At 67.1% G+C, this 46,907-nt stretch carries 39 protein-coding genes (1 of these 39 cut by a window edge); 18 read left to right on the forward strand and 21 right to left on the reverse strand.

The window, feature by feature from the left end:
• Positions 1 to 1,682, reverse strand: partial view of a DUF2126 domain-containing protein gene (locus MKK84_RS34405; protein ID WP_243927370.1) — the 5' portion only. 1,597 nt of this gene lie to the left of the window's left edge; 1,682 of the gene's 3,279 nt are visible here — the first part of the coding sequence; its start codon is at positions 1,680 to 1,682; its stop codon lies beyond the left edge, outside the window.
• 203 nt (positions 1,683 to 1,885) lie between these two features.
• On the opposite strand from MKK84_RS34405, the gene MKK84_RS34410 reads away from it, so the two are divergent.
• Positions 1,886 to 3,070 carry a putative zinc-binding metallopeptidase gene (locus MKK84_RS34410; protein ID WP_243927372.1) on the forward strand — a complete coding sequence of 395 codons (1,185 nt, stop codon included), beginning with the start codon at positions 1,886 to 1,888 and terminating at the stop codon, positions 3,068 to 3,070.
• Between the two features lie 312 nt (positions 3,071 to 3,382).
• Here the strand turns inward: MKK84_RS34410 and MKK84_RS34415 are convergent, their stop codons facing one another.
• Together MKK84_RS34415 and mntR are read right to left on the reverse strand one after the other, a co-directional pair.
• Positions 3,383 to 3,598, reverse strand: a complete 216-nt coding sequence (locus MKK84_RS34415) for a hypothetical protein (protein ID WP_243927374.1) — start codon at positions 3,596 to 3,598, stop codon at positions 3,383 to 3,385.
• Positions 3,599 to 3,935: 337 nt separating this feature from the next.
• Positions 3,936 to 4,397, reverse strand: coding sequence for a manganese-binding transcriptional regulator MntR (mntR, locus tag MKK84_RS34420; protein ID WP_243927376.1), 462 nt, complete (start codon positions 4,395 to 4,397; stop codon positions 3,936 to 3,938).
• A 155-nt stretch (positions 4,398 to 4,552) separates the two neighbouring features.
• Between mntR and MKK84_RS34425 the strand changes: the two genes are divergently transcribed.
• Positions 4,553 to 5,881, forward strand: coding sequence for an Nramp family divalent metal transporter (locus MKK84_RS34425; protein ID WP_243927378.1), 1,329 nt, complete (start codon positions 4,553 to 4,555; stop codon positions 5,879 to 5,881).
• Between the two features lie 18 nt (positions 5,882 to 5,899).
• Here MKK84_RS34425 and MKK84_RS34430 read toward each other — a convergent pair whose 3' ends face one another.
• The 3 genes from MKK84_RS34430 to MKK84_RS34440 form a co-directional block, all read right to left on the reverse strand.
• On the reverse strand, positions 5,900 to 6,331 hold the full coding sequence (locus tag MKK84_RS34430) for a type II toxin-antitoxin system VapC family toxin (RefSeq protein ID WP_243927380.1): 432 nt from the start codon (positions 6,329 to 6,331) through the stop codon (positions 5,900 to 5,902).
• 90 nt (positions 6,332 to 6,421) lie between these two features.
• Positions 6,422 to 6,676 carry a type II toxin-antitoxin system Phd/YefM family antitoxin gene (locus MKK84_RS34435; protein ID WP_243927382.1) on the reverse strand — a complete coding sequence of 85 codons (255 nt, stop codon included), beginning with the start codon at positions 6,674 to 6,676 and terminating at the stop codon, positions 6,422 to 6,424.
• A gap of 91 nt (positions 6,677 to 6,767) precedes the next feature.
• Positions 6,768 to 8,456, reverse strand: a complete 1,689-nt coding sequence (locus tag MKK84_RS34440) for a thiamine pyrophosphate-binding protein (protein WP_243927384.1) — start codon at positions 8,454 to 8,456, stop codon at positions 6,768 to 6,770.
• 234 nt (positions 8,457 to 8,690) lie between these two features.
• Between MKK84_RS34440 and MKK84_RS34445 the strand changes: the two genes are divergently transcribed.
• The 3 genes from MKK84_RS34445 (at position 8,691) to MKK84_RS34455 (ending at position 11,008) form a co-directional block, all read left to right on the forward strand.
• On the forward strand, positions 8,691 to 9,839 hold the full coding sequence (locus MKK84_RS34445) for an acyl-CoA dehydrogenase family protein (RefSeq protein ID WP_243927386.1): 1,149 nt from the start codon (positions 8,691 to 8,693) through the stop codon (positions 9,837 to 9,839).
• On the forward strand, positions 9,836 to 10,429 hold the full coding sequence (locus MKK84_RS34450; RefSeq protein WP_409566574.1) for a cytochrome b: 594 nt from the start codon (positions 9,836 to 9,838) through the stop codon (positions 10,427 to 10,429). Before MKK84_RS34445 ends, MKK84_RS34450 begins: the two co-directional genes overlap by 4 nt.
• Positions 10,430 to 10,513: 84 nt before the next feature.
• Positions 10,514 to 11,008: a hypothetical protein gene (locus MKK84_RS34455; protein ID WP_243927388.1), complete on the forward strand. Its 495-nt coding sequence runs from the start codon at positions 10,514 to 10,516 to the stop codon at positions 11,006 to 11,008.
• Positions 11,009 to 11,149: 141 nt separating this feature from the next.
• On the opposite strand, the gene MKK84_RS34460 is transcribed toward MKK84_RS34455, so the two are convergent.
• Entirely contained in the window at positions 11,150 to 11,842 is a 693-nt protein-coding gene (locus tag MKK84_RS34460; protein WP_243927390.1) for a winged helix-turn-helix transcriptional regulator, read from the reverse strand.
• A 99-nt stretch (positions 11,843 to 11,941) separates the two neighbouring features.
• Between MKK84_RS34460 and MKK84_RS34465 the strand changes: the two genes are divergently transcribed.
• From MKK84_RS34465 to MKK84_RS34475, 3 genes are read left to right on the forward strand one after another with little or no spacing between them, the layout of a single operon-like run.
• Positions 11,942 to 12,733, forward strand: coding sequence for a VOC family protein (locus tag MKK84_RS34465; protein ID WP_243927392.1), 792 nt, complete (start codon positions 11,942 to 11,944; stop codon positions 12,731 to 12,733).
• 13 nt (positions 12,734 to 12,746) lie between these two features.
• Positions 12,747 to 13,286, forward strand: a complete 540-nt coding sequence (locus tag MKK84_RS34470; protein ID WP_243927394.1) for a VOC family protein — start codon at positions 12,747 to 12,749, stop codon at positions 13,284 to 13,286.
• Positions 13,241 to 13,906: a dihydrofolate reductase family protein gene (locus MKK84_RS34475; RefSeq protein ID WP_243927396.1), complete on the forward strand. Its 666-nt coding sequence runs from the start codon at positions 13,241 to 13,243 to the stop codon at positions 13,904 to 13,906. Before MKK84_RS34470 ends, MKK84_RS34475 begins: the two co-directional genes overlap by 46 nt.
• 96 nt (positions 13,907 to 14,002) lie before the next feature.
• Here MKK84_RS34475 and MKK84_RS34480 read toward each other — a convergent pair whose 3' ends face one another.
• The 3 genes from MKK84_RS34480 to MKK84_RS34490 are packed head-to-tail and all read right to left on the reverse strand — an operon-like array spanning position 14,003 to position 16,774.
• Entirely contained in the window at positions 14,003 to 15,244 is a 1,242-nt protein-coding gene (locus MKK84_RS34480) for a cytochrome P450 (RefSeq protein WP_243927398.1), read from the reverse strand.
• Entirely contained in the window at positions 15,237 to 16,559 is a 1,323-nt protein-coding gene (locus MKK84_RS34485) for an NAD(P)/FAD-dependent oxidoreductase (RefSeq protein WP_243927400.1), read from the reverse strand. Before MKK84_RS34485 ends, MKK84_RS34480 begins: the two co-directional genes overlap by 8 nt.
• Positions 16,559 to 16,774, reverse strand: a complete 216-nt coding sequence (locus MKK84_RS34490; protein WP_243927402.1) for a ferredoxin — start codon at positions 16,772 to 16,774, stop codon at positions 16,559 to 16,561. The genes MKK84_RS34485 and MKK84_RS34490 overlap by 1 nt, the downstream gene beginning before the upstream one ends.
• A gap of 499 nt (positions 16,775 to 17,273) precedes the next feature.
• Between MKK84_RS34490 and MKK84_RS34495 the strand changes: the two genes are divergently transcribed.
• Positions 17,274 to 18,062: an SDR family NAD(P)-dependent oxidoreductase gene (locus MKK84_RS34495; protein ID WP_243927403.1), complete on the forward strand. Its 789-nt coding sequence runs from the start codon at positions 17,274 to 17,276 to the stop codon at positions 18,060 to 18,062.
• A gap of 478 nt (positions 18,063 to 18,540) precedes the next feature.
• On the opposite strand, the gene MKK84_RS34500 is transcribed toward MKK84_RS34495, so the two are convergent.
• The 3 genes from MKK84_RS34500 to MKK84_RS34510 form a co-directional block, all read right to left on the reverse strand.
• A complete protein-coding gene (locus MKK84_RS34500; protein WP_243927415.1) occupies positions 18,541 to 19,089 on the reverse strand; it encodes a TetR family transcriptional regulator in 549 nt (182 codons plus the stop codon).
• Positions 19,090 to 19,163: 74 nt separating this feature from the next.
• The gene (locus MKK84_RS34505) at positions 19,164 to 22,268 is read right to left on the reverse strand and encodes an efflux RND transporter permease subunit (protein ID WP_243927417.1); all 3,105 of its coding nucleotides are present in this window, start codon (positions 22,266 to 22,268) and stop codon (positions 19,164 to 19,166) included.
• Positions 22,265 to 23,350: an efflux RND transporter periplasmic adaptor subunit gene (locus MKK84_RS34510; RefSeq protein WP_243927419.1), complete on the reverse strand. Its 1,086-nt coding sequence runs from the start codon at positions 23,348 to 23,350 to the stop codon at positions 22,265 to 22,267. The genes MKK84_RS34505 and MKK84_RS34510 overlap by 4 nt, the downstream gene beginning before the upstream one ends.
• 417 nt (positions 23,351 to 23,767) lie before the next feature.
• Between MKK84_RS34510 and MKK84_RS34515 the strand changes: the two genes are divergently transcribed.
• On the forward strand, positions 23,768 to 23,977 hold the full coding sequence (locus MKK84_RS34515; protein ID WP_243927421.1) for a hypothetical protein: 210 nt from the start codon (positions 23,768 to 23,770) through the stop codon (positions 23,975 to 23,977).
• 194 nt (positions 23,978 to 24,171) lie between these two features.
• On the opposite strand, the gene MKK84_RS34520 is transcribed toward MKK84_RS34515, so the two are convergent.
• From MKK84_RS34520 to dctA, 5 genes are all read right to left on the reverse strand, one after another.
• Positions 24,172 to 24,459, reverse strand: a complete 288-nt coding sequence (locus tag MKK84_RS34520; protein WP_243927423.1) for a ParA family protein — start codon at positions 24,457 to 24,459, stop codon at positions 24,172 to 24,174.
• A gap of 705 nt (positions 24,460 to 25,164) precedes the next feature.
• A complete protein-coding gene (locus MKK84_RS34525) occupies positions 25,165 to 26,841 on the reverse strand; it encodes a methyl-accepting chemotaxis protein (RefSeq protein WP_243927425.1) in 1,677 nt (558 codons plus the stop codon).
• Between the two features lie 681 nt (positions 26,842 to 27,522).
• A complete protein-coding gene (locus tag MKK84_RS34530; RefSeq protein ID WP_243927427.1) occupies positions 27,523 to 27,663 on the reverse strand; it encodes a hypothetical protein in 141 nt (46 codons plus the stop codon).
• A 73-nt stretch (positions 27,664 to 27,736) separates the two neighbouring features.
• Positions 27,737 to 28,900: a mandelate racemase/muconate lactonizing enzyme family protein gene (locus MKK84_RS34535; RefSeq protein WP_243927429.1), complete on the reverse strand. Its 1,164-nt coding sequence runs from the start codon at positions 28,898 to 28,900 to the stop codon at positions 27,737 to 27,739.
• 75 nt (positions 28,901 to 28,975) lie between these two features.
• The gene (gene dctA, locus MKK84_RS34540) at positions 28,976 to 30,307 is read right to left on the reverse strand and encodes a C4-dicarboxylate transporter DctA (protein WP_243927430.1); all 1,332 of its coding nucleotides are present in this window, start codon (positions 30,305 to 30,307) and stop codon (positions 28,976 to 28,978) included.
• Positions 30,308 to 30,449: 142 nt separating this feature from the next.
• Between dctA and MKK84_RS34545 the strand changes: the two genes are divergently transcribed.
• The 5 genes from MKK84_RS34545 to MKK84_RS34565 all read left to right on the forward strand — a co-directional run bounded on the left by MKK84_RS34545 (position 30,450) and on the right by MKK84_RS34565 (position 38,902).
• On the forward strand, positions 30,450 to 31,388 hold the full coding sequence (locus MKK84_RS34545; RefSeq protein ID WP_243927432.1) for a LysR family transcriptional regulator: 939 nt from the start codon (positions 30,450 to 30,452) through the stop codon (positions 31,386 to 31,388).
• Between the two features lie 454 nt (positions 31,389 to 31,842).
• Positions 31,843 to 33,999 carry an ATP-binding protein gene (locus MKK84_RS34550; protein ID WP_243927433.1) on the forward strand — a complete coding sequence of 719 codons (2,157 nt, stop codon included), beginning with the start codon at positions 31,843 to 31,845 and terminating at the stop codon, positions 33,997 to 33,999.
• A gap of 107 nt (positions 34,000 to 34,106) precedes the next feature.
• The gene (locus MKK84_RS34555) at positions 34,107 to 34,280 is read left to right on the forward strand and encodes a hypothetical protein (protein ID WP_243927435.1); all 174 of its coding nucleotides are present in this window, start codon (positions 34,107 to 34,109) and stop codon (positions 34,278 to 34,280) included.
• Positions 34,281 to 34,416: 136 nt separating this feature from the next.
• Positions 34,417 to 37,110 carry an EAL domain-containing protein gene (locus MKK84_RS34560; RefSeq protein ID WP_243927467.1) on the forward strand — a complete coding sequence of 898 codons (2,694 nt, stop codon included), beginning with the start codon at positions 34,417 to 34,419 and terminating at the stop codon, positions 37,108 to 37,110.
• Between the two features lie 352 nt (positions 37,111 to 37,462).
• On the forward strand, positions 37,463 to 38,902 hold the full coding sequence (locus MKK84_RS34565) for an IS1182 family transposase (RefSeq protein WP_243927438.1): 1,440 nt from the start codon (positions 37,463 to 37,465) through the stop codon (positions 38,900 to 38,902).
• A 281-nt stretch (positions 38,903 to 39,183) separates the two neighbouring features.
• Here MKK84_RS34565 and MKK84_RS34570 read toward each other — a convergent pair whose 3' ends face one another.
• Entirely contained in the window at positions 39,184 to 40,116 is a 933-nt protein-coding gene (locus MKK84_RS34570; protein WP_243927440.1) for a hypothetical protein, read from the reverse strand.
• 492 nt (positions 40,117 to 40,608) lie between these two features.
• The gene (locus tag MKK84_RS34575) at positions 40,609 to 41,313 is read right to left on the reverse strand and encodes a GntR family transcriptional regulator (RefSeq protein WP_243927442.1); all 705 of its coding nucleotides are present in this window, start codon (positions 41,311 to 41,313) and stop codon (positions 40,609 to 40,611) included.
• A gap of 249 nt (positions 41,314 to 41,562) precedes the next feature.
• On the opposite strand from MKK84_RS34575, the gene MKK84_RS34580 reads away from it, so the two are divergent.
• From MKK84_RS34580 to MKK84_RS34590, 3 genes are all read left to right on the forward strand, one after another.
• A complete protein-coding gene (locus MKK84_RS34580) occupies positions 41,563 to 41,784 on the forward strand; it encodes a hypothetical protein (protein WP_243927444.1) in 222 nt (73 codons plus the stop codon).
• Positions 41,785 to 41,893: 109 nt separating this feature from the next.
• Positions 41,894 to 42,628, forward strand: coding sequence for a cache domain-containing protein (locus tag MKK84_RS34585; RefSeq protein ID WP_243927469.1), 735 nt, complete (start codon positions 41,894 to 41,896; stop codon positions 42,626 to 42,628).
• 150 nt (positions 42,629 to 42,778) lie between these two features.
• Positions 42,779 to 44,191: a TIGR00366 family protein gene (locus MKK84_RS34590; protein ID WP_243927471.1), complete on the forward strand. Its 1,413-nt coding sequence runs from the start codon at positions 42,779 to 42,781 to the stop codon at positions 44,189 to 44,191.
• A 231-nt stretch (positions 44,192 to 44,422) separates the two neighbouring features.
• Here the strand turns inward: MKK84_RS34590 and MKK84_RS34595 are convergent, their stop codons facing one another.
• Positions 44,423 to 46,102, reverse strand: coding sequence for a methyl-accepting chemotaxis protein (locus MKK84_RS34595; protein WP_243927446.1), 1,680 nt, complete (start codon positions 46,100 to 46,102; stop codon positions 44,423 to 44,425).
• Positions 46,103 to 46,907 lie beyond the last annotated feature (805 nt).

A 46,907-nucleotide genomic window follows, 5' to 3' on the forward strand; every position in this document is an offset into this window, starting at 1 on the left:
TCCTGCGGCTGGTAGTAGGGATAGTGCTCCGGCGGCACGTAGGGCAGGGACGACAGGGGCAGGCGGAAGCCCAGCGGCGAGTCCCCCGGCACCAGGAAGGTGGCACCGCGCCGGAACTCCCATGTCTCCGAGATCCAGACCCGATCGGCATCGCCGTCCTTGCCGGTGGGCAGGCTCGCCAGCGGCAGGACGTAGCCCGCGGCCTCCCCGACGCCCCGCGCGTAGACCCGCTTGATCCGCGCATCGAATTCCACCGAACCGGACTTGGCGTCGGCCGGCGTGACGTTGACCGGCAGCGCCGCAACCTTCTTCTCCCAGAGCTCACCGTCCTCGAAGGCCGGAAAGACGTAGTCGGGCAGGCCGAGGCGGCGGGCCAGCGCGTCGGCGAGCGCCTTGGCCTGCGCGATGGTGGCCGTTCCTTCCTCACCGGGCGCAGCCTCCGGAGCGATCAGGTCCGGGTTGCGCCAGATCGGCTTGCCGTCCTTGCGCCAGTAGAGCCCGAAGGCCCAGCGAGGCAGGCTCTCGCCGGGATACCACTTGCCCTGGCCGTAATGGAGCAGGCCGCCGGGCCCGAACCGGTCGCGCAGGCGCCGGATCAGCTGGTCGGCGCGGCCGCGCTTGGTCGGGCCGACAGCGGCGATGTTCCATTCGGGGGATTCGAAATCGTCCACCGACACGAAGGTCGGCTCGCCGCCCATGGTGAGCCGCACGTCCTGCTTCGCAAGGTCGGCATCGACCCGCTCGCCCAGCGCGTCCATGGACGTCCAGACCGCCTCCGAGAACGGCTTGGTGATCCGCGGCGTCTCGGCGACGCGGGTGATGCTCATCTGGAAGTCGAAGGTGGTCTGGGCCGGCTCCATCGCCCCCGAAATCGGCGCGGCCGAATGGTAGTGCGGCGTCGCGGCCAGCGGGATGTGGCCCTCGCCGGTGAGCAGCCCCGAGGTCGCGTCCATGCCGACCCAGCCGGCGCCCGGCAGGTAGACCTCGGCCCAGGCGTGCAGATCTGTGAAATCCGCCGAGGCGCCGGTGGGACCGTCGACCGCCGTGGTGTCGGGCACGAGCTGGACCAGGTAGCCGGAGACGAACCGGGCGGCGAAGCCGATCCGGCGCAGCACCTGCACGAGCAGCCATGCGGAATCGCGGCACGACCCGCTCTTGAGCCGCAACGTCTCGGCGGGGGTCTGGACGCCGGGCTCCATGCGGACGCCGTAGGCAGTCTCCCCGGCGATCTGGGCGTTCAGCGCCACCAGGAACAGGACGGTGTTGGGCTCGTCGGGCAGCCGGGCGAGCAGCGCCTCCATCTCGGGGCACTCCGCGTCGACCGGCAGGCGATAAGGCGCCAGCTCCTCCGCAAGTTCGGCGTCGTACGCGAAGGGATGGGTCTGGGCGTAGTCCTCCACGAAGAAGTCGAACGGGTTGATCACCGCCATGTCGGCGGTGAGATCGACCTCGATCTTCAACTCGTCGGTCTTCTCCGGGAAGACGAGCCGGGCGAGCCAATTGCCGCTCGGATCCTGCTGCCAGTTCAGGAAGTGGTTGGCGGGCGTCACCGTCAGCGCGTAGGCCGGGATCTTGGTCCGCGCGTGCGGCGCCGGGCGCAGGCGGATCACCTGAGGCCCGAGGCTGATCGGCCGGTCGTAGCGGTAATGCGTGACGTGGTGCAGGGCGGCTTTAATCGACACGATGGCTCCGTCGAAAGGATCGAACGCGGTTCTCGATGCCGGTCCCTGGCGCCGGACCCAACCGCGCAGTTATGCGATACACTCCCACCGACAAGCAATTTCCGTGCGGTGCCTTGTGTATCTGCCCGGCTGTCTGGCAGGAACTTTGCCCCGCAGCCCCGCTTGACCGGCAGGTGGGCCGGATGCCGGCCCGGGACGGCCCGATGAAGATTTTCCAGTGCCAGGCGTGCGACCAGCCGGTCACCTTCGAGGCGACCGACTGCGAGAGCTGCGCCCGGCGCCTCGGCTATGTGTGCGCGGTTCACGAGGTCTCGGCCCTGGAGCCGCAGGGGCTCTCGGGTCATCCGCTGATGGGCGGCGCGCGGGTGTTCCACGCCTACGCGGATCCCGGTCGGCGCTATCGCCTGTGCAACAATGCCCTATCGGGGGCCTGCAACTGGCTGGTGCCGGAAGACTGCCCCGACATCTTCTGCACCGCCTGCCGCCACAACCGGGTGGTGCCGGACCTGTCGCAGCCCTGGAACCTGACCCGCTGGCGTCCGATCGAGGCCGCCAAGCACCGGCTGTTCTACTCGCTCCTCTGCCTGGAATTGCCGCTCGCCACCCGCGCCCAGTACACGGACGGGCTGGCCTTCGACTTCCTGGTCGATCCCGCCGAGAGCTTTTCCGGCGGGCCGCCGGTGCTGACGGGCCATATCAACGGCCTGATCACCATGAACATCGCCGAGGCCGACGATGTCGAGCGGGAGCGCCGCCGGATCCTGTTCGGCGAGCATTACCGCACCCTGCTCGGCCATTTCCGGCACGAGATCGGGCATTATTTCTGGTATCTGCTGGTGCTGAACGGCCCCGCCTGGGAGCCCTTCCGGGCGCTGTTCGGTGACGAGCGCCGCAACTACGTCCAGGCGCTGCAGGATCATTACGCGAAGGGCGCGCCGGCCGACTGGGACGAATCCTACGTCTCGGCCTACGCCACGGCCCACCCGTGGGAGGATTTCGCCGAGACCTTCGCGCATTACCTGCACATCGTCGACACGCTCGAGACCGCCTCGACCTTCGAGCTGCACGTGCGCCCGCGCCTGCGCCACAGGTCGGCGTCGCCGACGGTGATCGACTTCGACCCCTACAACACCCTGGACCTCGACCGGCTGATCGCGGCGTGGCTGCCGCTGACCTACGCGATCAATTCGCTGTCCCACAGCATGGGCCAATCGGCGCTCTACCCGTTCAAGTTGACACCAACGGTGATCGCGAAGCTCGCCTTCGTGCACGAGCGGATCTACGCCTCCCGCACCGGCACCCTGCCGGATGCCGGCGAGGCCGGGGCCGAGATGCTGCGCGCGGTGATCATGGGCCTGCGTCAGAAGGTGGCGTCGGCGACGGGTTGAGGGCCGGGGACACCTTGGGGTTGAAGCAAGCCCTCAGCTTCGGCCGGGGCGACGCTTGTACAGGCTCGGATCGAGAACCTTAGCGCTCGCCGCTCTCTGTCGGCGGCGGAGGCACCTGACCATCCATCCGGCCATGAACCTCCGGCGTCGTCGCAAGGGCTTCTCTGGCTCCGCGCGCCAACCACGGCAGGTCCGTCGCCATGAAGGCAGCCGCCGCCTGCGCACTGTCAGGCAAGCGGAGATCCTCCCGCTTGACGGGGTGGCCGCGCGCCATCGCCGGCTTCGTGATGCGTGCCGCTTTTCGCATCGGGGTCACCGCCGAACCATATGAGGAAGGCCGCCCAGGTCGGGCGCAAGCGCGAAGCCCTTCAACCTGTACAAAGGGATGATGTTCGGGTCGACGTGATGGAGCCGGAGTTCCGGCACGCCGATCAGTTGCCTGTAGGCTTCCGCCATCGTGAGCACGATCCCGATCACCTGCCCTTTGAGCGGATGCCTCGGATTAGGATTGCCCTCGAGAAAGTCCAAGCCACGAACCTGTCTTGGTTCACGGCACCGATCGCCAACCCGCACAGCGTCGTGTCGTGCCAGATCGCGGCGTTGAAGCACTTCGGGTGGCCGTTCTGGAACTTGGCCGACAATGCGGCCCAGTCCCGATTCACCAGCCGACCCCGGTGTCCGAACCAAGTCTCCGTGAACGCAAATCGCGCTGCACCCGCAATGATTTCACAGCGCACTTGGGAGCCAAAGCCCAGCTTGGCTACCGCCAGTGTACCGGCCTGCATCATGCGTTTCGCATGGGCTGATCTGACCATGAGGCGTTGCATCGACCGCCCTTGGCGCTCTCCGCCCGAAGAGGTGCCCGTCATGCCCCCCCGTGCCGCGCCGCGAAGGAACGGAACGCCTCGAGCGTCTCGGCGCTGACGTGATGCTCGATTCCCTCAGCGTCCCGACGGGCGGTCTCGGGGCTCACCCCCAGCGCGCAGAGGAAGCGCTCGACGATGCGGTGGCGCTCCCGGGCCTGGGCGGCCAGCCGACGGCCGGTCTCGGTCAGGAACACGCCGCGATAGGGCCGCTGCTGGACGAGCCCGTCCTCGCACAGGCGCTTGAGCATCTTGGCGACGGTCGGCTGCGCCACGCCGAGGCGCGCCGCAATGTCCACCTGCCGCGCCTCGCCGCCATCGCCGATCAGATCGTCGATCAGCTCGACGTAATCCTCGACCAACTCGGAGCGCCGGGCCTCGCGGGCCTGGCGAAAGCTCTCCACGTGGCGCTCGGGATCGACCAGGACGGTCTCGGGCGGGCCCTGCTCGGACGGTTCCTGCATCGGCTCTCCCTCTCGGCACGCACGCGCCGCCCCGCCCCTGTCTAGCAAGAACCGCCCGCGGGAGGGGAGTCCCACCAGGTCCTCATTTAGGGCTTGAATCCGGCGCGCTCAGCCCTGAATATAGCCTACGCTATATTTTTGAGGAGAAGGTGGGCATGGTGGCGCCGAACGCCGCGACGGCTCCCGGAAGCGCCGCGCCCGGGGCGATGAGCCGGCGGACCGAGGGCGCGATCCGTGACGTCCTCGACGGGCGCGGGGGCGGCCGAGGCCGGTTCCTGCTGTTCGTGGGGCCCGCCGTGACGGCGTCGATCGCCTACATGGACCCCGGCAACTTCGCGACCAACATCCAGGCTGGCGCCCGCTACGGCTACGGCCTCCTCTGGGTGGTGTTGCTCGCCAATTTCACCGCGATGCTGTTCCAGGCGCTCTCGGCCAAGCTCGGGATCGTCACCGGGAAAAACCTCGCCGAGCATTGCCGGGACGCGACGAGCCGCCCGGTGCGCCTCGCCCTGTGGGGCATCAGCGAGGTCGCCGCCATGGCGACCGACCTCGCGGAGTTTTTGGGCGGCGCCATCGGCCTGTCGCTGCTCACCGGCATGCCGCTCATGGCCGGGATGGCGGTCACGGCGGTCATCACCTACGCGATCCTGCTCCTGGAGCACGAGGGTTTCCGGCCGCTGGAGATCGCCATCGGCGTCATGGTTGGCACGATCGGCCTCTGTTACGCGGTCGAGCTGCTGGTGGCCCCTGTGGCCTGGGGCGAGGCGGCGAAAGGCCTCGTCACCCCAAGAATCCCGGACGCGGAGGCGCTGACCATCGCGGTCGGGATCATCGGCGCCACCGTGATGCCGCACGCGCTGTTCCTGCATTCGGGCCTGACTCAGGGGCGGGGCAACCCGCGCAGCGAGGCCGACCGGCGCCTGCTGGTGCGCTACTCGAACCGCGAGGTGGTGGTGGCGCTGCTGCTCGCGGGCCTCGTCAACATCGCGATGGTCATCATGGCGGCGGCGGCCTTCCATCTCGGCCACAGCGAGATCGCCGAGATCGGCGAGGCCTACCGCACCCTGACGCCGCTGCTCGGGCCAGCGGCCGGGGCGGCCTTCCTGGTCTCGCTGCTGGCGTCGGGCATCTCCTCCTCGGTGGTGGGGACGCTGGCCGGCCAGATGGTGATGCAGGGCTTCACCGGCTGGCGGATCCCGCTCCTCGTCCGCCGGCTCGCGACCATGTTGCCGGCCTTCGTGGTGGTGGCGATCGGCGTCGATCCGACCCGGGCGCTGGTCCTGTCGCAGGTGGTGCTGTCGCTGGCCCTGCCGGTGCCGATGGTGGCTCTGGTGCTGTTCACTCGGCGCCGGAGCGTGATGGGGCCCTTCGCCAACGGGCCGCTGACCCAGGCGGCCGCCGTGACGGGGGCGGCGGTGGTGCTGGCGCTCAACATGGTACTACTGGCGGCGGCGTTCGGGGTGCCGGTGCCGGGACTGGGGTGAATCCCGTCGGGATGAAGATCAGCTGTCGCTGCCCACATGCCAAGGGTTGAGCAATGGCGCGCCGGTTGCTGCGAAATCGGTGGTGTTGCGGGTAACGATCGTCAGGTCGTGCACGAGGCCCGCCGCGGCGATCCACGCGTCGCGCTCGCTCCGTGGGTCGGGAACGTGAAGACGCGCGCAGCGCAGCGCGATGGCATTATCGATCGGCAGGATGCGGCCGGCGAAGGCAGGCAGAACGCGCTCGTGCAGCCGGAGGCGCAGCGTGGCGGCCTGACGGGCATCGCGGCGCTCGCACCGGGCGATACCGAGTTCGACCTCCATGATCGTGACGACGGAGAGAGGGAGGTTGGGGGGTGCGACCTGTTCGGCCCAGGCCTCGACTTCGGGACTGATCCTGCCGCTGCGCCGATTGCGCAGTTCGGACAGGACGTTGGTGTCGAGGAGATACATGAGAGCGATCTCCGCCGAAGTGGACGTCGGTTCGGAGCAAGAGTGCGCCTCACAACAAGGGCTTAGAGCCGTGCGCGATTGGGCACGGCTCTAGTCGAAGGAAGCTGGGCGCGGGATACTCGGCGGCCGGTCGAAATCGATCTCGATCTCGCCGACACCCTCCATGTCGAGGGCATCGAGGATGGTGCCGGGAACCGCTTTCATACGCTCGTAGGCACCGAAGGGCAGGACCGCCATGATCGGCTTGCCGCGCTCGATGATGATGACGGGCCCCTCGGCCGCCGCACGCCTGATGCGGCCGGGCGCGCGGTTGAATTCGCGGCTGGTGAAGGTCGATTCGGTCATGCTGCCCCTCGCAGGTCGCGCCGTGCAGAAGAGATCGGTGGCGTGACCGGACCTGTCAAACAGTCTCGATCTGGCCTTCCGGCAGCCCCCCTCACGTTGCCCGCACCACCACCTCGACCAGATTGGCGCCCCCCGACCGGATCCCCGCCTCGATCGCCGGGGCGATGTCGGCGGCCCGCGTCACCCGCCGGGCCGGCACCCCCATTGAGGCGGCGAGTGCCGGGAAGTCGATGCGCGGGTCGGTGAGGTCCATGGCGATGAAGCGGTTGGCGCGCACCGAGGCGTAGTGCGCCTGGCCCTTCATGAAGGTCTTGAGGATGTTGTACTCAGCGTTGTTGATCACCACGAAGGTGACCGGCAGCTTTTCGTGTGCGGCGGTCCAGAGCGCCTGGGGCGAGTACATCGCGGCCCCATCCCCCACCACGCAGACCACCGGCGCGCGATCGAGCCCTAGGGAAAACCCGACCGCGGCCGGCATGCCCCAGCCGAGCACGCCGCCGCGCATCGCCGCGTATTGATGGGCCGAGGAGCTGTCGAGGAAAGTGCGCAGGTGGGTCAGCGTCGCGGGGGCCTCGTCCACGATGGTGGTCTCGGCCCCGACCGCGCGGGCGACCTCCCGGGCGGCGACCAGCGGCGCGATCACCGGATCCTCGAAGGCCGCATCCGCCGCGGCGGCGAGCTTGGCCCGGCGCTCGGCCCGGGCGGTCACGGCCTGGGCGCGTAGATCCGCAAAAACCTCGTCCCGGTCGGCGAGGCGAGGCCTTAGCAGCGGCAGCAGGGCGTCGAGCGACGCGCGGATGTCGCCCACCGTCGACAGGCCGGTGGCGTAGGTGCGCCCAAGGTCGCGCACATCCGCCGAGAGCTGAAACACCTGCACCCCAGGCGGCACCGCCGAGACCTCCGAGTAGAGTACGGTGATCAGCGACTTGCCGCCGAGCGCGAACACCGCGTCGTAGCGCCCGAGGATCTCCGCGATGGCATCCGCCCGGGTCGGCAGGTTGCCGGCCCAGAGGGGGTGCGCGGTGGGGAAGGGGATGTGGGCCGGCCAGGACGAGCCGTAGACCGGCGCCGCCAGCAGGTCGGCCAGCGCCACCATCTGGGCCGAGGCGTCCGAGGCCTCGATCTCGTCGCCCGCGATCAGGGCGAGGCGGCCCGGGGCGATCGCGGCGAGTTTGTCCGCCAAGCGGTCGAGGGAGCCCGCCACCGCCCGCTGGTCGATGGTCGAGGTCTCGCCCGCCGGGACCGTGCTCATCGCCTCCATCACGTCCATGGGCAGCGATAGGAAGACCGGGCCGGACGGGGCTGCCCCTGCATCGTGAAAAGCCCGGCGCAGCAGGATCGGGATCTGGTCCGGGCTCGTCACCTCGCGCGCCCATTTCATCACCGGGTCGGCGATGGCCACGAGATCGCCCATCAGGAGCGGGTCGGTCAGCGCGTGGCGCAGGTCCTGCTGTCCGGCGGTGACCACCAGCGGCGTACCGGAGACCTGGGAATTCACCAGCCCGCCCATGGCGTGGCCGAGGCCGCCCGCCGTGTGCAGATTGAGGAAAGCGGGGCGCCGCGCGCCCTGCGCATAGCCGTCCGCCATGGCGACCGCGGTCGCCTCCTGCAGGGCGAGGATGTAGGCGATGTCGGGCGCCTCGGTGAGCGCGTCGATCAGCGGCAATTCGGTGGTGCCGGGATTGCCGAAGATGTAGCGCACCCCCTCCGAGCGCAGCACCTCCACCAGGAGGTCGGCGCCCCGGCGGCGGCCCGCTGCCTCGACGGTCTCGATCGTCATGTCTGGCCCCCAGTCGAATCGGCCCGGAGGCTAGACCATGGGCACCCCAGGACAAGCCCCGGCGGCAGCCTGGCACCAGCCTGCGCCAAGGCTCATCGAGGGGGTCAATGCGCGGCTCTTCGTCGGCTTGCGCCCCCTTCGGTCGCATGGTGCAACGACTCACGAACCCGTGATCCCGGGTCTTCCCGGGGTCGCAAGGTCCCGCCGGCCGATGCGGCCCGTTGGAAGGACACCATGGACCAGCGGACACCGTCCGATCTGTGCCGCGACGCCGAGGCCGCGGCGCGCGTGATCTCCCTGTCGGCGGCGCGGCGTGCCGCGGGCCAGGATCGCGACGATGGGTTCCCGCACGCGGATGTCGCCGACCTCGCCCGCCTGGGCCTGCTCGCCGCGCCGGTCCCGGTGGCTTTGGGCGGGGCGGGTCTCGGCGCGGAGCCGGGCGCCGGGACGCTGGCCGAGGTGCTGCGCCTCGTCGGCTCCGGCAGCCTGGCGCTCGGACGGCTCTACGAGGGCCACGTCAACGCCCTCCAGCTCATCGCCCAGTACGGCGAGGCCGGCCAGCGCGCGCGCCTGTTCGCCGATGCCTGCACGGGCCACCTGTTCGGCGTCTGGAACACCGAGCCGGCCGGGGCGGGCCTCGCCCTGGAGACCGACGAGGATGGCCTATCCTTGAGCGGCGCGAAATCCTTCGCCTCGGGCGCGGGCTTCGTGACCCGCGCCCTGGTCACGGCGCCCTGTCCGCGCGGGGGCGGGACCCTGATGCTGGTGGTGCCGCTGGAGCCGGGCACCCGGGCCGCCCTTTCGGCGTGGCGGGCGCAGGGCATGCGGGCCTCGGCCACCGGAACCCTCGATTTCGGCGGGATCGCCCTCTCGGACGACGCCATCCTCGGACACGCGGACGACTATTTCCGCCAGCCGGCCTTCTCGGGAGGCGCGTGGCGGTTCCTGGCGGTGCAGCTCGGCGGCATCGAGGCCGTGTTCGATGCGTGGCGGGCCCATCTCGTGCGCCTCGGGCGCGGGGCCGATCCCCATCAGCTCGCGCGGCTGGGCGAGGGCGCCATCGCGGTCGAAGGGGCGCGGCACTGGGTGGCGCGGGCGGCGGATCTGGCCACCGGCGGGACGCTGCCGGCCGCCCGCGTCGTCGCCTTCGTCAACCTCGCCCGGCTCGCGGTGGAGAAGGCCGGGCTCGACGTGCTGCAGCTCGCCCAGCGCTCCGTCGGCCTGCCGGGCTTCCTGCACGGACATCCCCTGGAGCAGCTCTCCCGCGACCTCGCCACCTATCTGCGCCAGCCGGGGCCCGATCGGGCGCTCACCGGGGCGGCGGCGGAGATCCTGGCGGCCGGGGAGGGGGTGGCCTACCTGTGGGACGGGGAGGCCGCGTGAACCGGATCCCGGGTGCGGCGGTGGCCTCCGACTGCCTCGAACCGGCGCGGGCCGTCTGGCGCGATGCGCCGCAGCGCTACGGCCGCGTCAGCCGCGGCTTCCACTGGCTGATGGCGGCTTTGTTCGCGTGGCAGTTCGCGGGAGCGCTGCTCTATGTCGGCCTCGGCGACACGGCGGTGACGCGCCTCGTCGGCGGAAGCCACTTCACCCTGGGGGCGACGTTGTTCGCGCTCGCGCTGCTGCGCGGCGCCTGGGGGCTCGCCAACCTCCCGCGCCGCCCGCCGCATCGGGGCCGCCTGGGCCGCGCCGCGGTGGCGGGCCATGCCGTGATCTACGCGCTGATGATCCTCGTGCCGGGCCTTGCGCTGCTGCGCCAGTACGGATCGGGCAAGCCGTTCACGCCCTACGGCATCCCGCTCATGCCGGGCCGGGACGACAAGATCGCCTGGATGGTGGCGCCGGGCGACCTGCTGCATCACTGGCTGGCCTTCCTCCTGCTGGCGATCCTGGTCGGCCACGTCGCCATGGCGGTGCTGCACCGTGCCCTCTGGAAGGACGACGTGCTGGCACGGATGGCCGGTCGTTCCTGAGAAGGCTGCCGTCCGGCAGCCCCGGGATTGGCGACGCATTTGCATCGCATCGTCCGTCAACCCGGGTTGTCGAGGAGGCGGACGATGCGTTCGGTCTTGGCTCTGATGCTGGCGACGTTCGCACCGGCCGCGGTTCAGGCTGCCTGCGTGCCGGTGCCGATGCCCGAGACATCAACCGAGCTTAGAAGCTCCTTCGGCACACGGATGCAGCAACTCGGAGCCGGGGACTGGAGCTTCGCGATCGAGACACCGCGCGGGACGATGTATCACTCCCGTTCGACCCTGGTTCGGTTCTTCACCAAGGAGGCGGGCGACCGGATCGAGGAAGCCGGCCTTCTTCTGCCCCCCGAGGGCACGACGGCCGACGCCGCCCGGATGGAGGCCGCGGCGACCTTCCTCGGCGCGCATATCTCCGGATCGTCCGAAAGCAACCTGCAGTCCCGCGTCATCCGCGCGATCGCCGTCACGCGCAGGGATGGAACCGGCCAGGCCGTGCGTGAGGACGACACCGTGCTGATGTTCTCCAGTCCCGAGCCGGGCGCCGTCGCGCTGGTCGCCGGCCGCATGCGCTGCCGGTGAGGCTGCTTCAACCACGTGCCCCGCGCAACCGGGCGGGCCTCCGATCGGTGCAGAGCTGGCCGGAACCGCCGCGTGTCCGGCATGCGGACCGGTTCTCGGGGCCCGGCGCGCCCAGCCCCCGCCCGTGCGCGCGCCTGTCCCTCATGCGGCCTTGGCGGGCAGCCGGAACAGGTCGATGAAAGAGCGCGCCAGATCGGCGTCCCCCGCGAAGGCGAGCGTGCCGCCAGCGCCGTCCCGGGCCAGGGGCGCCTTGCCGTAGATCGTGCGGCGCATCGCCATCGTATCACCCGTGAAGGCGAGGTCGGGCGCCGCCACGACGCCCCGGCTCACGTGGATCTCGCCATCGCGCACAGCCGCGACGAAGTCCTCGCCGGGAAAGTGGAAGGCGACCGACACCGGCAACGCCATGGCCGGCGCGCGTTCGACCAGGGCCTGGAGCGACATCATCGCGGAGGCGGCCGACATGAACAGGCTCGGATCATGCCGGGGCGAGCGCGCGGCCCAGCGGCCCATGGCCCGCATCAGCGGCGCGGCTTCGTGGCCCCACGTCGTCAGATCGTAGACCTGCACGTTGGCGGGGGACGGCAGGCGGTAATGTCGGACGATGCCTACGGCTTCCAGGCTGTCCAGGCGCTGCGTCAGGACGTTGGCGCTGATGCCCGGGAGGTTCACCCGGATCTCGCCGAAGCGCCGGGGGCCGAAGACCAGCTCGCGCATGATCAGCAGCGACCAGCGCTCGCCGATGAACTCCAGGGCCAGCGCGGTGCCGCAGGCATCGTCGTAACGACGCCCGCGCGTCCTGGGTACCTCGATAGTTATTTTTTCTGACTGCATGGTTGCTTTCTATAACCGCTCCTGGCAGCCTGGGCAAAGCGGGGCCGGCCGGCGTGCCGCGAAGCGGCCGAAGCGCCGAGTGTCACGGAGGAGCGCCCGATGCCACCTGCCGAGGGGACGCCCATCTGGTTCGAGCTGAACGCCAGCGATCAGGACGCGGCGCATGCCTTCTACGAGGCGGTCGCCGGCTGGCAGGTCCTGCCGTCGCCGATGCCCGAGCATGGCGGCTACCGGATCGCACACGCCGACGGGACGCCGGTCGCCGGGATCCGGCCGTCGATGCCCGAGGCGCCCGGCCTTCCCGGCTGGGCGGTCTACCTCGCGACCCGCGACGTCGATGCCCTGGCGTCCCGCGTCGTCGAGCTCGGCGGCCGGATCCCGTTCGGACCGATCGACATCCCCCATGTCGGTCGCTTCGCGATGGTGTGCGATCCGCAAGGGGTGGTCTTCGCCGTGATGAACGCGGCGCGCCCCGGCGAGAGTCGCGCCTTCGGACCCGTCCCGCTCGGGACGGAGCGGACCCTGGGGCAGGGCGTGTGGATCGAGCTGGCGACGCCGGATCCGGAGGCGGCGCTGGCGTTCTACGGAACGCTGTTCGGCTGGGAAGTGCTCGGGGCCATGCCGATGGGCGCGATGGGCGCGTACACCTTCATCGGCCGGGGCGATCTCCGACCCGGCGCGGTGATGTCGAGCGCGGCCACCGGCGCACCGGCGCGGTGGAACTGGTACGTCCACGTGGCCGACATCGACGCCGCGGTCGCGACGGTCCGGGCGCGCGGCGGCACGGTGCTGCAGGGCCCCGATCCCATCCCCGGCGGCAGCTACTCGGCCAACATCGCCGATCCGGCGGGCAACCGGATCGGCCTCGCCGGTCCGCGTCAGGCGGCGTGACGGGAGACCGGTGATGACAAGCGATAAGCTGACGACCTGCCTGTGGTTCGACCACGGCGAGGCCCGCAGGGCCGCGGAATTCTACGCTGCCACCTTTCCGGACAGCCATGTCGGCGCGCCGATGAATGCCCCGTCGGATTTTCCCGGCGGATCCGCGGGCGCGGAGTTGACGGTCGCGTTCACCGTCCTCGGCCGGCCGTTCGTCGGCCTGAACGGCGGCCCCGCCTTCAAGGCCAATCAGGCAGTCAGCTTCATGGTGCTGACGGAGGATCAGGCGGAGACCGACCGCTACTGGAACGCCCTCGTGGGCGGCGGCGGGGCGGAGAGCCAGTGCGGCTGGTGCACCGACCGCTGGGGCTTCTCCTGGCAGATCACGCCACGCGCGCTGCTGCGCGCCAACAGCCATCCCGACAGGGCCGCGGCCCGGCGCGCGTTCGAGGCGATGATGTCCATGCGCAGGATCGACATCGCGCGGATCGAGGCCGCCGTCCGGGGGGGAATCCGCCGATGCGTAAGATCACCGGCTCCCTCTTCCAGTCGCTCGACGGCGTGATCCAGGCACCGGGTGGCCCGGAAGAGGATCAGACCGGATTCACGCAGGGCGGCTGGACCTTCCCGTATTTCGACGCCTCGCTCGACGGACCGATGGGCAAGCTGCTCGGGGGCACATACGAATTGCTGCTCGGCCGGCGCACCTACGAGATCTTCGCGGCCTACTGGCCGCATAACGGCGATCAGCCGATCGGCGCGACCTTCAATGCCGTGCGCAAGCATGTCGTGACCTCGTCCGACCGGGCGCTCGGCTGGACCAACAGCCAGCGACTGGTCGGGGACCCCGTCGCGGCGGTCACCCGCCTGAAGGAGAGCGATGGCCCCGACCTCCTCATCCAGGGGAGCAGCATGCTCTATCCGGCGCTGCTTCCGGCGGGTCTCGTCGACCGGATCGTCCTGATCACCTTCCCGGTGATGCTCGGCCGCGGCAAGCGCTGGTACGCGGACGATCCGTCGGCCGCCCGAACCTGGACGCTGGTCGAGCAGGCGCACTCGCCGAGGGGCGTCCACGTCGCGACCTTCGCGCGGGACGGCGCGGTCCAGACCGGCAGCTTCGCCACGAAGCCGCCGAGCCCGGACGAGCGCGCGCTCCGCCAGCGCCAAGCGGCCGGCGACTGGTAGACGGTCGGCATCCGGGGCGACATCCGGCCCGGCGTTCCGCCGCCGGAATCCGGCGTGCCCTTCCTGCGAGGGCCGTCGTTCCGACCGCCTGGCCGATCAGGCGATGCCCGCTATGGCGATGGCGAGGTTCTCGGGGCCGCGGAGGGACGCGCCCGGCCGGTACGGCGGCGGGTCGTCGAGGAGCCGCGGCGCGACGAGGCGCCGGCAGAGCGCGACGAGGGCGATCTCGGCTTCGATCCGCGCGAGCGGCGCCCCCACGCAGTAATGGAGGCCCCCGCCGAACCCGAAATGCTGGTTGTCCGGCCGGTCCGGATCGAACCGGTCGGGATGCGCGAACCGCGCCGGGTCGCGGTTTCCGGCGGCGAAGAGCAAGACCACCGACGATCCGGCCGGGATCGTCGTGCCTGCGACCTCGATGGCGCCGAGGGTCTTGCGGGTGCGGAAATGGACGGGGGGCTCGTAGCGTAGCATCTCCTCGATCACGCGGGGCGCCCGTTCGGGGTCGGCCTTCAGCTTCTCGAGCTCCTCCGGATGCCGAAGCAGGGTGAGCATGCCGTTGGTGATGAGGTTCACCGTCGTCTCATGGCCCGCGACGAGGAGCAGGATCGCCGTGGAGATCAGGTCGATATCGCCCATGGCCGGGTTCTTCCGGTCGCCGCGGGCGGCGAGGCCGCTCAGCATGTCGTCGGCCGGATGGCGACGCTTCGCGCGGATCAGCCGGCGCATGTAGCCGGAGATCGCGTCGAAGGTCGCGGTGATCTCCCGTCGCCCCGCCTCGTCGTGGCGGGCGTCCGGCTCCAGCGCCGTCGCGAGGCGGATCGCCCAGGCGTGGAACTGCGCCTCGTCGGCCTCGGGCACGCCCAGAAGCTCGCAGACGACCGCCACCGGCAGCGGATAGGACAGATCGTCCACGAGGCACACCCTGTCGCGGCCCCGGCACTTGTCGATCAGGGCGTCGACCAGTGCCGCGACCTTGGCGTGGGAGTCCCGCACCCGGGCGATGGTGAATTCCTTCATCACGAACCCGCGCAGGGTGTCGTGATCGGGCGGATCGCGGAAGATCAGGGGACGGTGGGCGTTGACCACCCGGTTCCGGATCGGGTTGAGGATCCAGTCCTTCAGGGGGTTGCCCGTTCTGGGCCGCCGCGAGGGCGGCAGGTCCTCCGAACTCAACCGGGGATCGAAGATCAGGCTCCTGAGCGCGGCATGGGTGCTGACGACGTAGCTGCCGTCGGCCTGCCGCGATACGGGCGTCTCGCGCAGGCGTGCGTAGAGGGGATAGGGGTTCGCCCGGTTCCTCGGATCGAGGACCTGCGCGAACAGCGTCTCGTCAGACATGGGCCGTCTCCGGAACCGCCGCGGCTCGGTCGGCGGATCGCCGCGGGCTGGTGAAGCCGGGCTCCCGCACCTCGATCCGCGGCTGATCGGTGGCGCCGAGAATGGGCGGGAAGGCCGCCCCGGCGGCCACGGCGTCGGCATAGGCGGGCAGCCAGCGCGCCTGATCGAAGGAGAGGGCGGCGACCGTACGCCCGGCCCGGCCGTAGACGGCGAGGAACCGGCCCGAGGCCCGCGATCCCTGGACGACCGCCAGGGCATCCGCCCCCGCGGTCAGGCCGACGAGCTTGATGTTGAGGCCGAACTGGCTCGACCAGAAGGACGGCAGGTGCGCGTAGGGGACTTGGCCCGCCGCCGGAGCGCACATGTTCGCGGCCGCGTGGCGGGCCTGATCCACCGCGTTGCCCCAGTGCTCGATGCTGCCAAGGCGGCCGCCGGTGAGCGGGTTCGGCCAGCGCGCGACGTCGCCGGCCGCGTAGATGTCGGGATCGGGCGCCCCCGCCATGGTCATGGCGCGGCAGGCCGCATCGCAGGTCAGGCCGCCCGCATCGGCGACGAGGCCGGCCGCGGCGAGCCAGCTCGTATCCCGCGTCGCGCCGAGGGCGACGATGACGAGATCCGCCGCGATGACCGCGCCGACCGGCAGGTGGGCGCGCCGTACCTGTCCCGCCTCGCCGGAGAGGGCCTCCACCTTGGTGTCCGGGCGGAGATCCACGCCGGACGCCCGCATCCGTTCGGCCAGCGTCGCCCCGATCACGGTGCCGAGCAGACGGGCGAGCGGCGTCGGGTTGGGATCGACGAGGGTCACCGCCAGGCCGAGGTCGCGGCAGCAGGAGGCCGCCTCGCAGCCGATCAGACCGGCGCCGACGATCAGGACCCGGCTCGGCCGACGCGCGAGGGCGCTCCGCAGGGCGCGGGCATCCTCCAGGGTCCGCATCGTGAAGATCCCGGCGAGTCCGGCGCCCGCTCCGGGCCATGGCCGCGCCCGGGCGCCGGTGGCGATCAGGAGTTTTTCGTAAGGCAGCGCCGCGCCGTCGGCGAGGCGCAGCACCCGGCGTTCCCGATCGAGGGCGATCGCCGGCTGGCCGAGCCGCCACTGCGCCCGCAGACGAGTCAGCCGCGGAAGCGCGGTCGCCTCGGGGGGAAGCTCGCCCGCAAGGACGTGCTTGGACAAAGGCGGCCGGTCGTAGGGCTGGTGCGGCTCGTCACCGACCAGAGTGAGGGGCCCGTCATAGCCGCCGTCCCGCAGCGCCTCAGCCCCGCGCAGCCCGGCCAGGGAGGCGCCCACCACGACGATGCCCGGTCGCTGCCCGTCCATCACGGTTCGTCATCCTCGGCGAGCCCGGCGGGTTCGACCGCGATCGCCCGGACCGGGCAGGCCTGCTGCGCCCGCTCGATCTGCGACCGCTTCGCCTCCGGCGGCGCCGGATCGTAGAACAGGATCTCGTGACCGCGCACCTCGAAATATTCCGGGGCGGCGTAACAGCATTGGGCGTAGCCCTGGCACCGGTTGAGATCGACGACGACACGCATTCACGCCCTCCGTAGAGATGTGCGGCTCGTATTCAGGCGCTCAAGACGGACTGAGTGTAGCGCCTCGCAGGCGCGGCGGTAACCGAGTCCGAACGTCGTCGTGCAGTGCGATCACGCGGAACCGGGAACGTCAGGTTCGGCCGTCGCCCCGCCAGGCGAGGCGGGCCGGCCAAGCCGCGGCCCGGAAGCGCAAAACCGACGGCGCCGCCCGATATCTGACGCGCGCCGCTTTCCTCGGAGCGCGTCGATCGCAGCCGCGGGACGAACGGGTCCGCCCGTCCCAGGCCGCACCGCGATCGCGCACCGCCCGGTCGGGTCGATCTCGCCGAGCAGGCGCCCCCAGGGATCGTCACCAGATCGGCGCAGGTCCACGCTCGGCGAGCCGTCGTGTGCGCAGCCTCACCAACCGAAGCCATGAGCGACCTTGACCCGATACATGACGACCATCATTCTCATTTATCATGACGACTGTCATGTATGACAAGCAGGATCCTCGACCATGAGTGACACGTCCGCCGTCCTGATCACCGGTGCGTCCTCCGGCATCGGTGCCACCTATGCCGATCGGTTTGCCCGCCGCGGCCACGACCTCGTCCTGGTCGCCCGGGACGCCGCGCGTCTCGCGACGCTGGCCGAACGGCTCCGGTCCGAGACGGGCGTCGCCGTCGACGTGCTCCCCGGCGATCTCACGGCCGAGGCCGACCTCGTGCGGATCGAGGCGCGGCTCCGGGACGACGCGCGCATCGGCGTGCTGGTGAACAATGCCGGCGCGGCCGGGCAGGGGGGCTTCCTCGATCAGGATCCTGGGGCGGCGGCGGCGCTCATCGCGCTCAACGTCACCGCGCCGACCCGCCTCGCCAGCGCCGTCGCGCCGCGCTTCGCGCAGGCGGGGTCGGGGGTGATCGTGAATATCGGCTCCGTCGTCGGCCTCGCCCCCGAGTTCGGCATGGCCGTGTACGGGGCGACCAAATCCTACATGCTGTCCCTGAGCCAGGGCCTGCAACGCGAGCTCGGTCCGAAAGGGGTCTACGTCCAGGCCGTCCTGCCGGCGGCGACCCGGACCGAGATTTGGGAGCGCTCCGGGCGGGACGTGAACACGCTTCAAGGCGTGATGGAGGTCGGCGAACTCGTCGATGCGGCACTCCAGGGCTTCGACCGCCGCGAGGATGTGACGATCCCGCCCCTGCCCGATGCCGGCCAATGGCAAGCGTTCGAGGCTGCGCGGATCGCGATGGTCCCGAACTTCGCGCAGTCCCACGCCGCGGAGCGTTACCGCGCCTCGGCCTGATACCGAGTCGAACCCCGTCCAGGTCGCTTCACGTCGCGACATCTGCCTATCCGGTCCCCGGCCCGCCCGTCGATCCCATCTGGTGGACCGGCGGGCGGGCCGTTATCGATGCGCAGGGTTGGGGGCCGCCGAGCGGACCCGTCGCCGATGCCCTTCGACACCGACCTCAACCCTAAGTCGGCGCGTCGCCGCGTCGTGGCATGGTCCGATTCCCCCGTCGTGGCGATGGGCAGTCCGCGCCTCGGCGGTCTCGACTGCCTGCGGATGATGTGCCCTCTCCGCCGCTGATCGCCCTGCTCGGCATCGACCGCGTCTCGGCCGAGACCGGCCGGGCGCTCACGTCTCGCCTCGACCGCACGATGGGCTGGGCCGGGCCTCCCGCACGGCCCCTCGGTCGCCGCGACGACAACGCCGCCGGCCTTGCTCGGCGCGCTAGGGTAGGCCTAACGCGGGCGGACAGGCGGGGCCCGCCGCCCCGTCACTGTGCTGCCGACTCGGTGGCCGCTTCGAGCAACGCCTTCGCCAGCGCCTCGTCGTCGACGGCACGCGCCAGGACGACGGCCCCGACCAGCGTCGCCAGGGTCGCCAGGGTCTGCTGCTGGCGCCGCTCCTTGGCGGCCCGGGGCGTCAGGCTCGCCAGGGCGGCCGCTAGGTCCCGGACGCCGTCGGTGAACCGGGCCCGGACGGGGCTACCGATCGGCTCCCGTGCGACGTCGTTCGCCAGGGCCGCGAGCGGACAGCCTTTGCCGGGCGTCTGGACGTGCCCGAGGGACAGGTAGTTCGCGAGGAGGTCATCCAGACCTCCGAGGCGCTCCTTCGAGCCCGCCCGCGCGATGTCGAACGCCTCGGCTGCCAGGGCCTCCTTGTTGGCGAACTGGCCGTAGAACCCGCCATGGGTCAGGCCGGCGGCGGCCATGATGTCGGCGACGCCGACCCCGTGCAATCCGCGTTCGCGGAACAGGGCCGCCGCCACCTCGACCACCCGCTGCCGGTTCAGTCTGGCCTGTTCCTGGGAGACGCGGGGCATCGCCTGATCCTTCGAGACGACCTGATATATAGATGCGCGGCGTCATTTAACAGGAGGCCGCGCCGACCGTGCCGTCAGTGGGCGAGGCCGGCCGGCGTGCCCGCCGCGGCGGCGACCGCCCCCGGGCGAGGCGCGCGCGCAACCCGGAACCACAGGGCGTAGAGGGCCGGCAGGAACAGCAGGGTCAGCAGGGTCCCGACCCCGACGCCGCCGATCAGCACGTAGGCCAGCGCGCCCCAGAACACCGAGTGGGTGAGCGGGATGAAGGCCAGCATCGCGGCGGCCGCCGTCAGGATCACCGGACGGGCCCGGCGCACCGTCGATTCGACGATGGCCTCGTAGTCCGACAGGCCCGCCGCGCGGTCGTGGTGGATCTGGTCCACCAAAATCAGCGTGTTGCGCATCAGGATGCCCGAGAGCGCGATCAGGCCCAGGATCGCGTTGAAGCCGAAGGGCTGGTGGAAGATCAGCAGGGTCGGGACGGCGCCGACGAGGCCGAGCGGCGCGGTCGCGAACACCATGAACATGGTGGTGAACGAGCGCACCTGCAGCATGATGACCGTCAGCGTCACGATCAGCATCAGCGGGAAGACCGCCACGAGCGCGTTCATCGCCTTGGCGCTCTCCTCCACCGCGCCAGCCGTGTCGATCCGGTAGCCGGGCGGCAGCTTCGCCTTGATGGCGTCGAGCAGGGGGACGATCTGCGCGTGGACGTCCGGCGGCTGCTTGCCGTCGAGCACGTCACCCTGCACGCGGATATAGGTCTCGCGGTTGTAGCGCTTGAGCACCGCGTCCTCGGTGCGGCTCTCCAGGTGGGCGACCTGCGAGACCGGGACTTGCCGCCCGTCATGCGTGGTCAGGGTCAGGTCGCCGATGTCGCCCAGCGAGCGGCGCTCGGGGCCGGGGCTGCGCAGCAGCACGTCGACGGTGCGCAGGTTCTCGCGGACCTGCGTCGCCGGCGTGCCGTTGAGGTAGCTCTGCAACTGCTGGCCGGCCTCCTTGGGCGTCAGGCCGATCAGGCGCAGCCGCTCCTGGTCGAGGGCGAGGTGCAGGGACGGCGTCTTGTCGCCCCAGTCGAGGTGGACGAGGCGCATGTTGGGATTGGCCATCATGACGTCACGGACCTCCTCGGCGAGGCCGTGGATCACCGCGGGGTCGGGTCCCACCACCCGGAACGCGACGGGGAAGCGGATCGGCGGCCCGAACACGATCTGCAGCACGCGCACCCGCGCCTCGGGGAAGAGCCCGTCGCTCACCAGCTTGCGCAGCTTGATCCGGAGCGCGTCACGCGCAGCCGCATCGGGGGTCTGGACCACGATCTGCGCGAAGGCGGGGTCGGGCAGTTCCGGGTCGAAGGACAGCACGAAGCGCGGCATGCCCTGGCCGATATAGCTCGTGATCTCGCGCGCCTCCGGCAGTTGCCGGACGGCCGCCTCGACCTTCTTGACGCTCGCCTCGGTCGCCGCGAAGGCCGAACCGGTCGGCAGCGTCACCTCGACGATGAGTTCGGGGCGCTCCGAATTCGGGAAGAACTGCTTCTCGACCTTGCCCATGCCGACGACGGCGAGGGCGAACAGCCCGATTGTGATCCCGGCCGCCAGCCACTTGTGGTCGACGGAGGCGCGCACCACGCGGCGCAGGCGCTGATAGTTCTTCGTGGCGTAGATCGCCGCGTGACCGCCCGCGACCGTCTTGATGTTCGGCAGGAGCTTGACGCCGAGATAGGGCGTGAAGGTCACGGCCACGATCCACGAGATGATCAGCGAGAAGCCGACCACCCAGAAGATGTTGCCGGCATATTCGCCCGCCGTGGAGGCCGCGAACCCGACCGGCAGGAACCCCGCGATGGTGACGAGGGTGCCGGTCAGCATCGGCGCCGCGGTGGCGCTCCAGGCATGGGTGGCCGCCTCGACGCGGTCGACGCCCTCTTCCATGCGCACCACCATCATCTCGATGGCGATGATCGCATCGTCCACGAGCAGGCCGAGCGAGATGATCAGGGCGCCGAGCGTGATGCGGTCGAAGTCGCGCCCGGTGACCATCATCACCACGAACACCGCCGCGAGCGTGATCGGGACCGCGAGCGCCACCACGATGCCGACCCGGAAGCCCAAAGCCACGAGGCTGACGACGATCACCACCGAGAGGGCGGTGAAGAACTTGACCATGAACTCGTGGATGGCGTCGTCGATCACCTTCGCCTGGTCGGTGATCTTGGTGAAGGTGATGCCGGTGGGCAGCGCGTGGTGGATCGCCACCTCCTCGGCGTTGAGCGCTTCGCCCAGCGCCAGGCCGTTGAAGCCCGGCTTCATCACGAGGCCCAACATCAGCGCCGGCTCGCCGTCGTTGCGGATCGCGAAGACCTTCGGGTCCTCGTAGCCGCGCTTCACGTCGGCGATGTCGCCGAGCTTGAGGCTGCGGTCCCCGACCGCCACCGGCAGGTTTCGGATCGCGTCGAGTCCGTCGATGGCGCCGTCCAGGCGCAGGTAGACCCGCGGGCCGTCGGCCTCCACGAAGCCGGCCGGCGTCACGTCGTTCTGGTTGGCCAAGGCCGCCAGCAACTGCTGGCCGGTGACGCCGAGCGTGGCGAGGCGCTGGTAGGAGACCTCGACGAAGATCTTCTGGGCCTGCTCGCCCAGGATGTTGATCTTCTCGACGCCGGCGACGCGCAGGAGGCGCTGGCGCAGATCCTCGGCGCGCAGCACGAGGTGCCGGTGCGGCAGGCCCTGCGCCTGGAGCGCGTAAAGCGCGAAGTAGACGTCCGAGAACTCATCGTTGAACAGCGGGCCGAGCACGCCGCGGGGCAGGGTGGAGGCCTGGTCGGAGAGCTTCTTGCGGGCTTGGTAGAACTGCTCCTGCAGCCTGGCCGGCGGCATGCTGTCCTTGAAGTAGACCTTCATCAGCATGATGCCGGGCCGGACCGTGGTCTCGACCCGGTCGTAGTGGACGAGTTCCTGCAGGCGCTTCTCCAGCGGGTCAGCGACCTGCCGCTGGATCTCCGAGGTGGTCGCGCCGGGCCACGCGGCGGAGACCGCCATCGTCTTGACGGTGAAGGCGGGATCCTCGGCGCGGCCGAGCTTCTGGAAGGCGAAGAATCCGGCGGCGGTCACCGCGATGATCAGGAAGAGCGTGACGGCCCGCTCCCGGACCGCCAGGGCGGAGAGATTGAAACCGCTCATCGGACGACTCCCGTCAGGCTGGAGGGCGCCTGCCGCACCGTCTGGCCGGCCTTCAGGAGGTGAGCGCCGAGCGCCACGATCCGGTCGCCGGGGGCGAGGCCGGTGACGATTTCGGCCCCCTCCTCGGACATGCGGCCCAATGAGACCGGCTGGGCGCTGACGGTCTGCGTCTCGGCATCGTATCGCCAGACCGCCGTGCCGTGCCCGACGTCGAACAGGGCCCCGAGCGGGACGTCGACCGACGCCGTGCGCCCGGCCTCCGCCGGCTTGAGCCGGAGCGTCACGGTCGCCCCGAGCGGCGCATCCTCGCCCCCGCCCGACAGGATGTAGCGCGCCCGGTAGGTGCGCGTGGCCGGATCGGCGGTGGCGTACAACTCTCGCAGCCGGGCCGGATAGGTGGTCTCGCCCTCAGCGTAAAGCGTCGCCGAGGCCGCCCCCGTGGCCAGCCGCCGGCTCGCCTCGGGCAGGAACACCTCGGCCTCGCGGGCGCCGTCCCGGGCCAATTTGACGACGGTCTGCCCGGCGGCCACCACCTGTCCCGGTTCGGTCGGCACCTCCATCACGACGCCGTCGGCATCGGCCTGGAGCTCGGAATAGCCGGCTTGGTTCGCCACTTGGCTCGCCTGCGCCTCGGCGTTGGCGAACTGGGCGATGGCGGCGTCCGCGGCGGCCTTGTTCTGGTCGTAGGTCTGCTTCGAGGTCCAGCCGTCACCGACGAGCTTGCGGCTGCGCTCATCGTCGGCTTTGGCCTTGATCATCTGCGCCCGGGCCGCCTCGACCGAGGCCCGCGCCGCGTTGAGCGCCAGGGTGAAGTCCGTCCGGTCGAGGCGCATCAGCGGCTGACCCAGGCGCACGTGGTCGCCCGGATCGACGAGGCGCTCGAAGATCTTGCCGCCGACCCGGAAGCCGAGGTTGCTCTCGGTGCGGGCCCGGATGACGCCGGTGTAACGCGCGATACCGGCCGTCGCCGGGGCGACCGCGACCGTCTGCACCAGCGGCGGCTCCGGTGGCACGGCAGTCTCGGCCGGCGAGCATGCCGCGAGAGCCAATGCAGGAAGCCCGAGCACCCATCTCGCGAACATCGCTCGCCTCTTCGGTCAGCGCTTAAATATGATGCTCATAATCTATATGGCCGGGTCCGTTCGGTCAACGATCTCCCCCGACGGCTGTGCGGCGTCGCACGGAGGCGCGCGGCTTCCGGAGGACGAAAGCGGTCAGACCCTGTCATTCTCTGGCGGTCGGACGTGGGGATTCGGGACGCCGGGCGGCGCGCTTCAGAGCGAAACCGGGCGATCAGCCCGCCGTGCTCGTCCGCGATGCGGTCGCGACCGTGCGCTTTGCGGACGGAGGGCTTGGACGCCTTCGGGTGGCGGCGTGCGGAGCGGGCGTACGAGCGAGGTCCAGGCTGACGGGCGGCGCCCGGGTCGCGGGTCGGGAACCGCCTCCGGAACCGGAACTTGCCCTGACGCACCGACCTGCCGTCGGGCGAGGAGGCCGCCATGTCGATCGACACCGAGAAGCACCATGCGTTGCTCAGCGCGCTGAAAGCGGCGCAGGGCAAGGGCGACGGCTCCTTCGAACAAGCCGTCACCGATGCCTTCGAGCACGTCTTCGAGCATTTGGGCCACCTGAACAGCCATGTCTCGCTCGGCGGCCCCGACGGCGACGACCGCCATCTGAAACCGGGCGAGTCACCGACCCTGCGATAAACCGACCCGTGCGGTCGGTCCGGTTCGGGATCTGACAGCGGAGCCCGAAGACCGGATCCCGGCGGATGCAGCGGGACTTCGAGCGCCGTCACCGCGCAGGCGGACCCCAGTCGCCCAGATGTGATGGAGTGGCTCGGCCACCATCTCGGCGACCACGTCAGGCGCGGTCAGATCCCGCTCGGGACGGCAAGGCTTCACGCAATTGTCGATGGAGTCGAGGTCGGAGCGGATGTCATCCGCATCGTCGGCGCCGAGGGAAGCCGGGAAACCGCCTTGGCCGGCACGAGCCGGGCGGGCTTCCTAGAAACCACGTCCGGCGGATCATCGCCGCGTTCGTCTGCCCACTCGGCCACCGTCGCCTGAGGGTCCAGGTCCACGATCGCAACACGGAGGCCATCCTGGATAGCTGCGACCGCTAAGTGGGCCGTCAGAGTGCTTTTCCCGCTACCGCCCTTACGAGCGGCCATGGCGACAATCTTCATGCCCGACTCTGTTAGGCATAGTCCCCAACTGGTTGAGCAGAATACTTATAGGTCGTCAAACCAACAAGGAACGATACCAGTTTGCTTGTATGGCGATAGGCCATTCTAGGGTCCAGGGGAGCTTGGTCCGGCCGAAAGGTGAGCTTCCGGATCTCATTCGTCGGTCTGTTATGTCGCCACGAAGGTGCGAACGCGACGACGTATTTCGGTAAGACGAGGCGCCTGCGATCATGCGACACCTCGGGCTTGGCCGGAAGCAGCCGCTCCGCTTTGCGCCCATCCCGGTCATTCACGGAGCCGCGGACGTAACTCCATAGCGGACATTCACCCTGACGGCTGCGGCGCCCATTCGCATAAGGGTACGTTAGGGAACGGCTCACCGATGGTACGGCAAGCAGCCGCTACCGGACCAGCCACAAGCATTCTCATTATCGGCTACGCGGACGGCCTGCCAAGTTCCACACAGTTCTCTGACGTTCGCCGGTTCGCGTTCCAAAAGCCGACTACCACCTGACGGAAAGGCTGCGCTTCGTGCTTCCAATCGTTCCGCTAGATCACGCCCTATTGGACCGACCTCGCCGTTGCGCCCGATGCATGAGCTGCGAGCAACCGGGACCGAGGCGGGCGCGATGGCGGCTATGGGTGGTTTTCTGCCGGTCCGCTTCCGCCTGAAAAGAAGCGGAAGCGGACGTGCGAGGGTTGGCGTCAGGCCGCGCGAACGGTGGCGAGGAAGCGCCTGACCTCGGCCGTCAGGTGCTCGGACTGTCGCGACAGCTCGGACGCCGCCCCGAGCACTTGGCTCGCTGCCGCGCCGGTATCCTCCGCCGCGCTCGCTACGCCGGCGATGTTGCCGGTCACCTCGCCGGTGCCGGCCGCCGCCTGGGCGACGTTGCGGACGATCTCCTGCGTCGCCGAACCCTGCTGCTCCACGGCCGCGGCGATCGAGGTGGCGGTGGCGCTGATGTCGCGGATCCGCTGCGTAATGCCGCGGATCGCCGCTACGGCCTGACCGGTCGAGGCCTGGATCCGCCCGATCTGGCCCGAGATCTCCTGGGTCGCCCGAGCCGTCTGGCCGGCTAGGTCCTTCACCTCGGACGCCACGACGGCGAAGCCCTTGCCGGCCTCGCCGGCACGCGCCGCCTCGATGGTGGCGTTGAGCGCCAGTAGATTGGTCTGGCCGGCGATCGACGAGATCAGCCCGACCACGTCGCCGATCCGCTCGACGGCTGCGCTCAGTTCGAGCACCAGGGCACCCGTCTGGTCGGCCTCGGCCACAGCCTGCCGCGCGATGGTGGCAGAGTCGTCCACCTGCCGGCCAATCTCTTGGACGGAGGACCCGAGTTCCTCAGCCGCCGCCGCGACCGTCCCGACGTTGCTGGCCGCTTCCTCCGCGGCGGCGGCCACGGCCGTCGAGTGCGCGGCTGTCTCGGCCGCGGTGCCGCTCATCGCACTGGCCGTGGCCTGAAGCTCGGTCGCCGAGGACGACACCATGCCGATGATGCCACCGACCGCAGCCTCGAAGCTGTCGGCCATCTGGCACATGCCGGCCTTGCGCTGCTCCTCCGCGGCCAAGCGCGCCTGCGCGGTCTCCGCCTCCAGCCGACGGGTGTGGATCAGATTGTCCTTGAAGACCCGCACGGCCGCCGCCATCGAGCCGATCTCGTCTCGGCGCTCGGCACCTGGCACCTGTCCGCTCAGGTCCCCCGCGGCGAGACCTGTCATGAACGCCGTCATGGCTCGCATGGGTCGCGCCACGCTTCGCCCTATGAGGGTACCCAACAGACCGATCATCATGGCAACGATGGCCGCGCCGCCGAGAAGACGCATCAGGGTGGGGCGCATCTGCGCCGCCGTGTCATCCGCGTAGATGCCCGATCCGATGATCCACCCCCATGGCGCGAAGCCTTTCACGTAGGAGATCTTCGCCACCGGCTGATCCAGGCCGGGCTTCGGCCAAAGGTATGGGACGAAGCCCGCGCCCGACTGCTTCACCTGCTCGACCATGTCGACGAAGAGGTGCTTGCCAGCCGGATCGACAATCCCGCCGATGTCCTTGCCAATCAAGTCGGCCTTGGGATGCAGCACCATGCGCGGGTGCATATCCTGGATCCAGAAGTACTCGCTGCCGGCGTAGTGCAGGTTCCGAACCACCGCCACTGCCGCTTGCTGTGCGGCATCGCGGGTCATCCGGCCGGTGCGCTCCTCGGCTTCGAAGTAGGCGAGCACCCCTTGCGCGGTCTCGACAAGGTCGCGCGTCTTCAACTCGCGTGCGTCCGTGACCGTCTGGGACATGTCCCAGCCAGCGAGCCCGATCAGCACCGCCATGCCGCCGAGTGCGATCAGGGTGATCAGCTGAAGGCGCGTACCGACGCGGAAAGCCATGGGATCCTGCTGTGAGCTGCGCCAGACGGGCGGATGGGCAATCGTGTTTGGGCGCGTATCGCCGTGCCCGCGGCCTAACGTGCGAGGTGTCCGTCGGTGGCTAAATGCGTGGCGATGACAGCGGTCTATCAAGCTATGCGGTTAATAAAATTACGTGCAACCTTTGATTGAAAGCTTGATATAAAGGTTTGTGACTAGCCGCTTTCTGTAATGCGGTATTATTTATCACGATTCCGGGATCGAGCTGGCTCGATAATTCCAAGAGTAGCTGGTTGCCTCTTTCAATTTAACGTTGCCGGCCAGTCGGCGAATGACCGCTTTCAGGAAGCGCCTTTCTTCGATGGGATGGCCGACTTGGGTCGAGGCTGTGTCAAAACGCAGGTATGTAGCGAAATCGTAGAACGAACGTCTCCGCCCCAAGGATGATGGATCTCCAGATTTAGCGGCCGACGCCGACAAGAAGCCCGTTTGGCCGGTGCCACCATCCTTCGAGAGAACGTTTTTCTACAACGGCCGACAGCATTCGAGTTTTGACACAGCCTCGGTCGCTATCGGACTGTCCGCTCGGGGTGGGTTGAGGACCGTCCGCTTTCCGGGTGAGGTTCCTCCGAAGCAGTCAATGGCCGGTTGGTGCGTGTCGCCGGTCCTGACGGCGACATCCCGGTCGAGATCCGCCTCTACCTACCGCGGACCCGGCAAATCCCGGGCGCGGAGCACCTCGGGTCGCTCGTGGGCGGCCATGACCGGGACGGACGCGTCGAGGATCGTCAGGGAGGCGTCGTCCGTGCTGGGATAGTGGCTGGGCGCCTTCTCGGCCGTCATCAGCCGGGATGGGGCTGGTCACTAGGTCCGGCATGCCGAGCCGCTCCCTCCGACACCTCCCTGCCGGCCGTGCCTACTCCGCGAGCTCGCGCATGACCTTGATCAGGTCGGACTTGCCCTCGAAGCCGATGCCGGGAAGCTCGGGCATGAAGATGTGCCCGTCCTCGACCTTCACCCCGTCCGGGAAGCCGCCATAGGGCTGGAACAGGTCCGGGTAGCTCTCATTGCCGCCGAGCCCGAGACCCGCCGCGATGTTGAGCGACATCTGGTGTCCGCCGTGGGGAATGCAGCGGGACGGCGACCAGCCGAACTGGTCCAGCACGTCGAGGGTGCGTAGGTACTCGACGAGACCGTACGACAGGGCGCAGTCGAACTGTAGCCAGTCGCGATCCGGCCGCAGGCCGCCGTAGCGCAGGAGGTTGCGCGCGTCCTGGTGCGAGAACAAGTTCTCGCCGGTTGCCATCGGGCCCGGATAGAACTCCGACAGCGCCGCCTGCAGGGCATAGTCGAGCGGGTCCCCGACCTCCTCGTACCAGAACAGCGGGTACTCCCTCAGCATCTTAGCGTAGGCGATGGCGATCTCCAGGTCGAACCGGCCGTTCACGTCCACCGCGAGCTGCGCCTGGCCCTCGATCTCCTTCAGAACCGCCTCGATGCGGCGCTGGTCCTCGTCGATGGGCGCGCCGCCGATCTTCATCTTCACGACGTTGTAGCCGCGGTCGAGATAGCCGCGCATCTCGGCGCGCAGGGCGCCGTAATCCTTGCCCGGGTAGTAGTAGCCGCCGGCCGCGTAGACGAACACACGCGGATTGGCCTCGATGCCCTTCTGCTCGGCGAGCATGCGAAACAGTGGCTTGCCGACGATCTTCGCGGTCGCGTCCCAGATCGCCATGTCGAGGGTGCCCACCGCCACCGAGCGCTCGCCGTGGCCGCCGGGCTTCTCGTTGGTCATCATCGCGGCCCACAGCTTGTGCGGGTCGAGGTTGTCGCCGGCCTCGTTCAGGACGGTCTTCGGGTTGGCCTCCAGGATGCGGTTCTTGAACCGCTCGCGGATCAGGCCGCCCTGGCCGTAGCGACCGTTCGAGTTGAAGCCGTAGCCGACCACCCTGCGCCCGTCTCGCTCGACGTCGGTGACCACGGCCACGAGGCTCGCGGTCATCTTGGTGAAGTCGATGTAGGCGTTGCGGATGGGGGACGAGATCGGCTTGGTGACCTCGCAGACGTCAACGATGCGCATGGGTGCTCTCCTCAAGTTCAGGGCGGGTTGGAAAGGCGATTCGGGACGGCCTGGGCTTATCGGGACGGCCTGGGCTTACGAGGCCGCCGGCACGGGGGTGGGCAGCGCGTGTCCGGTCTCGGTCTCGGGGACGAGGCCCTTGGCGGAGACCTCCGCGCGGTTGCGATAGGCGTCCTCAGCCTTGGCCAGGTCGAAGGCGCCCTCCCACTTCGCGACGACGATGGTCGCTACCGCGTTGCCGATCAGGTTGGTCACCGCCCGCGCCTCGTTCATGAAGCGGTCGACGCCGAGCAGGAGAACGAGGCCGGCGACCGGGACGGTGTGAATGCTCGACAGCGTCGCGGCGAGGGTGACGAAGCCGGCGCCGGCAACGCCAGCCGATCCCTTCGAGGTCAGGAGCAGCACGCCGAGGACCACGAGCTGGTCGCCGATCCCGAGCGGGGTGTTGGTAGCCTGGGCGACGAAGATCGCCGCCATGGTCAGGTAGATGCAGGTGCCGTCGGCGTTGAAGGTGTAGCCGGTCGGCAGCACCAACCCGACCACCGACTTCTCACAGCCGAGCCGTTCCAGCTTGGCCAGCATGCGCGGCAGGACGGCCTCGGTGGAGCAGGTGCCAAAGGTGATGAAGATCTCGTCCTTGAAGTAGCCGAGGACCTTGATGAGCGAGAACCCCGACCAGGCGCAGACCGAGCCGAGCACGACGCCCACGAACAGGATCGAGGTCGCGTAGACCCCGAGCATGAGGTAGGCGAGCGACCAGACGGTGCCGAGGCCATACTTGCCGATGGTGAAGGCGACGCCGGCTCCGGCCCCGACGGGCGCGAGCCGCATGACCATCGCGACGATGCGGAACAGGGCGTCGAGAAGGCTGTCGACCACGAGGACCACGGGCTTACCGCGCTCGCCCGCCTGTACCAGGGCCAGGCCCAGTAGCACTGAGACCAAAATGATCTGCAGCATCGCTCCCTTGGCGAACGCATCCACGATGGTGGTAGGGATGATGTCCATCAGAAAGCCGACGAGGCCGGGCTGGGCCTCCGCCGTCTTGGCGTAGCCCGCGAAGGCGCTGCCGTTGATGTGCGAGGCGTCGATGTTCATGCCGGCGCCGGGCCGCATCACGTTCACGACGACGAGGCCGATGACCAGCGCCAGGGTCGAGACGACCTCGAAGTAGAGGAGCGCCCGCACGCCGATGCGACCGACCTCCTTCATGCTGCCCATTTTGGCGATGCCGACGACGATGGTGCCGAAGATCACCGGCGCGAGCAGCATCTTGATCAACTTGATAAAGCTGTCGGCGAGGGGCTGCAGCGCAATGCCGACGTCCGGCAGGAAATAACCGACCAGGGCGCCCAAGACGATAGCGATGAAGACCTGGATATAAAGACGGCCGAACCATGATTTCATGGCGTGTCTCCTCCCCTTCGCCGCCGGTCATGCGACGGAATACGAAGTCCCTCTGGCGGGGGCTTGGGGCGTGCATAAGCCTGGACACCCTCGCGGGGCCAATGCCATGTTCGGAATACGCTATGCGTAGATGGTATCGGGCATGGACCTGGATTGGCTCAAGGACTTCCTGGCCTTGGCGGAGCAGAGGTCGTTCTCGCGTGCGGCCGAGGTTCGGCACGTGTCCCAGCCCGCCTTCAGCCGGCGCGTCCGCGCCCTGGAGGATTGGGTCGGCACCGCCCTGTTCGTCCGCGGCGCCCACGGGGCTTCCCTAACGCCGGCCGGCGCCCAGTTCCAGCCGGCGGCCCACGCGCTGATGCGGGACCTGGAACGCGCCCGGCGCGACGCGCAGGCGGCGGGCCTTCGCGATACGGCGACGCTGTCGATTGCGGCGACCCACGCCCTGTCGTTCACGTTCTTCCCGAACTGGATCCGGGGGGTGATGCAGCGGCAAGCGCTCGGCACCCTCAACCTGATTTCGGACAGCATGGAGGCCTGCGAGGGCATCCTGCTCTCCGGCGAGGTGCATTTCCTGCTCTGCCACTACCAATCGGACGCACGGACGCGCTTCGAGGCTAACCGGTTCCCGAGCCTGCCCGTCGGTGACGACGTCTTGGTGCCGCTCTGTGCACCGGGGCCCGACGACCGTCCGTCGTGGTCGCTCCCCGGAACGGCGGCGGCGCCGGTCCCCTATCTGGGTTACAGCCAAGCGTCGGGCCTCGGGCGCATCCTCGCGGCCTGTCGGGACCGGCAGCACAGCCATACGTCCACCGCGGTCACCTCCCACCTCGCGGCGGCGCTCATGACCATGGCGCGAAACGGGGACGGCATCGCGTGGCTACCACAGACCCTCGCGGCCGAAGACCTGGCTCGCGGGCTGCTCGTCCGCGCCGGACCCGAACGGTTCGACATACCCATCGAGATCAGGCTGATCCGGTCCCTGGAATGCCGGAACGAGGCCGCCGACAGGCTGTGGGATGACTTGATCGAGCGGGGCTCCCGAACTGACATTCATCGAGTGAATGCCGGCTTACGAAGCTGAGATGCCTGATCGAGCGTTCCTCGGCCCCACCGAGCCATCGATTTCGCGACCAATCGGGCGTGTGTCCCGAAGCCGACGTTCCGTCTTCGACCGAGACCGTGTCGAAACGCATTGATCGTGCTCGCCAGTGGGCGAACTGACGCTCGGTACCCATCCCAGAGTATCCGGGAAGGGTGGATTGCCGCTGGCCCGCTTTTGGACAGCGAATGCCCCGAAGCCGACATGCTCACGAACGGTAGCTCCGAATCCTTTGGTGCGGCCTCCTTGCCACCGCCTGATCCAGCGGGGGGCTTCGCACCACCGAACTGATCGCCCCGGCGGCGTCGTGTCGTCCGATTGGCCGGGGGAGGATCCGATAAGGGGCTGCCGGCGAAGGCTTGAAGAATTAGCGTAACCTTTTGGACTTAAGGGGGGGGCACAACGCCATGAGCCTCAGGGGCCCCTGGATAGCCGGGTGTTCCAATTGCTTTTACGCATTCATAGACTTGGTGCAGCTGGGGTCGGGGCCGGCGCGCTGCTGGCCGCACTTCTACTGACCCTCGCAAGCGCGGCAACGCTCGCACTGAACGTTGCCAATCTCGCGGATAGCCGGACCGAGGTTGCGCGTTTGACGGGCGTGCTGCGCGCTACTTCCGACACGCTGGAGAGCGTGCGTGCGGCTGAGACAGGCCAGCGCGGTTATCTCTTGACCGGGCAAGAGCGCTACCTCGCCACTTATAAACGCGGCCTCCCTCGAGCCCGGAGCAACCTATATCTGATTGAAGACTTGGTACGCGGCGCTGATGACCGTGCACTCATCGAGAAACTGCACAAGCTTATAGATTCTAAGCTTGAAGAGCTTTCTCAGACCGTGATGATGGCGGAAGACAATGGAACTGAGGCCCTTCGCATCGTGCGCAATGGCTCCGGCCAGATCATCATGGAGGAGATCGAGGCTGTAGCCCGTGCGATCACTGAGCGCAGCACCGCGGCGCTCAATGGCTTGTGGGCCGCTGATGGCGCGCAGATCAAGACCGCGACTATTGTCGCGGCTCTTACGGGGGCCCTCGCGCTTGGCTGCACGCTGCTTGGGGTATTCTTGCTTGCACGGTTGCGCGAACAAGTCGCTCGCGAGAGGGCTGAGCAAGCCAGCGCAGCCAAAACCGAGTTCCTGGCCTCGATGAGCCACGAGATCCGGACACCCCTCAACGGGGTAATCGGCTACGCTGACTTACTCTGCGAGGAGCCGAACCTCGGTCCCCGTGCGCGACAACATGCCGAGCGTATCCGCACGGCGGGCGCAGCCCTACTAACCGTCGTCAACGACATCCTCGACTTCTCGAAACTGGAGGCCGGGCAGGTCGAGATTACGTCACGGCCGTTCGCGCCTGTGGCCCTGGTCGACAACACCGTCTCGATCGTTCGGGGCTTAGCCGAGGCAAAGGGACTGACGCTTGCCGTAAGCTTAGATCCTGCGTTGCCCATGTGGTTGATCGGCGACGAGGACCGATTGCGGCAGGTGCTGCTGAACCTGCTCAACAACGCCGTGAAGTTCACCGCACGGGGCAGGATCGACCTAAGCGTGACCCTGAGCGGCTCGAAGGAGGGGGCGGTCCAATTCCGCTGTTCGGTCCAAGACACCGGCATCGGCATACCGGCGGACAAGCGCGACCGCTTGTTTCAGCGCTTCAGCCAAGTCGATGGATCGATCGGACGGGATTTCGGCGGTAGCGGGCTTGGTCTGGCGATCTCAAAAGCGCTCGTTGAGCGCATGGGCGGGGCGATCGGCGTTGAGAGCGTGATTGACCATGGCTCAACCTTCTGGTTCGCCCTCGAACTCCCTGTGGCAAGCGAACCGGCCATCGTCCTAGAGCCCTCATCCAACTCCAGTGGTCGCTTGGGCCGACGCCTGTTGTTGGCCGAGGATGTTCCGCTGAACCAGGATCTCGCCCGAGCGATCCTGGAACGCGCCGGGCATAGTGTAGACGTGGTCAGCGACGGCGCCGCGGCGGTGGCTGCGGTAAAGGTCAAGACGTACGACCTCGTGCTGATGGACATCCAGATGCCGGGAATGGACGGCATGAGCGCCACGCGGCACATCCGTGCCCTGGAGGGTGCTGCCGCGCGCATGCCGATCGTGGCTATGACGGCCAACGTTCTGCCGGAACAGGTGGCAGAGTTCCGCGCCGCGGGCATGGACGATCACATCGGCAAGCCGTTTCGGCAAGACGCGCTCCTCTCGGCGGTCGATCGCTGGGCCTCGGAGGGAGCACACGCGGCAGTGATCTCCGGCCTCGACAGCTCCGTCTTCAACGAGATGCGCGATATGGTCGGCCACGAGCGCATGGTCGGCCTGCTTGCGATGCTGGCGGATGAACTCACCCAGCGGTTCGGACCGTCCTCCCACTCCCACGACCGCAAGCAGATCGCCGAGGATGCGCACGCGATGGTGTCGGCTACGAGCATGGTGGGCTTCGCTTCACTCGCAACGCTTTGCAGAGAAGTCGAAACCGTTTGCCGGTCGAAAGAGGACCATACAGTACTTCTAGAAGTCCTGCGCGCCCGCTCATCCGAAACCGTCGCCCGTATCGCCACCATTCGGTCTGAACCAACTTTGAGTCTTGCGGGCTGATTGCTCAGGAATATGGGCGCTCTATCGGCAAGCAGACATCCGAAAGGTGGTCGCGTACGGGCTTTGCAGGGACCAGATTAAGCAGTGCGGGTCGCCGAGAGTAAGCGGTGGCCACTGCCCTTGCCTGCGTCATCCTGCTATCGTCGAAACGTGCCGAGACGCATGACTTAGTCGATTGGTTCCAGACGATGCCGCCTGTGCCGCGCATCCGCATCACTGGATTTGTCAGCCGCTGGATGGGAGCGAGTGGCGGTGACGACGCCGAGTTGACAGTGTCGTGATTCGCTTCTGCCAGTAAGCCTTAATTCATCAATTTCCGTGCTTTATACAATGCGCACGTAGCGACTTAGCTATATAATAAATTCTACTCATGGCGCCTATAAAACGAGATGAGTTAGGCTGAAAAGAGTCTTGCGCGTGCTGATGCTTCGGTCTCTGTTCGCGTCGCGTTCCATCGTGGCGCTTGTTGCCTATTTCGTGATCTTGACCGCCGTGATCGCTACGGGCGCCACGCTGCTCGTCGCCGATATGCATCAACAGGCAATTCAAGATGTAGAACGCAGCATCGTTGGGCTTTCCAAGGTCCTGGCCGACCAAGCTGACCGCTCCCTGCAGGCCATGGAGATGGTTCAGGAAGCAATCATTCAGGATTTGCACGAGGCGCACGTCGAGACACCTGCGGATTACGCTGTGGTGGTAGCTCGACATGACCTCCATACGTCTCTCCGCGCCCGTATCGCGGCGCTGCCACAGGTCAACGCCATCACTATTGTCGACGGTGACGGTAAGCTTCTCAATTTCAGCCGCTACTGGCCGATTCCCGATGTCAACATTGCGGACCGAGATTATTTCAGGGCGCTGGCTGCCGACCGCAAGCTCCAGCGTTTCATCAGCGAGCCGGTCCAGAATCGCGGCAACGGCGCTTGGACCATTTACGTCGCAAGAAAGGTCACGGCCGCCGACGGACGCTTTCTTGGTCTTGTGCTTGGTGCGGTAGAGCTCGGCTATTTCGAGTACCTCTATCAGCAGATTACACCGTCCGACGATGCCGTGGTCTCTGTCTTTCGTAATGACGGCATGTTGCTCGTGCGCCATCCCACTCGGGCTGACGTCGTTGGCAAAATCTTCCCGACGACGGGGGCTGCGCTGATCGCTAATACGGACCCAATGGGCGGCTTTCTCCGTAATGTCAGTCCGATTGATGGGAAAGAACGGCTCATCGCGACGCGAGCACTTGTCCGCTACCCTATGATCCTGAGTATCAGCCGTACGACGGAAGCGAGCCTCGCCCCGTTTCGTAGGCAGGCTGTCGTTTTAGCAACGGGGGCGGCACTGCTTATCGGCTGCCTTGGCACTCTGTTGCTGCTTGTCTTGAGGCGAGCCCGAGCTGAACGGCGTGTTGCACGGGCCGAGGAGCGTGCTCGAGGCGAGCAGAAGCTGCGTGCGCAATACGAACGCTTCGGCATTGCTCTCGACAACATGGCGCAAGGTCTTTGCCTGTTCGACGGCGATGGGCGCCTTGTCGTGATGAACGAACGCTTCGCCGATTTGTATGCCGTTCCGCTTCATCTCCAACAGGCAGGCACGACATCCGACGAACTTCGGCAGCTCATTCTCGCGCGACGTGGGGGGCCTGCGGAGGAATGGGACATGGTCATTCCCCCCCCGACAGCGGACGGATCGCCGCAAACCGCCACGGTTGTTCGTTTGGCCGACGAACGCGAGATCAACGTCCTCCGGGTCTGTGTCCCTGGCGGTGGGTGGATCTGTACCCACGAGGATGTCTCAGCACTGCGTCGCAGCGAGAAGCGAGTGCGCTTTCTCGCGCGACACGATGCTTTGACCCGACTTCCGAACCGCGTGCAGTTCGAGGAGGTGGTCGCGCGGGAAATAGCGCTCTGCGCCAAGACGGGCGCACAGTTGGCGCTGCTTTGTCTCGATCTCGATGGCTTCAAACAGGTCAACGATCTGTTCGGCCACCCCACCGGTGACCGTATTCTTCAAGAGGTCGCCGCACGTCTGCGTGGGCTGCTTGACGGACGCTGCGTCGCAGCCCGCCTCGGCGGCGACGAGTTCGCTGTGCTCGCTGCTGGGCTTGATGATGTGAGGACGCCAGCCACGGCCGCGCAATCCATCGTAGACGCCCTTGGTGCATCCTACCTCGACGGCGGACGTTTGATCGACATAGGGTGCAGCATCGGCATCGCGACGTTCCCGGGCGACGCGGCTGCTTATGAGCAGCTTTTGTCCGCATCCGACATGGCGTTGGTTCAAGCCAAAGCTGCCGGCAAAGGAAATTACTGCTTCTTCGATCCGTCTATGGACGTGGCAGCACGTGAACGCCACCAATTGGCGCTGGATCTGCGTGCAGCCATTGGCACCGAACAGCTGGAGCTGCACTATCAGCCGCAATTCGCGCTCCTTTCGAACGAAGTATCGGGCTTCGAAGCACTTCTTAGGTGGACTCATCCGACGCGGGGTCCAATTTCGCCGGCTGAATTCATCCCTCTGGCAGAGGAAACCGGGTTAATCCTGCCACTTGGTGAGTGGGTGCTGCGTGAGTCTTGCCACGAAGCAGCATCGTGGGCACGGCCCCTCGATATCGCTGTCAATCTATCGATCGCCCAATTCCAGCAAAGCGGCCTGTGCGACACGGTCCGTTCTGTGCTTAGAGAGACGGGCCTAAAGCCAAACCGTCTTGAGCTTGAGGTGACCGAGACCTTGTTCTTGAAAAGCTCGGCCCGCTCCCTGGATGCGCTTCATGATCTGAAGGGATTAGGAGTGCGCATTTCAATGGATGATTTTGGGACGGGCTACTCTTCGCTAGCGACGCTCCAGACGTTTGCCTTTGACAAAATCAAGATCGACCGGTCGTTCGTTGCGCAGATCGGTTTGACGAGCAAAGGTAGCGCTATCGTCCGCGCCATCATCAGCCTCGGCGAGAGTCTGGGAGTCACGGTGCTTGCGGAGGGCATCGAAACCGAAGAACAGCTGACGTTCCTGCGGGAGCACGGCTGCGCGGAGATCCAGGGTTACTTATCCGGCCGACCTATGCCGATCGTAGCGTACCGCCTGCTCATCTTGCCCACAGAGGATCTTCGCGTCGCATAGCTGTGCCATAACATCTCCGACTTACTTGTGGGTTGGCATCATGCCGAAGTCCAATCATCGGGGTAGCCGATGAACGCAGCCACGAGGCGAGCGTGCCGGCCGCGGGTTACCAAGCTTCAAGGATGAACCAGGCTCCTCGTCCCCAGGCCGTTTTCTGGCAATTTTCGACAAACACCCAATGGTGCAGCCAGACCGTCACGCGGCAAAAGCCCAAACTTCGCGATGCTGCATCACTTGATACAAGTTCCGGTTTCGGGGAATCCCTTCAACGACCCGCGCGGCTGGTGTGGGTCGAGGCTATGTCAAAAGTCCGGTCTGAGACAGACTTGGGGCCTGATCTGCGGAGGCCAGCATGGGTCGGTTCGTCGAAGGGCAGGACCGTCGGCAGTCCTGGTTGCTGCCCAGTTCGCTGGACGACTATGTCACGGCGGACAATCCGGTTCGCGTGGTCGAGGTGTTCATCGACGAACTCGATTTAGGCGCCCTCGGCTTCACGCGCTTCGAGCCCGCAGCGACGGGGCGGCCTGCGTATGATCCGGCCACGCTTCCGAAGCTCTACCTCTACGGCTATCTCAATCGGGTGCCGTCGAGCCGGCGGCTCGAGCGGGAGGCACAGCGCAACATCGAGGTGATGTGGCTGACCGGTCGCTTGGCTCCCGATCACAAGACGATCGCCAACTTCAGGCGCGACAACGGGCCTGCGATCCAGGCGGCCTGCCGGCAGTTCGTGGTGCTGTGCCGGGATCTGCAGCTCTTCGCTGGGGCGACCGTCGCCGTGGACGGGTCGAAGTTCAAGGCGGTCAACAACCGGGACCGCAACTACACCGTGGCCAAGGTCGCCAAGCGCCTGGAACAGGTGGATGCCAGCATCGCCCGCTACCTCGCGGCGCTCGACCGGGCGGACAGGGAGGGCAACGACGTGCCCGAGGCACGCACGCAGCGGATCGGCGAGAAGATCGCCGCCCTACGCCGCCAGATGGCCTTCCTGCGCGAGATGCAGGAGCAGGTAGAGGCCGCGGACGACGGACAGGTCTCGCTGACCGACCCGGACGCGCGCTCGATGGCGACGAGCGGGCGCGGCACCGGCATCGTCGGCTACAACGTCCAGATCGCTGTCGATCCCGAGCATCATCTCGTCGTCGCCCATGAGGTCGTCAACGAGGGCCACGACCGAACCCAGCTCGTGCCAATGGGCGGTCGGGCCAAGCAGGCCATCGGCGCGGAGGCGATCACAGTCCTGGCCGATCGCGGCTACTACAGCGGCGACGAGGTTCTGGCCTGCGAAGGCACGGGCGTCCTGCCGGCCATGCCGCGGGTCGATACGTCGGGTCGAGCCAAGAAGGGACTCTTCGTACGTGCCGACTTCGTCTACGACACGGCGGCCGATCACTACGTCTGTCCCGCCGGCGCTGTGCTGACGAAATCTAACGCCCGCTCCGATCGACACGGTGACATCGATCATTATCGCAACCTGGAAGCCTGTCATGCCTGCGCGATGCGGGCGCGCTGCACGACCGAGAAGTTCAAGCGCTTCAAGCGCTGGAAGCACGAGGCGGTGCTGGAAGCCATGCAGAGGCGGCTCGACGCCATGCCTGACGCCATGGCGGTACGACGCGCCACGGTCGAGCATGTCTTCGGAACGCTGAAAGCCTGGATGGGCAGCACGCCCTTCCTGACGAAGGGCCTGAAAGGCGTGCGAACCGAGATGAGCCTCGCGATCCTCGCCTACAACATGAAGCGGATGATACGCCTGTTCGGCGCAACCTGGCTCATCCAGGCCATTCGAGCCTGAAGCGGCCCACCGCGCCGTCGTCATCATCCTGCCGACCAGCGCTGGCGACCACGATCAATGCGTTTTGACACGGCCTCGGTCGGAAACGGGATGGCCGCTCAGGGTGGTTTCCTGCCCGTCCGCTTCCGGAAGGCGGATGCATTGAAGCAGACATCGCTGAACCGATAACTCCCGACCCTATGCAGACCTGGGGGAAGTCCGCTTCATGGCTACTTGCTAAACAAAGACCTTCGACCGCAGTGGGAACGAAACGGAAGTTCGTACGTTGCGCCATTCTAGAATCAATTGCGCTTACCCTGATCTAGGGTGCACACCTTTCTAAGTAGGTGAAGACCGTCCGAGGCTATCAGGATTGACTCTCCCCGAACTGGTATGGGGCTACTAATATAATTCTTGAGAATTTCTTTCTTCAATCGCGTCGATGACGGCTGGAGAATGAAGGATTTATTTTCTGGCCTGGCTCTGACCGTCTTAGCGTCGGTCGGCTCCATTATCGTTCCATCATGTTCTCGAAGGATTTTAACTTCAAATGCGTTCCGGTAGCTTTCGAGAAGTATGGTGTCGCCAGACGGTCCCACAGTCGCGTTTGTGAGGAAATCCCAACTTTCCAGACTAGCCAGCAAAACGGAATGCCCATCATCAGTACGAATGTAAACACGGCTTTTATCGTTAATCAGAACAGACTTTATTCCAGGTAGGTCCACGATGCCACCAGGGTTTGTCAGAACGGGTGGATTGTCCAAGCGGAGCTGTGAAATATTTAGATTTCGATCTATGATATACAGCCCATTCGTGACCAAAAACATAAATCCATTTAATCTTGGAATGAACGTCGCTGGACGTGGATTGTTTATTTTAAGCCCGCCTTTCCGAATGACATTCTTAAATTCAAGCTCACCTGGCTTGATAGCAAACACACCTTCTAAGCCAACACCGATGATCCGTCCGCTCTTCGGATCGCGTTCAAAGCTGTCATGGATGGAATTCGACGGAAATTCGCCGGTAAAAGGCACGAATGCGTCCTGATCGTCGATGGTCCATGCACCATTTCTGCGCCAGGAATACAGGACTGGCTTGCGAACACCGGGGAGCATCACGAATTTAAAAATCATCCGAAAAGACTGACCATAATCTTCGTCTGTCGGATGGCCATTGCGTACTGGCACCGTACAAGGGCCCGCTTTCTCTGGCACGCCAGCGATCGCGCTCTGCACGATCCAAAACGTGAAAAAGAGAGCGTAGGTCCAGCGTCGTCCTAGCTGCGACATCAAAGCCACGTTCCTCAGTTGCACTTCAGATGTTTCTAACAAGTCGATATCGACATAGCGGTGGCGCTTGGCATTTCGTCACCCTGATTTCGATCAGGCCGACAATCTTCACGACTTTGGCAGGGGCTGCCTTTGCTTGCAGGTTGAAAGTCGGCTTTCAGTTGGAGGGCCAAAGTCCGCGCCCCACGCCAAGCTGAAGTTACCAGTGGCCAACGAATGGCCGCATTTGGGAAACGCCAAAGGCCGTCAGTTGGGCCGGCTTGGGTCGATAGGAGGCCGTCCGCTTTTCAGGTCCGCCCTCTCCGAAGCAGCCATTCCGCTAACGGCCAGTTCCGGCCTCATTGGCTGGTGCCTCTGAACGGCTGGGTTGGGTGGATATCTGTCAGTCCGCTTCGAGGCGACGTCTGCCGCAAAAGTTGACAGGCCGGGGCTATCGATTCAGGTCAATGCCCACCGGCGCTTCTGTTTGTGGACGCGGTCGAGCGCCGCAACGAACAGCGGCTCCCATTCGAGGATGTGCCGCGTCATCAGCTCGCCGGCCTCCTGCATTGAGCCCTTGTTCTTGGCAAGCTCGATCATCGCGTAGTGCTCCTCGACCGAGGCGGCTTGTCGTGCCGAGCCGTTCTCCGAGCGGATGCCGTAGAGCCGCATCGTGTCGCGCAGCTTCAGGGCAATCCGGGTCAGAACCGGGTTGCCGGCGGCATCGAGCAGCGCCTCGTGGAAGGCCCTGTCGGCGGCCATGTAGACGGGCACGTCACCTTTTCTGACCGCAGCGGCGATCTCGTCGGCGATAGCGGTTAGGGGTGCAGGATCGGGAAGGCCGATCTGTACGAGCTGCTCGATGGCCATGGTCTCCAGCCGCACGCGCACTTGGAAAGTGTTGCGCAGGTCCTCGACTGTGGGCGTCACCACGACGAAACCGCGGTTCCGCCGGACCTCTAGCAAGCCGTCGGCTGCCAGCTGAAGCAGGGCCTCCCGAACGGGCGAGGACGAGATGCCGAGGTGTTGAGCGAGCGCCGGACCTGACAAGATCGTACCCGGTGGGATCTCACCGGAGATGATGTCCATCTGCAGCTTGCGGCGGACCTGCTCGCCGAGGCTGACCTCCTGAATGACGATGATGTCGTCGACGCTGGCGTCCATAGTCGGGGTCCTTCGCCGCGGTACTCTTACGCCGTCCGTATAGTCCCACGCGTGCAGGCTTGCAAAGGCACGTAGCCCATAGTACTCAGACGTAGTGCATTACTCAGATGCACCATCAAGATGCCCTTAGGAGTCTCGCTGCTGGCAGGTGAGGAGGCCGTCATGTCGGTTCAAGCCCGTGCCCCTCTCGGATCCAGCGACGTCGCCGGAGCCAGCGGCTCCTTTCCTCGCGTACAGCGGAGCCCAGCGATGACCCCGACCCTTGCCACCGCGGCTCAGGCGCTGCTGTTCACGAGTGGGCTCCGTTTGATCCATGCCAACCGGGACCGGTCCGAGGCCGTCGGCGCCGTATTGGCGATCATCCTGATCATGGCGCTGGGCCTCGCCGCCCTTGCCGTGCTGCCTCCGAACGCCGTGTCCAACGACGCGATCCGCGCGGCTGATCCTGCATTCGAGCTGTTCGGCCCTTGACGAACGTCCCGCCGCCACGCGGACGGCGGGCGTGATCTCGGTGTGCTGCGACCCTGAGTGACCCTCGTCCCGGCCGATCGGACCGGGCGATCCCGATGAGGAGGTGATGATGGCGGTGCGGTTCACGTTCACAATTCTGCTCACTGCCCTCGGCCTCTCGATGGCCGGCGCCCTCAAGGCCGATCCCGCCCTGGCTTGCGACGGCTTCAACGAGGCGCCGATCAGTTGCGACGACGCGGCACCGGACAGGTTCGCTCAGTGGATGCTCAAGCGCGCCGCCACCGCGGTCGGGGTCGACGAGCCCAAGGCTCTGGGTGAGTTTAGCCGCGGCGAAGGCGGTTTCCGCACCGCCGACAGCTACGTCTTCTGTGTCGGACCGGACGGCGTGATGAGCGCCCATCCCAACCCGATCCTGCGTGGCCACGACGTGCGTGACCTGCACGACAAGACCGGCCACTACTTCATCAGGGACATGCTGGAGCAGGCCAAGCCCAGCCAAGTTTCGGTGATCCGCTACCTGTTCCCCAAGCCCGGCAGCACGGTCGAGGAGCCGGAGACGACCTATTACACACGCGTCGCCGATCAGGTTTGCGCGGTCGGCGTGTACGATGCCGACGCCACGCAGCCAGCCAGCGCCAGCACGCCCGAGGCGCGAGTGGCCGACCTGCGGCGCAAGCTCGACGGCGAGATCCCCGCCGCCGCGCGGCCGGACTGGACCGCCTTCCTAGAGGCGCTGACCGTGCGCGACGACGCGCGCACGGCTTCCCTGGCCAAGGTGCGCGACGGGCTGCGAGCGGTGGAGAACGCACTACCCGCGCCCGACAAGCGCGCCGCGGCGGACTGAGCCGCCCCACGACGGTTTGGACGAACGGACAATACGTGCAGATCGTTGGTGGCCGGTCGGCGACCCCATTCGAGGCACCCGACCGCTGGAGCACCGGCCGTGAGCGACAGAGGTCCCGCAACGGGCCACGATGCGCACTTGGCGCCCCCGATGCGAGAGGGTCGCCTCGCGCGCCTGTCCCAGGCGCTAGTGGCTTGGGCCGAGCGCTGGTTCCCCGACAGCTATGTCTTCGTCCTGATCGCGACCAGCCTCGTCGCCATGGCCGTGCTGGCCCACGGCAGCACACCGCGCGCCGTCAGTAGGGCGTTCTGCGACGGCTTCTGGAGCCTGATCCCCTTTACCCTGCAGATGGCCATGGTGGCGATCGGCGGCTACGTCGTGGCGGTCTCGCCGCCGGTCGCCGTCGCGCTGCGGCGGGTGGCCGGTCTGCCCCGGACCGGACGCGGCGCCGTCGTGTTCGTTGCGCTCACCAGCATCCTGCTCTCGCTCGTCAACTGGGGCGTGAGCCTGATCTTCTCCGGCCTGCTCGTGCGCGCGATCGCAGCACGCACGGACCTGCGCCTCGATTATCGCGCCGCGGGCGCGGCGGCCTATCTCGGCCTGGGCTTCGGCTTCACCCTGGGGATCAGCTCGGGGCCGGCGCAGCTTCAGGCCAACGCCACCAGTATCCCGGTCTCGCTGTTGCCGATCACCGGGGTGATCGGGTTCGAGCAGACGATCCTGACTTGGCAGAACCTCGTGATCGTGTCGGTCGGCACGCTCCTGTCGGTGACGGTGTCCTACCTCACCGCGCCCTCCGACGCGCACGCACGTACAGCGGCCGATCTCGGCGTCGAATTAGCCCCGGCGACGCCGCCGCCAACGCCGGTCGGGCCGCGCCGTCCCGGGGACTGGGCGGCACACAGCCCGGTTCTCACGCTTGCGCTCCTCGCCTTGTCGGCGGGTTGGCTCAGCGACGTCTTCGCCGGCGGCAATCCGCTCGTGACGCTGTCGGGCCTCAACACCTACAACTTCATGTTCCTGCTGCTGGGCGCACTGCTGCACTGGCGCCCGCAAGCGCTGGTGGCGAGCTTCGCGCAGGCGGTGCCGAGCGTGTCCGGGGTGCTGTTACAGTTCCCGTTCTACGGCGGTATCGCGTTCATGCTGACCAAGGCGTTAGCGGACGGCGCGAGCCTGTCGGACGCGATCGCCCGCGGCTTCGTTGGGCTGGCCGCAGGGCCTGGCACTTTTTCTGCGTTAGTGGCGGTGTACTCGGCGGTGCTGGGCTTCCTGCTGCCCTCGGCGGGCGGGAAGTGGGTGATCGAGGCGCCCTACGTGATGGGTGCGGCCAACGCGCTGGAGGCGCATCTCGGCTGGACGTTGATGGTCTACAACATCGCCGAGACGCTGCCGAACTTCATCAACCCGTTCTGGATGCTGCCGCTCCTGGGCGTGCTCGGCCTGCGACCGCGCGACCTGATCGGGTACACCGCGGTGCAGTTCTTGGCGCACGCCCTGGTGCTGCCGGCGCTGGCCGCCCTGTTGATGATGACCTTCAGCTACCACCCACCCGTCGTACCCTGATCTGATAAGTTTACTCGCGGCGAGCAGACATCGTGGCGAAGTTCCCCTCCTTTCGTGTCCGCTTCTGGGTAGTAGATGGATTGACCAAGACGACTGCTTAGGGTCGGGAGCCGAGTGGCAGGACAGGGTGGAAATTGGCCCGTCCGCTTCCATGCTCAGTCGATAGGGAAGCGGACGTTCGAGTTGCGACCGAACTCTACCGCGTGCGCACTGCAGGCCTGCGAACTCAGGTCAGGCGGCGCGAACAGTGGCCAGGAAACGTGCGACCTCCGCCGTGAGATGCTCAGACTGACGCGACAGTTCGGATGCCGCCCCGAGCACCTGGCTCGCAGCGGCCCCGGTCTCCTCGGCAGCACACGCTACACCGGTGATGTTCCCCGTGACCTCGCCCGTGCCTACGGCCGCCTGGGCGACATTTCCGACGATCTCCTGGGTGGCTGCACCTTGCACCTCCACCGCCGCGGCGATGGAGGTGGCGACCGCGCTGATTTCGCGGATGCGGCCTGTGATCCCACCGATCGAGGCGACGGCCTGCCCGGTCGATGCCTGGATCTGCAGGATCTGCCCGGAGATCTCGCTCGTCGCCTTGGCGGTCTGCTCGGCCAACGCCTTCACCTCCGAGGCGACGACGGCAAACCCCTTGCCAGCCGCGCCCGCGCGAGCGGCTTCGATAGTGGCGTTGAGGGCCAGCAAGTTCGTCTGACCGGCGATGGTCGAGATAAGGCGTACGACGTCGCCGATCCGGGAAACGGCAGCGCTCAGTGCCTGCACCAGCGTGCCGGCCTGATCCGCCTCAGCGACGGCTTGCCGGGCGAGATCTGCGGAGCCGTCGACCTGACGGCCAATCTCCTGCACTGACGAGCCGAGCTCCTCGGCTGCCGCGGCGACGGTGTTGACGTTAGAGGCCGCCTCCTCGGCCGCGGCCGCCACCGCGGAGGATTGAGCGGCGGTCTCGGCGGCGGTGCCGCTCATTGCTCCGGCGGTAGCCTGCAATTCAGTGGCCGCGGACGACACCATACCGATGACACTACCGACTGCGGTCTCGAACCCGTCGGCCATGTCCCGCATCGCGCGCTTGCGCTGCTCCTCGGCGGAGGCCCGGGCCAGGGCGGTCTCTTCTTCGAGCTTGCGGGTTCGGACGAGGTTGTCCTTGAACACTTGCACGGCGGCGGCCATCTCGCCGATCTCACTGCGCTCGCCGGCATTCGGCACCGCAAGGTCAGCGGCGCCATCGGCCACCTGCTTCATGACACGCGACATGCGGCGGACGGGGACCGAGATCGTGAAGACGGACATCCAGCCGATCGCCAGCGTGATGACGACGACGAAGACAAGCACCACCACGATGCCGACGCGGGCGCTCTCGGCTAGCGCTTTGGCATTGGCGGCGTTCTGCCTGCCGTACGTGTCGTTGAAGGCGATATCGGCTTTCAACGCCGCGCGGGCCGCGTTCAGGTTTGGTAGCATGCCGTCCAAGAGATGGTCCGTTGCCGCCTTCGTCTCGCCGGCATGCATCCGGCGCAGAAACTCCTCTCCCATTTGCGAATAAGCAGGCACCGCGGTGGTCACGGCCTTCCAGAGAGCCTCTTCACCGTCGCTGAGGTAAAGGACGTACTCCTTCAGGTCCGTCTCGATCTCAGCCATGCTGGCGCGCAGGCGCGGCAGGGATTGAGGCCGGCGCTCCTCAGTGGAGACGAGGTAGGCGAGTTGTCGGCTGCGGAAGGCCTCGAAATTCGTGGCTAAGCGGCTGAGGATCCGGGTGGACGGCAGGGTATTGCCACCAAGGTCGTCGATGGACCCGGTGATAGCGTTTAGGCGGTCGTAGCAGAAACCGCCCAGGCCGACGGAGAAGGCGAGCAACACCAGAAGCGACGCGATCAGGCGTACCCGTACGGAGACGTTGAAGTTCATTTCAGCGGGTTCCAGGTCAAACAATCAGACTTGAAAGTGATCCGCTATGCTTAATTCAATGTTAATATTCCCGCGAACTGTGCGACCGGCGATCTGCTGCTTTGTCGCCAGACCGTATGAATTATAGTGATTGTTAGTCCTGGGAAGATTGTTAGTGGCTGTACAGGTCGTGGCGGGATAATTTTATATCTCTGTCCGCGTTGGAGGAAGGGGGCAATTGCTTCTACCGACCAGATAGGGTCGTTACGCGACCGTCCGTTTCTGCAGCGGACCTTCTCCGAAGCGGACTGACAGCTTTCGGCCAGATCCGGTCGGCCAGTTTGCGCTTGCGGCGGTCATGGAAACACGCTGGGCAGACCGCTGCAAACAGACATGGCGGCGCCCAGCAGACCTCAGAGTTTGCGAGCGTATTCCTGGTGCGGGTCGATGTCGGGATTTTAAGGCAACCCACCATTATGACTGTCAAAAGGCGTTGGAATGGGACCCCGGATCGGCGTGCAATTGGGACCCCTTCGCAAGCGGGGTACGGTACGGTGCGGCTGAGCTGATACGGCGTGGCTGCGGTTGGCGCGCAAAGGGGGTGTCGTTTCACCACCCCCTTTTCAAGGCGAGGGTCATCACGACTCCGGCCGTCAGCGGGGAGGGTGCAAATCCCCTAAGGGCCCGCCTACTGAAGTTCTAGATCTGGGGAAATCGAAGCTAGCGGAGCCCAAAGCAGGCTGCCGAGGGACGGCGGGCGACCCTGGCCGAAGCGATCGCTCTCAAACCCGCGCGGGCGGTGGAGGCGGCCGAGCCATGCGGTGAC

The organism is Methylobacterium sp. E-065 (assembly GCF_022829605.1).
Taxonomy (GTDB): Bacteria; Pseudomonadota; Alphaproteobacteria; order Rhizobiales; family Beijerinckiaceae; genus Methylobacterium.

What these genes read in the sequence shown, in the direction of transcription:
- MKK84_RS34535 (WP_243927429.1), bottom strand. Translation starts at nt 28,900, where the DNA reads ATGCGCATCGTTGACGTCTGCGAGGTCACCAAGCCGATCTCGTCCCCC.
- MKK84_RS34430 (WP_243927380.1), bottom strand. Translation starts at nt 6,331, where the DNA reads ATGTATCTCCTCGACACCAACGTCCTGTCCGAACTGCGCAATCGGCGC.
- MKK84_RS34470 (WP_243927394.1), top strand. Translation starts at nt 12,747, where the DNA reads ATGACAAGCGATAAGCTGACGACCTGCCTGTGGTTCGACCACGGCGAG.
- MKK84_RS34545 (WP_243927432.1), top strand. Translation starts at nt 30,450, where the DNA reads ATGGACCTGGATTGGCTCAAGGACTTCCTGGCCTTGGCGGAGCAGAGG.
- MKK84_RS34505 (WP_243927417.1), bottom strand. Translation starts at nt 22,268, where the DNA reads ATGAGCGGTTTCAATCTCTCCGCCCTGGCGGTCCGGGAGCGGGCCGTC.
- MKK84_RS34585 (WP_243927469.1), top strand. Translation starts at nt 41,894, where the DNA reads ATGGCGGTGCGGTTCACGTTCACAATTCTGCTCACTGCCCTCGGCCTC.
- MKK84_RS34495 (WP_243927403.1), top strand. Translation starts at nt 17,274, where the DNA reads ATGAGTGACACGTCCGCCGTCCTGATCACCGGTGCGTCCTCCGGCATC.
- mntR (WP_243927376.1), bottom strand. Translation starts at nt 4,397, where the DNA reads ATGCAGGAACCGTCCGAGCAGGGCCCGCCCGAGACCGTCCTGGTCGAT.
- MKK84_RS34425 (WP_243927378.1), top strand. Translation starts at nt 4,553, where the DNA reads ATGGTGGCGCCGAACGCCGCGACGGCTCCCGGAAGCGCCGCGCCCGGG.
- MKK84_RS34515 (WP_243927421.1), top strand. Translation starts at nt 23,768, where the DNA reads ATGTCGATCGACACCGAGAAGCACCATGCGTTGCTCAGCGCGCTGAAA.
- MKK84_RS34580 (WP_243927444.1), top strand. Translation starts at nt 41,563, where the DNA reads ATGACCCCGACCCTTGCCACCGCGGCTCAGGCGCTGCTGTTCACGAGT.
- MKK84_RS34445 (WP_243927386.1), top strand. Translation starts at nt 8,691, where the DNA reads ATGGACCAGCGGACACCGTCCGATCTGTGCCGCGACGCCGAGGCCGCG.
- MKK84_RS34525 (WP_243927425.1), bottom strand. Translation starts at nt 26,841, where the DNA reads ATGGCTTTCCGCGTCGGTACGCGCCTTCAGCTGATCACCCTGATCGCA.
- MKK84_RS34485 (WP_243927400.1), bottom strand. Translation starts at nt 16,559, where the DNA reads ATGGACGGGCAGCGACCGGGCATCGTCGTGGTGGGCGCCTCCCTGGCC.
- MKK84_RS34475 (WP_243927396.1), top strand. Translation starts at nt 13,241, where the DNA reads ATGCGTAAGATCACCGGCTCCCTCTTCCAGTCGCTCGACGGCGTGATC.
- MKK84_RS34565 (WP_243927438.1), top strand. Translation starts at nt 37,463, where the DNA reads ATGGGTCGGTTCGTCGAAGGGCAGGACCGTCGGCAGTCCTGGTTGCTG.
- MKK84_RS34590 (WP_243927471.1), top strand. Translation starts at nt 42,779, where the DNA reads ATGCGAGAGGGTCGCCTCGCGCGCCTGTCCCAGGCGCTAGTGGCTTGG.
- MKK84_RS34500 (WP_243927415.1), bottom strand. Translation starts at nt 19,089, where the DNA reads ATGCCCCGCGTCTCCCAGGAACAGGCCAGACTGAACCGGCAGCGGGTG.
- dctA (WP_243927430.1), bottom strand. Translation starts at nt 30,307, where the DNA reads ATGAAATCATGGTTCGGCCGTCTTTATATCCAGGTCTTCATCGCTATC.
- MKK84_RS34530 (WP_243927427.1), bottom strand. Translation starts at nt 27,663, where the DNA reads ATGACGGCCGAGAAGGCGCCCAGCCACTATCCCAGCACGGACGACGCC.
- MKK84_RS34575 (WP_243927442.1), bottom strand. Translation starts at nt 41,313, where the DNA reads ATGGACGCCAGCGTCGACGACATCATCGTCATTCAGGAGGTCAGCCTC.
- MKK84_RS34595 (WP_243927446.1), bottom strand. Translation starts at nt 46,102, where the DNA reads ATGAACTTCAACGTCTCCGTACGGGTACGCCTGATCGCGTCGCTTCTG.
- MKK84_RS34410 (WP_243927372.1), top strand. Translation starts at nt 1,886, where the DNA reads ATGAAGATTTTCCAGTGCCAGGCGTGCGACCAGCCGGTCACCTTCGAG.
- MKK84_RS34440 (WP_243927384.1), bottom strand. Translation starts at nt 8,456, where the DNA reads ATGACGATCGAGACCGTCGAGGCAGCGGGCCGCCGCCGGGGCGCCGAC.
- MKK84_RS34435 (WP_243927382.1), bottom strand. Translation starts at nt 6,676, where the DNA reads ATGACCGAATCGACCTTCACCAGCCGCGAATTCAACCGCGCGCCCGGC.
- MKK84_RS34510 (WP_243927419.1), bottom strand. Translation starts at nt 23,350, where the DNA reads ATGTTCGCGAGATGGGTGCTCGGGCTTCCTGCATTGGCTCTCGCGGCA.
- MKK84_RS34460 (WP_243927390.1), bottom strand. Translation starts at nt 11,842, where the DNA reads ATGCAGTCAGAAAAAATAACTATCGAGGTACCCAGGACGCGCGGGCGT.
- MKK84_RS34465 (WP_243927392.1), top strand. Translation starts at nt 11,942, where the DNA reads ATGCCACCTGCCGAGGGGACGCCCATCTGGTTCGAGCTGAACGCCAGC.
- MKK84_RS34480 (WP_243927398.1), bottom strand. Translation starts at nt 15,244, where the DNA reads ATGTCTGACGAGACGCTGTTCGCGCAGGTCCTCGATCCGAGGAACCGG.
- MKK84_RS34455 (WP_243927388.1), top strand. Translation starts at nt 10,514, where the DNA reads ATGCGTTCGGTCTTGGCTCTGATGCTGGCGACGTTCGCACCGGCCGCG.
- MKK84_RS34520 (WP_243927423.1), bottom strand. Translation starts at nt 24,459, where the DNA reads ATGAAGATTGTCGCCATGGCCGCTCGTAAGGGCGGTAGCGGGAAAAGC.
- MKK84_RS34490 (WP_243927402.1), bottom strand. Translation starts at nt 16,774, where the DNA reads ATGCGTGTCGTCGTCGATCTCAACCGGTGCCAGGGCTACGCCCAATGC.